At 68.4% G+C, this 55353-nt stretch carries 64 protein-coding genes and 1 pseudogene (1 of these 65 running past the window's edge); 17 read left to right on the top strand and 48 right to left on the bottom strand.

What is annotated here, in order from left to right:
- Positions 1–97: 97 nt before the first annotated feature.
- A complete protein-coding gene (locus IU459_RS38400) occupies positions 98–3715 on the bottom strand; it encodes an AfsR/SARP family transcriptional regulator (protein ID WP_324198828.1) in 3618 nt (1205 codons plus the stop codon).
- A gap of 131 nt (positions 3716–3846) precedes the next feature.
- On the opposite strand from IU459_RS38400, the gene IU459_RS10885 reads away from it, so the two are divergent.
- Both IU459_RS10885 and IU459_RS10880 read left to right on the top strand, forming a co-directional pair.
- On the top strand, positions 3847–4311 hold the full coding sequence (locus IU459_RS10885) for an SRPBCC family protein (RefSeq protein WP_195129348.1): 465 nt from the start codon (positions 3847–3849) through the stop codon (positions 4309–4311).
- Positions 4312–4407: 96 nt separating this feature from the next.
- On the top strand, positions 4408–5277 hold the full coding sequence (locus IU459_RS10880) for a 1,4-dihydroxy-2-naphthoate polyprenyltransferase (RefSeq protein ID WP_195129347.1): 870 nt from the start codon (positions 4408–4410) through the stop codon (positions 5275–5277).
- Here IU459_RS10880 and IU459_RS10875 read toward each other — a convergent pair.
- The 5 genes from IU459_RS10875 to IU459_RS10855 all read right to left on the bottom strand — a co-directional run bounded on the left by IU459_RS10875 (position 5274) and on the right by IU459_RS10855 (position 8123).
- Positions 5274–5657 (bottom strand): phage holin family protein, encoded by a 384-nt coding sequence (locus IU459_RS10875; protein ID WP_195129346.1) that lies wholly within the window; start codon positions 5655–5657, stop codon positions 5274–5276. The two genes, IU459_RS10880 and IU459_RS10875, sit on opposite strands and share 4 nt — an antisense overlap.
- Positions 5658–5730: 73 nt before the next feature.
- The gene (locus IU459_RS10870) at positions 5731–6312 is read right to left on the bottom strand and encodes a Clp protease N-terminal domain-containing protein (protein ID WP_195129345.1); all 582 of its coding nucleotides are present in this window, start codon (positions 6310–6312) and stop codon (positions 5731–5733) included.
- Entirely contained in the window at positions 6312–6533 is a 222-nt protein-coding gene (locus IU459_RS10865; RefSeq protein ID WP_040783879.1) for a helix-turn-helix domain-containing protein, read from the bottom strand. The genes IU459_RS10870 and IU459_RS10865 overlap by 1 nt, the downstream gene beginning before the upstream one ends.
- A 145-nt stretch (positions 6534–6678) precedes the next feature.
- Positions 6679–7764: a PLP-dependent cysteine synthase family protein gene (locus tag IU459_RS10860; protein WP_195129344.1), complete on the bottom strand. Its 1086-nt coding sequence runs from the start codon at positions 7762–7764 to the stop codon at positions 6679–6681.
- Positions 7761–8123, bottom strand: a complete 363-nt coding sequence (locus tag IU459_RS10855; RefSeq protein ID WP_436838210.1) for a DUF4229 domain-containing protein — start codon at positions 8121–8123, stop codon at positions 7761–7763. The genes IU459_RS10860 and IU459_RS10855 overlap by 4 nt, the downstream gene beginning before the upstream one ends.
- A 184-nt stretch (positions 8124–8307) precedes the next feature.
- Here IU459_RS10855 and IU459_RS10850 point away from each other — a divergent pair, with 184 nt between their 5' ends.
- Both IU459_RS10850 and IU459_RS10845 read left to right on the top strand, forming a co-directional pair.
- Positions 8308–8517 carry a BldC family transcriptional regulator gene (locus IU459_RS10850; protein WP_195129343.1) on the top strand — a complete coding sequence of 70 codons (210 nt, stop codon included), beginning with the start codon at positions 8308–8310 and terminating at the stop codon, positions 8515–8517.
- Between the two features lie 117 nt (positions 8518–8634).
- Positions 8635–8841, top strand: coding sequence for a hypothetical protein (locus IU459_RS10845; protein WP_195129342.1), 207 nt, complete (start codon positions 8635–8637; stop codon positions 8839–8841).
- 89 nt (positions 8842–8930) lie between these two features.
- Here the strand turns inward: IU459_RS10845 and IU459_RS10840 are convergent, their stop codons facing one another.
- Complete coding sequence (locus IU459_RS10840) at positions 8931–9539, bottom strand: hypothetical protein (protein ID WP_195129341.1); 609 nt, start codon at positions 9537–9539, stop codon at positions 8931–8933.
- A 311-nt stretch (positions 9540–9850) separates the two neighbouring features.
- Between IU459_RS10840 and lppU the strand changes: the two genes are divergently transcribed.
- On the top strand, positions 9851–10495 hold the full coding sequence (gene lppU / locus IU459_RS10835) for an LppU family putative lipoprotein (protein ID WP_195129340.1): 645 nt from the start codon (positions 9851–9853) through the stop codon (positions 10493–10495).
- A gap of 239 nt (positions 10496–10734) precedes the next feature.
- Here the strand turns inward: lppU and IU459_RS38395 are convergent.
- Positions 10735–10866, bottom strand: a pseudogene (locus IU459_RS38395) (Uma2 family endonuclease); the annotation flags it as partial.
- Positions 10867–11261: 395 nt separating this feature from the next.
- The gene (locus tag IU459_RS10830; protein WP_195129339.1) at positions 11262–12008 is read right to left on the bottom strand and encodes a helix-turn-helix transcriptional regulator; all 747 of its coding nucleotides are present in this window, start codon (positions 12006–12008) and stop codon (positions 11262–11264) included.
- Positions 12009–12193: 185 nt separating this feature from the next.
- On the opposite strand from IU459_RS10830, the gene IU459_RS10825 reads away from it, so the two are divergent.
- Together IU459_RS10825 and IU459_RS10820 are read left to right on the top strand one after the other, a co-directional pair.
- Positions 12194–12367: a hypothetical protein gene (locus IU459_RS10825; protein WP_195129338.1), complete on the top strand. Its 174-nt coding sequence runs from the start codon at positions 12194–12196 to the stop codon at positions 12365–12367.
- Complete coding sequence (locus tag IU459_RS10820) at positions 12364–12525, top strand: hypothetical protein (RefSeq protein ID WP_195129337.1); 162 nt, start codon at positions 12364–12366, stop codon at positions 12523–12525. The genes IU459_RS10825 and IU459_RS10820 overlap by 4 nt, the downstream gene beginning before the upstream one ends.
- A gap of 597 nt (positions 12526–13122) precedes the next feature.
- Here the strand turns inward: IU459_RS10820 and IU459_RS10815 are convergent.
- The 8 genes from IU459_RS10815 to IU459_RS10780 all read right to left on the bottom strand — a co-directional run bounded on the left by IU459_RS10815 (position 13123) and on the right by IU459_RS10780 (position 18480).
- Positions 13123–13968, bottom strand: a complete 846-nt coding sequence (locus IU459_RS10815) for a phage major capsid protein (protein WP_195129336.1) — start codon at positions 13966–13968, stop codon at positions 13123–13125.
- Positions 13969–14095: 127 nt separating this feature from the next.
- Complete coding sequence (locus IU459_RS10810) at positions 14096–14575, bottom strand: hypothetical protein (protein WP_195129335.1); 480 nt, start codon at positions 14573–14575, stop codon at positions 14096–14098.
- Positions 14572–14778 carry a hypothetical protein gene (locus tag IU459_RS10805; protein WP_195129334.1) on the bottom strand — a complete coding sequence of 69 codons (207 nt, stop codon included), beginning with the start codon at positions 14776–14778 and terminating at the stop codon, positions 14572–14574. Before IU459_RS10805 ends, IU459_RS10810 begins: the two co-directional genes overlap by 4 nt.
- Before the next feature lie 444 nt (positions 14779–15222).
- On the bottom strand, positions 15223–17166 hold the full coding sequence (locus IU459_RS10800) for a DNA primase family protein (RefSeq protein ID WP_195129333.1): 1944 nt from the start codon (positions 17164–17166) through the stop codon (positions 15223–15225).
- An 87-nt stretch (positions 17167–17253) separates the two neighbouring features.
- Positions 17254–17523 (bottom strand): hypothetical protein, encoded by a 270-nt coding sequence (locus IU459_RS10795; protein WP_195129332.1) that lies wholly within the window; start codon positions 17521–17523, stop codon positions 17254–17256.
- Positions 17520–17762, bottom strand: a complete 243-nt coding sequence (locus IU459_RS10790) for a hypothetical protein (RefSeq protein ID WP_195129331.1) — start codon at positions 17760–17762, stop codon at positions 17520–17522. The genes IU459_RS10795 and IU459_RS10790 overlap by 4 nt, the downstream gene beginning before the upstream one ends.
- Entirely contained in the window at positions 17759–18130 is a 372-nt protein-coding gene (locus IU459_RS10785) for a hypothetical protein (RefSeq protein ID WP_195129330.1), read from the bottom strand. The genes IU459_RS10790 and IU459_RS10785 overlap by 4 nt, the downstream gene beginning before the upstream one ends.
- Before the next feature lie 98 nt (positions 18131–18228).
- Complete coding sequence (locus IU459_RS10780) at positions 18229–18480, bottom strand: helix-turn-helix transcriptional regulator (protein WP_195129329.1); 252 nt, start codon at positions 18478–18480, stop codon at positions 18229–18231.
- A gap of 138 nt (positions 18481–18618) precedes the next feature.
- Between IU459_RS10780 and IU459_RS10775 the strand changes: the two genes are divergently transcribed.
- Together IU459_RS10775 and IU459_RS10770 are read left to right on the top strand one after the other, a co-directional pair.
- The gene (locus IU459_RS10775) at positions 18619–19197 is read left to right on the top strand and encodes a helix-turn-helix domain-containing protein (RefSeq protein ID WP_195129328.1); all 579 of its coding nucleotides are present in this window, start codon (positions 18619–18621) and stop codon (positions 19195–19197) included.
- A complete protein-coding gene (locus tag IU459_RS10770; RefSeq protein ID WP_195129327.1) occupies positions 19194–20375 on the top strand; it encodes a tyrosine-type recombinase/integrase in 1182 nt (393 codons plus the stop codon). Before IU459_RS10775 ends, IU459_RS10770 begins: the two co-directional genes overlap by 4 nt.
- A gap of 46 nt (positions 20376–20421) precedes the next feature.
- On the opposite strand, the gene ccsB is transcribed toward IU459_RS10770, so the two are convergent.
- From ccsB to hemL, 7 genes are all read right to left on the bottom strand, one after another.
- Entirely contained in the window at positions 20422–21387 is a 966-nt protein-coding gene (ccsB, locus tag IU459_RS10765) for a c-type cytochrome biogenesis protein CcsB (protein ID WP_195129326.1), read from the bottom strand.
- A gap of 2 nt (positions 21388–21389) precedes the next feature.
- Positions 21390–23066 (bottom strand): cytochrome c biogenesis protein ResB, encoded by a 1677-nt coding sequence (gene resB / locus IU459_RS10760; protein WP_195129325.1) that lies wholly within the window; start codon positions 23064–23066, stop codon positions 21390–21392.
- On the bottom strand, positions 23063–23905 hold the full coding sequence (locus IU459_RS10755; RefSeq protein WP_195129324.1) for a cytochrome c biogenesis CcdA family protein: 843 nt from the start codon (positions 23903–23905) through the stop codon (positions 23063–23065). Before IU459_RS10755 ends, resB begins: the two co-directional genes overlap by 4 nt.
- Before the next feature lie 40 nt (positions 23906–23945).
- Entirely contained in the window at positions 23946–24200 is a 255-nt protein-coding gene (locus IU459_RS10750; RefSeq protein WP_195129323.1) for a hypothetical protein, read from the bottom strand.
- Positions 24197–24838 (bottom strand): TlpA disulfide reductase family protein, encoded by a 642-nt coding sequence (locus IU459_RS10745; protein ID WP_195129322.1) that lies wholly within the window; start codon positions 24836–24838, stop codon positions 24197–24199. The genes IU459_RS10750 and IU459_RS10745 overlap by 4 nt, the downstream gene beginning before the upstream one ends.
- Positions 24835–25485 carry a histidine phosphatase family protein gene (locus IU459_RS10740; RefSeq protein ID WP_195129417.1) on the bottom strand — a complete coding sequence of 217 codons (651 nt, stop codon included), beginning with the start codon at positions 25483–25485 and terminating at the stop codon, positions 24835–24837. The genes IU459_RS10745 and IU459_RS10740 overlap by 4 nt, the downstream gene beginning before the upstream one ends.
- Positions 25486–25823: 338 nt before the next feature.
- Positions 25824–27161, bottom strand: a complete 1338-nt coding sequence (gene hemL, locus IU459_RS10735; RefSeq protein WP_195129321.1) for a glutamate-1-semialdehyde 2,1-aminomutase — start codon at positions 27159–27161, stop codon at positions 25824–25826.
- 174 nt (positions 27162–27335) lie between these two features.
- Here hemL and IU459_RS10730 point away from each other — a divergent pair, with 174 nt between their 5' ends.
- Complete coding sequence (locus IU459_RS10730; RefSeq protein WP_228837688.1) at positions 27336–27722, top strand: hypothetical protein; 387 nt, start codon at positions 27336–27338, stop codon at positions 27720–27722.
- A gap of 19 nt (positions 27723–27741) precedes the next feature.
- On the opposite strand, the gene IU459_RS10725 is transcribed toward IU459_RS10730, so the two are convergent.
- The 6 genes from IU459_RS10725 to hemB form a co-directional block, all read right to left on the bottom strand.
- Positions 27742–27963 (bottom strand): hypothetical protein, encoded by a 222-nt coding sequence (locus tag IU459_RS10725; RefSeq protein WP_067468840.1) that lies wholly within the window; start codon positions 27961–27963, stop codon positions 27742–27744.
- A gap of 169 nt (positions 27964–28132) precedes the next feature.
- On the bottom strand, positions 28133–28363 hold the full coding sequence (locus tag IU459_RS10720) for a hypothetical protein (protein WP_195129320.1): 231 nt from the start codon (positions 28361–28363) through the stop codon (positions 28133–28135).
- Positions 28364–28421: 58 nt separating this feature from the next.
- A complete protein-coding gene (locus IU459_RS10715) occupies positions 28422–28685 on the bottom strand; it encodes a hypothetical protein (RefSeq protein ID WP_195129319.1) in 264 nt (87 codons plus the stop codon).
- A complete protein-coding gene (locus IU459_RS10710; RefSeq protein WP_195129318.1) occupies positions 28682–29167 on the bottom strand; it encodes a hypothetical protein in 486 nt (161 codons plus the stop codon). The genes IU459_RS10715 and IU459_RS10710 overlap by 4 nt, the downstream gene beginning before the upstream one ends.
- A 324-nt stretch (positions 29168–29491) precedes the next feature.
- Positions 29492–29968 carry a hypothetical protein gene (locus IU459_RS10705; protein ID WP_228837687.1) on the bottom strand — a complete coding sequence of 159 codons (477 nt, stop codon included), beginning with the start codon at positions 29966–29968 and terminating at the stop codon, positions 29492–29494.
- A 44-nt stretch (positions 29969–30012) separates the two neighbouring features.
- Positions 30013–30990 carry a porphobilinogen synthase gene (gene hemB / locus IU459_RS10700; protein WP_195129317.1) on the bottom strand — a complete coding sequence of 326 codons (978 nt, stop codon included), beginning with the start codon at positions 30988–30990 and terminating at the stop codon, positions 30013–30015.
- Between the two features lie 357 nt (positions 30991–31347).
- On the opposite strand from hemB, the gene IU459_RS10695 reads away from it, so the two are divergent.
- The 3 genes from IU459_RS10695 (at position 31348) to IU459_RS10685 (ending at position 33382) form a co-directional block, all read left to right on the top strand.
- Positions 31348–32133: a hypothetical protein gene (locus tag IU459_RS10695; RefSeq protein ID WP_195129316.1), complete on the top strand. Its 786-nt coding sequence runs from the start codon at positions 31348–31350 to the stop codon at positions 32131–32133.
- 46 nt (positions 32134–32179) lie between these two features.
- Positions 32180–32986 (top strand): tetratricopeptide repeat protein, encoded by an 807-nt coding sequence (locus IU459_RS10690; RefSeq protein WP_195129315.1) that lies wholly within the window; start codon positions 32180–32182, stop codon positions 32984–32986.
- Positions 32987–33109: 123 nt separating this feature from the next.
- On the top strand, positions 33110–33382 hold the full coding sequence (locus tag IU459_RS10685; RefSeq protein ID WP_324198827.1) for a hypothetical protein: 273 nt from the start codon (positions 33110–33112) through the stop codon (positions 33380–33382).
- Between the two features lie 290 nt (positions 33383–33672).
- Here IU459_RS10685 and IU459_RS10680 read toward each other — a convergent pair whose 3' ends face one another.
- The 5 genes from IU459_RS10680 to IU459_RS10660 all read right to left on the bottom strand — a co-directional run bounded on the left by IU459_RS10680 (position 33673) and on the right by IU459_RS10660 (position 39176).
- On the bottom strand, positions 33673–35235 hold the full coding sequence (locus tag IU459_RS10680) for a uroporphyrinogen-III synthase (RefSeq protein ID WP_195129313.1): 1563 nt from the start codon (positions 35233–35235) through the stop codon (positions 33673–33675).
- A gap of 61 nt (positions 35236–35296) precedes the next feature.
- On the bottom strand, positions 35297–36352 hold the full coding sequence (hemC, locus tag IU459_RS10675; RefSeq protein ID WP_228837686.1) for a hydroxymethylbilane synthase: 1056 nt from the start codon (positions 36350–36352) through the stop codon (positions 35297–35299).
- Entirely contained in the window at positions 36349–37791 is a 1443-nt protein-coding gene (locus IU459_RS10670; protein WP_195129312.1) for a glutamyl-tRNA reductase, read from the bottom strand. The genes hemC and IU459_RS10670 overlap by 4 nt, the downstream gene beginning before the upstream one ends.
- A 64-nt stretch (positions 37792–37855) precedes the next feature.
- The gene (locus IU459_RS10665; protein WP_324198826.1) at positions 37856–38686 is read right to left on the bottom strand and encodes a redox-sensing transcriptional repressor Rex; all 831 of its coding nucleotides are present in this window, start codon (positions 38684–38686) and stop codon (positions 37856–37858) included.
- Between the two features lie 229 nt (positions 38687–38915).
- Positions 38916–39176, bottom strand: a complete 261-nt coding sequence (locus tag IU459_RS10660; protein WP_195129310.1) for a glutaredoxin family protein — start codon at positions 39174–39176, stop codon at positions 38916–38918.
- 222 nt (positions 39177–39398) lie between these two features.
- On the opposite strand from IU459_RS10660, the gene IU459_RS10655 reads away from it, so the two are divergent.
- Positions 39399–40346 carry an HAD family hydrolase gene (locus IU459_RS10655; RefSeq protein WP_228837741.1) on the top strand — a complete coding sequence of 316 codons (948 nt, stop codon included), beginning with the start codon at positions 39399–39401 and terminating at the stop codon, positions 40344–40346.
- Between the two features lie 4 nt (positions 40347–40350).
- Here the strand turns inward: IU459_RS10655 and IU459_RS10650 are convergent, their stop codons facing one another.
- The 9 genes from IU459_RS10650 to IU459_RS10610 all read right to left on the bottom strand — a co-directional run bounded on the left by IU459_RS10650 (position 40351) and on the right by IU459_RS10610 (position 48998).
- Entirely contained in the window at positions 40351–41358 is a 1008-nt protein-coding gene (locus IU459_RS10650) for a lysophospholipid acyltransferase family protein (protein ID WP_195129309.1), read from the bottom strand.
- Positions 41355–42428 carry an NAD-dependent epimerase/dehydratase family protein gene (locus tag IU459_RS10645; RefSeq protein ID WP_324198825.1) on the bottom strand — a complete coding sequence of 358 codons (1074 nt, stop codon included), beginning with the start codon at positions 42426–42428 and terminating at the stop codon, positions 41355–41357. The genes IU459_RS10650 and IU459_RS10645 overlap by 4 nt, the downstream gene beginning before the upstream one ends.
- Before the next feature lie 207 nt (positions 42429–42635).
- The gene (locus IU459_RS10640) at positions 42636–42737 is read right to left on the bottom strand and encodes a 30S ribosomal protein bS22 (RefSeq protein WP_003402602.1); all 102 of its coding nucleotides are present in this window, start codon (positions 42735–42737) and stop codon (positions 42636–42638) included.
- A gap of 225 nt (positions 42738–42962) precedes the next feature.
- Entirely contained in the window at positions 42963–43265 is a 303-nt protein-coding gene (locus IU459_RS10635) for a helix-turn-helix domain-containing protein (RefSeq protein ID WP_440446478.1), read from the bottom strand.
- Between the two features lie 145 nt (positions 43266–43410).
- The gene (gene proC / locus IU459_RS10630) at positions 43411–44226 is read right to left on the bottom strand and encodes a pyrroline-5-carboxylate reductase (RefSeq protein WP_195129308.1); all 816 of its coding nucleotides are present in this window, start codon (positions 44224–44226) and stop codon (positions 43411–43413) included.
- 32 nt (positions 44227–44258) lie between these two features.
- Positions 44259–45164 (bottom strand): thioesterase family protein, encoded by a 906-nt coding sequence (locus IU459_RS10625; protein ID WP_195129307.1) that lies wholly within the window; start codon positions 45162–45164, stop codon positions 44259–44261.
- 135 nt (positions 45165–45299) lie between these two features.
- Positions 45300–46181 carry a sugar phosphate isomerase/epimerase family protein gene (locus tag IU459_RS10620; RefSeq protein ID WP_195129411.1) on the bottom strand — a complete coding sequence of 294 codons (882 nt, stop codon included), beginning with the start codon at positions 46179–46181 and terminating at the stop codon, positions 45300–45302.
- Positions 46182–46308: 127 nt separating this feature from the next.
- Positions 46309–47967: a hypothetical protein gene (locus tag IU459_RS10615; RefSeq protein WP_195129306.1), complete on the bottom strand. Its 1659-nt coding sequence runs from the start codon at positions 47965–47967 to the stop codon at positions 46309–46311.
- Complete coding sequence (locus IU459_RS10610) at positions 47964–48998, bottom strand: Ppx/GppA phosphatase family protein (RefSeq protein ID WP_195129305.1); 1035 nt, start codon at positions 48996–48998, stop codon at positions 47964–47966. The genes IU459_RS10615 and IU459_RS10610 overlap by 4 nt, the downstream gene beginning before the upstream one ends.
- Positions 48999–49063: 65 nt before the next feature.
- Between IU459_RS10610 and IU459_RS10605 the strand changes: the two genes are divergently transcribed.
- Together IU459_RS10605 and IU459_RS10600 are read left to right on the top strand one after the other, a co-directional pair.
- The gene (locus tag IU459_RS10605; RefSeq protein WP_324198824.1) at positions 49064–49936 is read left to right on the top strand and encodes a hypothetical protein; all 873 of its coding nucleotides are present in this window, start codon (positions 49064–49066) and stop codon (positions 49934–49936) included.
- Positions 49937–50035: 99 nt separating this feature from the next.
- Positions 50036–50365, top strand: a complete 330-nt coding sequence (locus tag IU459_RS10600; RefSeq protein ID WP_195129304.1) for a hypothetical protein — start codon at positions 50036–50038, stop codon at positions 50363–50365.
- Between the two features lie 97 nt (positions 50366–50462).
- Here the strand turns inward: IU459_RS10600 and IU459_RS10595 are convergent, their stop codons facing one another.
- The 3 genes from IU459_RS10595 to IU459_RS10585 all read right to left on the bottom strand — a co-directional run bounded on the left by IU459_RS10595 (position 50463) and on the right by IU459_RS10585 (position 52933).
- Positions 50463–51152, bottom strand: coding sequence for a response regulator transcription factor (locus IU459_RS10595; RefSeq protein ID WP_067463564.1), 690 nt, complete (start codon positions 51150–51152; stop codon positions 50463–50465).
- Positions 51149–52384, bottom strand: a complete 1236-nt coding sequence (locus tag IU459_RS10590) for an ATP-binding protein (protein ID WP_195129303.1) — start codon at positions 52382–52384, stop codon at positions 51149–51151. Before IU459_RS10590 ends, IU459_RS10595 begins: the two co-directional genes overlap by 4 nt.
- Positions 52385–52525: 141 nt before the next feature.
- Complete coding sequence (locus tag IU459_RS10585; RefSeq protein WP_195129302.1) at positions 52526–52933, bottom strand: winged helix-turn-helix transcriptional regulator; 408 nt, start codon at positions 52931–52933, stop codon at positions 52526–52528.
- Between the two features lie 92 nt (positions 52934–53025).
- Here IU459_RS10585 and IU459_RS10580 point away from each other — a divergent pair, with 92 nt between their 5' ends.
- Entirely contained in the window at positions 53026–53685 is a 660-nt protein-coding gene (locus IU459_RS10580; protein WP_195129301.1) for an NADPH-dependent F420 reductase, read from the top strand.
- Between the two features lie 107 nt (positions 53686–53792).
- Here the strand turns inward: IU459_RS10580 and IU459_RS10575 are convergent, their stop codons facing one another.
- On the bottom strand, positions 53793–55353 hold the 3' portion of the coding sequence (locus IU459_RS10575; RefSeq protein WP_195129300.1) for a CocE/NonD family hydrolase. 494 nt of this gene lie beyond the right edge of the window; only the last 1561 of its 2055 coding nucleotides appear in the window; the start codon falls outside the window, past its right edge — the gene reads right to left on this strand; it ends in the stop codon at positions 53793–53795.

The following is a 55353-nucleotide window of genomic DNA, read 5'->3' as shown; positions in this document are numbered from 1 at the left end:
AGTCGGCGCGTGGTTCGTCGTGCGTCGCCTCATCGTCCTGCGCGGGTGGGTCCGTCACCGCGCGGCTCGGCGTCCCTGAGGACAGCGAGCGCACCGGTCAGTGCGCGTCGTTCAGTTCCTGGATCATCCGCATGATCCGGTCGGCGGAGTCCCTTCGGCGCAGGCGGCCGACCCGGTTACGCTCCTCGCCGACTCGCGCGGCGCCGAGCATCCTGACCGCGGCGTCCAGGTGCCGGTCCCAGCGCATCGTGGGGAAGTCCTGGCGACAGAACACGTTCTGAGCCAGGACGAGCAGTTCGAGACCGCGCGAAACGTCCTGGCCGACAGCGACGAGATACGAGCCGATCGCACACGCGACGGCGCCGATCTGCGGCAAGTCCTGATACTGCGTCATCGTCGGCACCGTGACCTCGGCAAGTTCCCCGGCCAGTACCGCGCCGGTTTCGGCCGCACCGTAGAGCACCTTCGCGTCGAGCGCCGCCGCCGCGAGCATCAGTGCGCCCGGCCCCGGCCCGAGTGCGTTGTCCGGCCAGCCGAACAGTTCCAGTGCGCGCTGGTAGCGAGCGAAGCCGGTGGCGGTGTCGCCCGCGGCGAACGCCACCTCGGCCGCACTTTGCATAACGGCGGACACCAACCGATTCTGTCCACCGGGCGCGATGTCCGCGTCCAACGTGCCGAACGCGAGCTCGAGTTCGCGCTCGGCCTGCGCCAGCTCGCCGATGCCGACCAGTGAAGCCACCAGCAGGCTGCGGGTCTCCACCGTGTCCTCGTACGCACCGAGCCGCAGCAGCAGTTCGAGCGAACGGCGGTAGTAGGTCACCGATTCCGCGTACTGGGCGATCTGTCCGCAGACCTGGCCGAGGTGCCGACACACCATGGCCACGCTCCAGACCTGATTCTGCCCGAAGATCTCCAGCGCCCTCGTCGCGTCGACGGTCGAGCCGCGCACGTCACCGAGGTTCTCGCGGATGTTGGCGCGCAGCAGCAGTGCGGCGGCCTTGGTCGCCGGATCGCTCGAGCGCAGCGCGTCGGCGATCCGCCTGCCGAGTCCGCGTCCGTCGGCCCTGGTGAGCACAACCCGGCCGATGAAACGGTTGGTCTCGGTGAGATCTGCGTCCGCACGGAACAAGCGACGCACTTTCAGGCGCAGCCGGGCGAGTTCGCGGGCGCCCCCGCCGGTGTACGCGAGATGCAAGAACATCATCTCGTAGGTGGTGAGCACCAGGTCGGCGCGCGGGGCGTCCGGACCGGAGTCGGGCGCATCCAGCTCGATCACCCGCTCCGCCCAGGTGACCACTTCCATATGTGAGCCGCGGATCACCCACAGCATGGCGACGACGGGAAAGACGGTGTACGCCGTAGCCGCGTCCCGCCGTTCGAGCGCGCAGCGAAATGCCGCGAGCAGGTTGTCCAGTTCAGCCGCCACCGAGAGCGCCAACTGGAGCTGATCGCCGGTCATATATCGGCCCGCCACGTCGTCGGCATAATTCTTGGCCCACCGCATCATTCGCGTGTCGACCGCCTCCGGATCGCCTGCGATGCCGATCAATCGCTCTTCGCCGAATTCGCGCACCGTCTCCAGCATCCGGTAGCGGATGCCGAGTACCTCGTCGTCCAGCACGGTGAGCAGCGACTGGTTGACCAGGCCGTCAACGGCAGCGGCGACATCCTGCAGATCGTCTCCGCCCGTCACCGCCTCGGCGGCCGACAGCGTGAAACCGGCCGGGAAGCGGCACAATCGGCGCAGCGCCACCTGCTGTTCGGTGTCGAGCAGGTTCCAGCTCCAGTCGATCACGGCGTGCAAGGTGCGGTGCCGCTCGGGCGAGCTGCGATCCCCGTGGCGCAACAGCGCGAACCGGTCGGCCAGCCGTTCGTTGATCTCCTCGACGCTCATCACCCGCACCCGGGCGGCGGCCAGCTCGATGGCCAGCGGCAGGCCGTCGAGGGTGTGGCAGAGCTGGGCGACGACGTTCGGATCGAGCCGGACCGCGGGCCGCACCGCCCTGGCGCGCGCGGCGAACAGCTCGGTCGCGGGCGAGCCCGCCGGGTCGATGGTCAAGGGCGGCAACGGATACACGGTCTCCGCGGTGATCGACAGCGGCGATCGGCTCGTGGTGAGCACGGTGAGCCGGTTCGCGACGCCGATCAGGTCGGCGACAACCACGGCGACGGCGTCGATCAGGTGCTCGCAGTTGTCCAGGATGAGCAGCATCGAGCGTGCCGATACGGCGTCGTGCAAGCGTCGGCGAGCGTCGACGGCCTGTCTGGAGCGCAGTGCGGCGGTGTCGAAGGTGACATCGCTGAGTCCGAGCGTCGCCGCGATCGCCGCCTCGATCTCGACCCTGGCGTCGGCGCCCTCGGCACGCACCGAGGCCAGCTCGACGAGGACCACCGGACGCGCGCCTGCCACGCGTGCGCCGACTTCGTTGGCAACCCTGGTCTTTCCCGCGCCACCCGGGCCGAGCACGGTCACCACGCGGGAATCGCGCAGCAGTTCGGCGAGCGCGGCGAGATCTGCCGTACGGCCGAGCAGCGCGTTGGGCGCGGCACGCAGACCGATGGCGGCGGGCAGTGGTTCCGCGATTCCGGCCGCGGACGCCGGTCCTTGCGATGGGTCTGCGGCGATACCGGACTCAGCCGTCGAGGCGGGCCCGGAACCGATCCAGGGGCCGCCGACCACCGCAGAAACACCGGTAGAGCCCGGACTCGCCTCGGTGCGACCCACTGCGGGAGCCGGTTCCGCAGCGATACCGGCCATTGCCGGGGCCGACGCGAAACCGCCCTGGGAGCTGCTGGGCGTCGCAGAAACATCGGTGGAATCCGGCCGCGCCGGTGCGCCACCGACCACGGACGGTGGTTGCGCAGCCATACCGGCCATCGGGGCGGACGCCAAACTGCCCCGGGAGCCGCCAGCCGTTCCAGACATACCGATGTGGCCGGGATGCGCCGCGGCGCGCCCCACCGGCTCCCCGCGCAGGATCGCCGTGTGCAACGCGGCAAGCGCCGGCCCCGGGTCCGCGCCGAGCTGCTCGACCAGCCGGGAACGGAAGGCCGCGAAGGATTCCAGCGCCTCGTTCGCACGCCCTGCCGTGGCGAGCAGGCGCATCAGAATCTGCTGCGCGGTCTCGTCCAATGGGCCGGCGGCGGCGCGGCGGCGGGCCAGACGCAGTGCGCCGTCGACGTCGCCGCCGTCCTCGCGCGCGGTCAGCTCGAGGTCGTCGAGTTCGGTGAGCAGCTGGCCGGCCGTGGCGCGCAGGTCATCGGCGACGTCACCGGACGGCAGATCAGCGCCGGGTTCGCCCCGCCACAGCGCCCGCGCCTGCCCGATCGCCGCGAGGCACCCGGCGCGATCGTCCACGGTGTAGCACCGGCGAGCCTCTCGCACCCGTTCTCCGGCCGATGCCACATCGACTTGCTCGGCGCTGAGCGTCAGCCGGTAGCCCGCCGGACCGATCTCCAGCGCGCCCTCCGGCAGGGCGGCTCGCAGCCGAGAGACCTGGGTGTGCAGCGCGTTCATCGGCGACCGCGGCGGCTGGTCGCCCCAGACGTCATCGATCAGGGCCTGTGCCCTACGGCTGCGCCCCGGACGCAGGGCCAGCGCAGCGAGCAGGAGGCGGGAGCGCGCACCGGGTAGCGCCGTCAGCGCACCGTCACGGCGCAGCGCCACCTCGCCCAGCAAGGCCACCACGACCGATTCGCCTGCGGGCGTCGTCACTGCTCGACTGTGGCCGTGCGGGCCGTTGTGCTCCGGAAACATCCCGGGGTCATCGTAGGCGAGCACGGCCGACCGGGCCGACACGATTCTCTTGCCGCGATTCCGAGTGGCCGGTCGCATAGGCTGACCCCATGGCTGAGTTCGAAGTGGTCCGGCAGGCAGTGATCACGGCCGAACCCGCGCGAGTGCACGCGCTGATCAACGACTTTCACGAATGGGTCAAGTGGTCGCCCTGGGAGGACCTGGACCCGCAGTTGCAGCGCAGCTATTCCGGCGCGGACTCCGGCGTCGGCGCACGCTACGCCTGGAGCGGCAACCGCAAGGCGGGGGCAGGCAGCATGGAGATCGTCAGCAGCACCCAGCGCCAGATCGGGGTGCGCCTGGAATTCCTGAAGCCGATGAAGGCCACCAACCAGGTGACGTTCATCCTGGACCCGGTGGAGACCGGAACCGAGGTGACCTGGCGGATGACCGGACAGCAGACCGGCCTGATGGGCATCATCGGCAAACTCATCCCGATGGACAAACTCGTCGGCCGTGACTTCGAGAAGGGACTCGCCGCGTTGCAGCAGGCAGCGGCGGCCCGAACAGCCTGATCGCTTCGCACACATCAGGCGGTACCGCCGCCTCCGCCCCGGCTGTGCGCGGGCTGACGACGGACTATGTCCGACTGCGCCCATTATGCTGCGGACATGGCTACTGCAGCGCAATGGATCGAGGGCGCGCGACCGCGCACCCTGCCGAACGCGATCGCCCCCGTGCTCGCCGGAACCGGCGCCGCCGCGTCCATCGACGGCGCGGTGTGGTGGAAAGCGGTTCTCGCGCTGCTGGTTTCGCTGGCGCTGATCGTCGGCGTGAACTACGCCAACGACTACTCCGACGGTATCCGCGGCACCGACGACGTCCGAGTCGGTCCGGTACGCCTGGTCGGGCAGAAACTGGCCTCCCCCGCGGCGGTGAAGAACGCCGCGATCGCCAGCCTCGCCCTCGGCGCGATCTTCGGTCTGGCGCTCGTCGCCACCAGCGCGTGGTGGCTGCTGCTGATCGGCCTGGCCTGCCTGGCGGGTGCGTGGTACTACACCGGAGGCAGCAAGCCCTACGGCTACCGCGGGTTCGGCGAGGTGGCGGTGTTCGTCTTCTTCGGCCTGATCGGCGTGCTCGGCACCCAGTTCGTGCAGGCGAACCGGATCGACTGGGTGGGAGCGCTGCTCGCGATCTCGGTGGGCGCGTTCTCCAGCGCCGTGCTCGTCGCGAACAACCTGCGCGACATCCCGACCGACACCGAGTCCGGGAAGGTCACTCTCGCGGTGAAACTCGGCGACCCCCGCACCCGCACCCTGCATCTCACGCTGCTCACGGTGCCGTTCGTCGCGACCCTGATCCTGCTCGCCCGCACCCCCTTGGCACTGGCCGGGCTGGTCGCCATCCCGCTGGCCGTACGCGCCAACGCGCCGGTGCGCGGCGGCAAGGGCGGCCTGGAACTGATTCCGGCACTGCGAGATTCCGGCCTCGCCCTGCTCGCCTGGTCGGCGGTGACCGCACTCGCGGTCGGTCTCGGTTAGTCCTCGTCCGGGACCAGGATGCCGAGCACCCAGTTCACCAGCGAGACGATGATGCCGCCGAACACCGCGGCCCAGAAGCCCTCCACGCGCAAGCCGTAGTCGGTGAACGCGTCGGTGATCTCGGCGGTCAGCCACAGCATCAGCGCGTTGACCAACAGCAGGAACAGGCCGAGCGTCACGATCACCAGCGGCAGCGACAGCAGCTTGACGATCGGCTTGACCAGCGCGTTCACCGCCGTGAACACCGCGGCGACGGCGAGCACGACGGCGATCTTGGCCCCGGTGCCCCCTTCCGGGGCGAGAATGTCGATCTTGTCGACCCAGACGGCGGCCAGCCAGATGGCGACCGCGTTGATGACCAACCGAATAACTAGCTGCATGCGGCAATGCTAGGCCCGGGGTGGGGACATGCGCCGCCGGAAAGCTCGAACTGGGACAGCGCATGTCCGCCACTCAGGCCGCACGATCGAGCAGGGCGTGCACTTTGGGGCGCAACTCGTGGATCGCCGCGGCGCCGCCGAACAGGCGCTCGGTGGTTTCGTTCGGCGCCCGCAGGATGCCGAGCAGGACATGCCCGGATTCGATGGTCTTGTCCTTGCGCGCGAGCGCCTCGCGCAGCGAGAGTTCGAGCACCTTCTTCGCTTGCTTGGTGAACGGGATGTGCCCGTAGTACCCGCCGCGACCCCAGGGGAACGCCCCACGCCGCTCGTCCGGCGCCGCGCGGTCGAGCGCGTCCTCGCCGAAATGGGCCTCCAGGGACTCGCGGACGGCGTCCAGATCGATGCCGATGGACCGCAATGCCTCGGCGTCCTCGGGCCCGAGCGGTTCCCCCTTGCCCTGCTGGGCCAGCGCGCGGCGGACACCCTCGCGAGTGAGCCCGGCCTCCGCGAGCAGCGCCGTCAGCTCCGGCTCGGTCTGCCCGAGCAAGCCGAGCAGCACGTGCTCCACCTCGATATTCGACGCGCCGAGCTCGCGTGCGTCCTCCTGGGCGGCGACGATCGCCGTACGCGCCGACCTGCTGAACCGTTCGAACATCAGCGGCCCCTGCCTTTCCGGTTGTATTTCTGGTGGACTGCCTGCTTGCTGACCTCGAGCGCTTCCGCGATCGCCTGCCAGGACCAGCCCTGGGCACGGGCATTGGCCACCTGGATCGCCTCGAGACGTTCGAGCAGCCTGCGCAGTGCGAGCACCGCGCGCAGCCCGACCTTGGGGTCGGGGCTGCCCGCGGCGGCCGCCAGTGTGGTTGCTTCTGTCATGCGTCAATTTTGATTGACGCCGGAGAGTGGTGTCAACAAAAATTGACAACCGAGGGCGCGGACAAGCCCGATTCGGCTATCGGCGAACAGCCCTTACGGCCATCGGCGGTGTCAGAGGAACCGGCACCGCGCAGCGGCGAACCGCTCAGCCTTCCCAGATCCCGGTCCCGAGGAACTTGTCCAAGATCGCGGTCGGCTCGGCGAGGCTCAAACCCTGGGACGCGACCCAGTCGTCGTCGAAATACGTTCCCACGTAACGATCGCCACCGTCACAGAGCAGCGTGACCACGCTGCCGCTGCATCCCTCGGCGATCATCTCGCCGATGAGGGCGAACACGCCCCACAGATTGGTTCCGGTCGATCCGCCGACGCGGCGGCCCAGCCGAGCGCTCGCGTAGCGGGCGGCCGCGATGGACGCCGCGTCGGGCACCTCGAACATGCGGTCCACCACCTGCCCGACAAACGACGGCTCCACGCGGGGTCGGCCGATCCCCTCGATGCGGGAGGGCATTCCGGTCTGGTAGCCCGAATCTCCGGTCTCGTAGCCGCCGAAGAACGCGGAGTTCTCCGGATCGACCACGGCCAATTTGGTTGCGTGCCTGCGATAACGGATGTAGCGGCCGATCGTGGCGCTGGTACCGCCGGTGCCCGCGCCGACCACGATCCACTCCGGCACCGGATGGGTCTCCAACGCCAGCTGCTCGAAGATCGATTCGGCGATGTTGTTGTTGCCGCGCCAGTCGGTGGCGCGCTCGGCGTGGGTGAACTGATCCATGTAGTGACCGCCGCATTCGGCGGCCAGCCGCGCCGCCTCGGTGTACATGTCCGGCGGGCGCTGCACGAAATGACAGCGACCACCCTGGGCTTCGATCAGCGCGATCTTCTGCGGTGAGGTGCTCGCGGGCATCACCGCGACGAACTCCAGGCCGAGCAGCTTCGCGAAGTAGGCCTCGCTGATCGCGGTCGATCCGGAAGACGCCTCCACCACCGTGGTGCCCTCGGTGACCCAGCCGTTGCAGATCGCGTACAGGAACAGCGAGCGAGCCAAGCGGTGTTTGAGGCTGCCGGTGATGTGGGTCGACTCGTCCTTGAGATACAGCTGCACCTGCCACTCCGGGGGCAGCGGGTAGCGCAGCAGGTGGGTGTCCGCGCTGCGCTGGGCGTCGGCGTCGATCAGCCGCACCGCGTTGTCGACCCACGCACGCGGGGCGGTGTGGTCGCAGAACCTCACGAAGGCGTCCCCGCGTCCGGAGGGTTCCCCGGCTCCTCACCGCGTAGCCGCGCCCGCAGCTGGGCTTTGTCCCTCCGCCTGCGCTCGTCGACCAGGGCGATGTCCTCGTTGACCCTGGTACGGAGGCGCTTGAACAGGGTCAGCGACAGCGGCATGGCGATGATCAGGGCGAACAGGGCCGCCACCACCACCGGTATGTCCACCGACACCAGCTGGGCGGCCAGCACGATCACCGCGGTCAGCGCTACCACGAGACCCAACCTCGCGACGGTATAAAGCGCCAGATTCCGGGCCAGCCGACGACCAACGCCAGCGGTTTGCTGTCCGGAAGCCTTTTCTGGTGGAGTTGCGTCACGCACATCCGTCAGCCTATGCGAAGCTGTTGCCCGTCCCCGGTGCACGCCCATAGCCGGGGGTGAGGCGCACATCCGTTTTGTCTATTACCTCCCCTTTACCAACTGTAGGTGGTTCGAGTACCTAGGGGTTTCAGTGCGACGATGGCGCCATCTGATGAGGGAACTGTCGAGAACGGAGAGGTTTGCTATGACTGCGATCACCGTCGGCGGCCAGGACACCCTGCTGACTCCGGGCCAGGTTGCTGCCCTGTTCCACGTCGACCCCAAGACCGTGACGCGCTGGGCTCACGCCGGGCGCCTCGGGTCGCTGCGCACACCGGGCGGACATCGCCGGTTCCGCGAAACGGAAGTACTCCAGCTGCTCAAGTCGCTGACCACCGAGGCGACCGCACGCTGATCGCAGGGCGCGCGGGCCCGCCGTCGCAGGGCCCGCGCTCGCCCGCAGGCGGATTTCGCGTCTGCGGTGTGCTGAAGTCACGTCCGCGACTACCCTCGTAATCAGGAGGTGAGCGACGTGACGTACCTGTTGGCACTCATCGCAGTGGTGGCAATCGCGGTGTTGTGCTGGAAGGCGTTCGGTCCCCAGCGGATCGGACCCACTCTCCCGCAAACGCGTTCACCACAGCGCAAGCGCGTCATCGGACCCGACGACGACCCGGAGTTCCTCTGGCGGCTCTCCCGCCAGCACCGCGACGGCGAGTCCGGTTCTGCCGAGCGCTGACGCGGCTCGTGGAGCACGGATATCGGCCGTTCGGTCGGGGTGAGGCAGGCGCGCTGCGGTGCGCCTGCCTCGTCCGATCCGAGCGTCGATCAGGGCTCGCCGTTGACGACCGCCAGTAAGGCGTCCGTGAAGGGCTGCCCACCCTGGATGGCTCCGCCCGCGATCGCGCCGACGACCAGGCCGATCGGGCCGGTGATGATGCTGAAGAAGCCCAGGCCGATCAGGGCTCCGAGCAGGCCGCCGAGCAGCGCGCCCGCGACCACGCCGACGACGTTCTTGTTCAGTTCGGCGATGAGGCGATTCATCGAGCTGATCGGCTGCATCTCGCCGATCTCCTTCGCGTCCGACACCGGCGTGAGCGCGAGACGCCTTCCGTTGTCGCTGATCTCGTGCGCGACCGCCAGCTTGCTTCCGGAAACCTGGAAGGTCAGCGGCACCTCGGCGACCACGGCGCCGGTGTCGGAGGTCAGTTTGATCTTGGTACCGTCGTCGACCACCGCGAAGGTGCCGTGCTCGACAGCGGTGGTGATAGTGCCGGTTTCGCGGGAGACCGTGGTGCGGTAGTCGACGCCCTGCTCTACGCCGACGGTCGCTGTCTCCTTATCCGCTTCCACGGGTTGCGCGTTCGCGGCCCCCGCTGTGATGCCAACGGCGGCAACCGCCGTGAGCGTAATGGCGGCAATAGTGCCGAACTTCATTCTGGAGTTCCTTCTCGAGACCTCCGGCTCCCGAGGCCGGATGGCGTGTGACTGTACAGCGCCCGTAGCTTGTTGCCAGACTTGGCGATCGGCACACGTCTCGCGAAGGTTCGTTATCCGATTGTGATCAGTTCTACTGACGAGGACGACCAGTAGGTTAACTGCGGGGGCAAATCACGGCTCCTGGGAACGAAAACTCGACGCGGACGCGCCGCGTAGTGTATGCATGGCAAGGTTCTTCAATCCGCAATTTCACAACTTCGGGTCGGCTCAGGCGTGGGTTCGAAGGTTACAGCTGTGGAGGACGTGACGTGTCGCGCCAACGTATCCGTGCCGGACTGACCTTGTTTGCCTTCATGGCTGGGACCGCGCTGGCAGCGGGCCTCGTGGTCGCCGCTGCGGTGTCGATGTCGGATCCCAAGGAGGAGCCGGCCAACGCCGCCCAGACCGGCAATGTGACGACCACATCGGCGCTACCACCGAGCACCACCGAGGAAGTGCCGACCACCACCGAGGAACTGCCGACCACCTCGGCGATGCGCGGCGCGTCGAACAAAGGTGCCACGAGTTTGCAGGTGAACGTCGGCGACTGCGTGCACCTCAGCGGCTCCGGAATCGACAAGGCCGCCTGCGGCACCCCGAACTCGACCTACAAGGTCTTCGAGAAGGCTCCCGCAAACGCCCAGTGTCCCACCGATGCCGACCACACCTACAACGAAACCCTCCAGGGCGCAGCGCAAGCCGCACTGTGCCTGGACATCGACTGGGTGATCGGCGGCTGCATGGAAGTGGTCCCCGGTAACCCGAAGCGCCTGGACTGCGCGGCCCCCACCCCCACCGGCGTGCGGGTGATCGACATCAAACAGAACACCGTCGACGTCAACGCCTGCGGCTCGACCGACAGCGGAATCGTCTACCGGCAGCGCCATTACGTCGTCTGCGTCAACCGCCTCTGACCGGTACCAGCGGCATCGGCCCCGGCTACCCGGGCGCGACAGCAGCGAGGCGATCCAGCAGGGACGCGTACAACTCACCTATGGGTCGTCCGGCCTATCCGACGAGCGCATCGGTAAGCCCGAGCCGACTGTCTTGGTCGGACACTCCGCTCAATGCACCGCGGGCGGACCAACTCCGTCAGTATTCGAGTTCCGTCCAGGGGATGGTAATCGGGAACGGGGAATCGATCTCGATTCCCTGAATTCGTCAAGCGGCGTGTGAAGACCTGATGTTCGCCAGGACCGCGACGCACCCAGACCACGCGACCGTCCCAGAGTTCGATCTGCTCCGCGATCTCCGTGGGCAGTCGCTCCAGTTCTTCCCACGTCAGGTACGTGGGAAGTTCCGGCCGTTCGATGTACGGAAGGGACACGCCGCAATGGTAATGGCGACCCTGCCCCGGCGGATGCTTGATTTCTGGCCAGGGCTATGGAGTGGAGTCGGGGCGACCGATGCCGGCCGAAGTACTAGTTCAGTCCCGCATAGCTGTGCAACCCGCTGATCACCATATTGATGATGGATAGCAATCTCGGCGTTTGCGAGGATTGGCGTGTTTTGTTGAGTCGATAAACCGCAGGTAGATGGGGTTGTGCAGTGTTGGCATGTATGGGGGTCGTTCGGTGCTGCTGCGTACTCACTGCGTACCGAGCGCTCGCCTGAATCGAAACGAGCGGCCAACCGTGGGCTCAGGACCCACGGTTGGCCGCTCGCGGGGTGCTCGGCCGGTCAGGCGATGTCGGGCGGCCGGTCGTACGCCTCGATCGTGGCCTTCGACGTCGAGGAGTCCTGCAAGACCAGCTCCCACGGACCAGAGTTGATCTCGAAGCTCTTGCCGAACCCGACCCACTTCCCCGCCATCCGTGCTCCGGTCAGCTCGATCAGCAGTTGAATGGCGCCGTGGTAGTAGGCGCCACGGTAGTAGCCGTCCTGCGCGGTGTGCTCGCTCCATGTGCCCGTCGCAACGTGCCCGTCCACCGTGAGGTCCATCTCCATGGACGACTGCGCGGAGTTCGGCAGACTGCGCACCGTCAGACGGTTGTCGTGCTGCAACACCACGACGTGATGCACTGCGGTGAACGTCGCGTCACGGCCGCTCGAGTAGTACTCGTACCGGGACAGCCAAATGCCCGAGTAGTTGCCGGGAGTCCGCGGTCGGCGCGCGTTCGCGAACTGCTCCGATTCCACCTGACCGATAGCCGAGTCGACCTCGGTCCCGTCTTCACCGCCGGACAGGCTTCGGCCTGCCATGACGGCGCCGAACCCAAGAGACTCGATGGGTAGTCGCATGACCTTCTCCAATGCTCGCGCGTGCGACGGCCGCGGGTTGGTGGTGAGGCCGGATTCCCAGCGCTGCACAAGGCGTTTGGTGGCGCTGGCGCATCCTGCTTCCCGGAGTGCCCGCGCGAGGTCGTCTTGGCTCATCAGGCGCGCGTTCCGGGCCGCGCGGAGAGCCGTGTTCGGTGCGGATGCCATGTCGCCACGGTAGTGCTTTGACGCCTAAATGTCGCCCTGAATAGAGGTGGATTGACGCCGGTTGCGTCATCGCGGGGACATGTCCTGTCGGCCGACTCTGAATGTGGCCCCGGCGCCGGGTCTGAGCCCCGAACTCCTCGGCGCCGGGTGCTACCCAACCCACACCACGCCCGAAGGGTCACCGCATGACCGACGAACTCGCCAACGTCCTCATCGTCATCGCCGCCGTCGCCGGACTGCTCATCATCGTGTTCTGGGTCCTGCCGTGGCTAATCCAGCTCGGCGAATCCGACGAACCCGACGAGACCGTGCCGTTCCGTGAGGTCATGGAACGCATCGACCGCGAGGACAAGCAGTGACCACCCGACGGTCCTGGGTCGAAGACTATTGCGAGGACGGGAACATGCCGGCCGACGAAACCCATGCCCGCGGCCTGCTGAAGATCCACGCCACCTGCACCCCACCGTGCCCGCGGAAGGTGTCCGCCCAGCGGTATCTCCGGGAGCGCGGTCAGTGATGTTAACGGTGACATCACTGGTCGCAACCCTTTTCGTTGGCGTCACCGAAAACCCCTCCAACTTGGAGGAGGTTGTCAGGTCCCAGAAGGACCCGACACCCCGCGCGGGGGAACCGGTCAGAGCAAGAACTATCCACGGCCGTGGATAGTCGAACTCCCGCGCGCGGGGGAAACCATCTTCTGGGATCGCAGGAAATCGCTGGTCAGGAAGCGTCTGCTCCGTGGGCGCCGGGGCGGGAAAGGTTCAGATCTGAACCTTTCGAAAGTCGATCGGTCTGCTCCGTGGGAGCTTCGTCCAATTTGGACGAAGCTATTTGCCCTGTCTGCTCCGTGGGCACGGGGGCGGGAAACATCATCACCTTTTCAAGGTGATGAAGCCCAAGTCTGCTCCGTGGGCGCGGGGGCGGGAAGATATTGGACTCGTGTCCTATATCGACGGATCCGTCTGCTCCGTGGGCGCGGGGGCGGGATAACCTGTCGCAGATCTGCGACAGGTTATCGCCCGGTGTCAGTCCTCGCCGAGGCGATACCCATGCATCACCTCCGGTAGCTCATCAAGGTCGTCCCAGTCGGCAGGCTCTACCGCTGCGGCCGTCATCAGGACTCGTCCGGCAGGCCGATTCGAACGATCGACGCCGGATGCGGGAAGCCGAATCCGCAGCGCAAAGTCGCTTTCACTCCAACCCGATCACTCGAAAAATACGCGTCCTCGGAGATAGTCAGCCGCGTACCCGATCGCAATGTAGTGAACACGAATTGCTTCGGTACAGCCCAAACGTCGCCATCAGTGACAAACGGGCTGCTCAACAACGGCACACCCAACACGGACCGCGCACCAGGCCGAGACGGGTCCGGACCCAACAACGGCTTGTTCGAACCGGTCGTCAGCTCCTTCAACTGCGACAACGCCAGCACCGTCGCCGGGGCAGCGACGAAACTGGTAATCAACGCGCCCTTCTCCTCCGCCAGGCTGATCGCCTCGGCAAAAGGATCCAAATCGACAATGCCGGAACCGATATCGACGAACTGGTGTGTAGTAGAACCGATTCCGGCCGGACCGTTGACCGTGGCCGCCGCGAAGAATGCCTGATCGACTTTGCCGACGATGCTGCGGACCAACCCGCTGCCGACGATATCCAGCGCAGACGGATTACTGTCCTCGGCAAGCTCGCGGCTGACGATCGTCAACCCGGCGACTTTCCGGTGCACGACTTCGATTTCCGCGTGCTCGGAATCGTCCGGGGCGATTTCTTCGCCCTCGGCAACCCAGGCCGCGGCCGGGTCTTCTTTGACGACCGGAAAAATGCTCGACGTCGAATCGGTCTGTAAAACCGTCGACACCTGAAACGCGACCGAATCGCGCTCGACGGGCCGGACGATCAGCGCGTGAATCTGCTCCGGCAGAAGACCGCCGATACCGCTCGTGGTTGTGTACAAGGACACGGAATGCTCGCCTTCGGAGTGGGGAATGGACTCCGGTCGGCTTCAAGCCCTTCCGGCTGCCCCACTGAGGCGGACGTGACGGCGGCGCCCTAGCTCCCTGGCAGACACGCCGCCGTCACGTGACAGTTTACCGCCGTTCCCGCGACGCCCCGAACACCTCGGCCCAGCTCGTGCCGAGACTGTCGACGCTCGCACCCGTCGCACCAGACCGCAGCGACCCGACCGCGGGACGCTGCTTCTGGGCTCGCTGCCAATGCGGATGCGACCGGAGAATGGCGTCAACCGCCTTGCCCACCTTCGCCGCATCAATGCCGTCCTTGCCGCGCAACGACTCCAGGTCGACTCCGCCCGTCCACAGGTCGGCAGGATCGGCCAACCGGTCCGCGGCAAGCCGTTCGACTTCCGCACGCTCGAACGCGGTGACGCGCTCACGAAGTCCATCGCGCTCAGCTTCGACGGTGCGCAACTGCTTGCGCCACTTCGCCGCCTCGCGATTCGGGCCCGACTGCTCGCCGCCGGCGTCGGTCTCCGGCGCATCCCCTGACGGATCGGCCGGCGCGGCGTCGACGTTTTCGACCGGTTCGGGCGTGGTGGCTGGTTCGGTCATGGCATGTCCTCTCGGGTGAATGGGCGGGTGATGTAGGCGCGCTCGGAGACGCGCTCGATGCCGTCCTCGGCGAACTCGAAGTAGGTCACCTCGGCATCTCCCACCGGGATGTCGTCGGCGGGCAGTGTGCGGCGCGGCACGATGTCGCGCGGCGCGGGCCGGAACTCCGGGAATCCGTCGCTCAGGTCTTGTTCAGCTCCCATATCTGCTGTCCTCTCGGCTAGATGGGGCGCGTAACGGTATGACGCGCTGACCAGGGGAAACGTGCAGCCAGGGAGGCCGGGAGGACCAGGCCCAGAGCCCGCAACGCCCTGACCAGCGACGATGGGTTTGGGAAAAACGAATGGGGGTCGCTTGCCTAGGACGAAGGGGGCGGAGCAGGCGCGATGGGAGACATGGCGGTGGGGGTGTAACGAATAACCATGCCCTACCAGGGCTTTCGTGTTGGCCCTGTCGCTGCCCGTCAACGACTCGCGTGGGCCGAGTCGCTGACCTGCGGCTCCAGGATCCCCAGACCCGTAGCCAGCCAGAGCCACTATGCCGAAGGGGAGCGCTGCGGGGCGTCTGGGAGGCGATGCCCAGGGTACCGACACCGTGCGGTTGCCGGGTGTCAGCAACCGCACGGTGTTCGGCGCGAAGGGCGCGCATCAGCTTGCCATCCGGTATCCGACGGTGCCCTTGCGCTTGTTCGGTACCTGGTCGGAGATGAGTAGGCCCTCTGCGAGGAGATCGGCGAGCACTGTCGGCACTAGGGCGCGGTCACCGGTCTTGCCGGACACGCATTGGTGCATTGCGGCGTGGGGCACGAGGTCACCGTTGGCTTTGCCGACTCTGGCGAGCAGGTAGCCGCGTACCTTGTCGCGTCGGTCGGGCGTGCCTGGTTCGAGCGAAGTCACGGTGGCGACGGGTTCTCCGCTGCCGATCCAGTGGCCTGGTCTCGCGCCGGGGGTGCGCGGTTGTGCGCTGCCTTCCTCGCTGTCGAGTAGACCCTTAAATGCACTTCCATGCGGACCATGCGGACCACTAGCTTTGACCTGCGGTTTCTCTGGCTCCCCATGCGGACCACCTAGCGGACCGCCGGATTGGGACGGTTCTTCTGGTCCGCTTACCCTCTCATCGGGGAACATGGTTTGACCTGCGGTTTCCTGGCCTGGTCCGCTTGGTCCGCTTGGTTCTGCATTTAAGGTCCTATTCAGCAGATCAGGCCTGTCGGTTCGCAGGCCAATTCGCTCGAACCGTCGCCCCCGGCTTTCGTCTGTCCTGGGTCGGGTGGTCAGCAGTTCGGGCACGGCTGCGCGCAGGTCTCGGCTGAACCCTGGCGCGCTGCCCGCCCGGTGACCGTTGTCTTCACACCAGGTCTTCCATGCCTCGTACAGGGTCGAGCACTGCACATGCGCGGACGCGGCGCGCACGCAGCAATCGCGGACGAACGCCGAGATCGGCGAGGCGAGATCCATCATCAACGTGGTCGCGTCCTGCGACGCCGAAGGAACGGTGAACCTGCCGTTGCGGACCAGCCGGTCAAGACCATCGAGAGCCCACGACAGGATGCCGGGCAGCTCGGCGGTCAGACGGGCATCCAGACCGCGGTCTTCCTTGCCCAGAAAGGATCTGGTCATCTGCAAGACGAGGAACCTGTTGGCGATGGCGCCGGACGCGTCACCGAACCGCGGTAGCTCGTTGGACAGGACCACGAACCGCGTCGGCAGCTTGCCCGTCCAGGGCTCTTTGAACTTGCGGTCGATGGTCAACATGTCCTCGCCAGAAATGCTCAACAGCCGCTCCACCACCGTGCGGACATTGCCGTCACCGAGGCGGGCATCGGCGACCACGGCGAGCGGCTTGCCCAGAAGGGGGGATAGACCGAAGTTCGTGCCGAGACTGGCCAGCGTCGGGCCCGCCGCGTTCCCGCGGCCCACGAGAGCGGTCAGGAGACGGGCGTATGTGCCCTTGCCGCTGCGGGTCGGACCGATCAACAACAACATCTTCTGCATGTCCGTGCGGCCGGACAGGACGTACCCGGTGTACTCCTGGAGCAGGGCAACGGATTCAGGGTCGTCGGGCCATACCGAGTTCAGGAACTCCAGCCACGCCGCGGGTTTCGGTGCGTCAGGGTCGAAGTCGAACGGGACGGAGACCAGGTTGAACAAGTCGGGTCCGTGCCCGGTCAGGTCGCGTGTGCGCACGTCGAGACGGCCGTTGCGGCAGGCGATCACACCGGAGCGCACGCGGGTACCGTCGAGCCAGGAAGGCGGGTCGATGTTCCCGGACAGGTGTCCGATAGCGGCCATGGCTTCCATAACGTTCGCGACCTTGTTCCGGTTCGGACTCCAATCCAGGATCTCGCCCTTCTCCTCGTCGTCGTAGAAGGCGTTCTCCAGAACCTTGTAGATGTCGCTACGCAGCGCGGCGGCGTCCTCTTCGGCCCAGTGGGTGCCGCGCCATCGCATCCACCCTCCACGCCACGCCACGAGCGTCGGTGTGTCCTGGTGCTGGTAGTTCTCGTACAGGCGCCGGGCTACCTTCATCGGCTCGGACGGGCCGGGGAACTCTTCCTCCCCTGCTAGGCTCGAATCGCTCGAATTGGTCACTCGGGATGTTCCTTTCAGAACCGGCCCGCCCCCGCACGTTGGAGGCGGGCCGATTCGGTCAGTCAGCGGGATTGGTCGGGTAAGGCGTCAAGCGGCGGCTGTGGCACCTCCGGTCTCGGCGACGCGCACGGCGAGATCGCGTTCCTCACCTCCGCATCGCCACAGAGCGCGCAGGATTTCCACCGGTACCACCGGCGTCAGACCGTCACTGAGGATGTGCGCTGCGGCGTGCGCCCACGCGGTGAGTTGCGCCGCGGTGATCGGCAGCTCGTCATGTTCGCGCGGCCACGGGTCGCCGCCCTCCATGCGGTGGGCAGCGGCCACGCGACGCCGCAGCTGTACGGCGGGGGATGTCACGTCCGCACCTCCGAGTCGCCGATCAGGACAGACCAGCCGGAGATGCCGAGCGAGCGGCGGCAGACGAGTTCGATGTCCCTGACCGTCCAGGGCTTGCGCCCGTCGCGGTAGGCGAGAAGCCTGCCCGGCTTGATCCCGGTTTCCGCGGCGATCCGCTCGATGGTCTTGCCGCGGTCATCGACGCGAGCCCATATCGAGCCGTTCACCTGGTCGTTGTAGCTGTTCGACTGCCGGATCACCGTGCACCGCCTTCGCCAGCGGAGCAGCCCCAGTTGTCCGCGCAGGCGAACAGTTGCCGCCCGGATTCGGTGTAGTCGACCGGCGCCGAGATGGAACCGGGCCCGTACTCGCGACCGCAGCGCACGCAGGCGTGCCCGTCGAGCTGCAAGGGGTTGAGGTCCGCGTGCTCCGGCTCGGCGATCTCCAGCCGCCAGCGAGCGAGCACGAGCGGGCGGGAGATGCCGTCCACCTTCACGCGCACGTGCCCGTCGTGGTGGCTCTGCGGCAGTACGGTGCCGAACATCGCCGATCCGTTGGTCCGGCCGAACTTGTCGATCGCGGCGATACGCACCCGATCGCCGGGCTGAGGGTTGATAGGATTTTCCATGACATCCTCTTTGGGTTGGGCGGGTGTTCTGACAGTCCGGGTGCGGCTCCTACCCCGCCCCCGGACTGCTTGCGTTTCATCTCGGCGTAGTTCGTCCTTCACGCCACCTCGGGGCTGCCGCCCCGGCGCGTAGCCGCCTCCTGCTCTGCTATCCAGCGCTCAATTTCGCTGCGGCGGTAGACAACCCGCTTTCCATTCAGGGTGAACGATGCTGGCCCCTCGTCCTTGTGGCGCCAGTACCGCCATGTGCCCTCCGCGATGCCGGTCATTTCGGCGACCTCTCGCGTGGTCAGGTACTCGCGAATTGGCTGTGCGAAGTCCCCGTGGCTACGCGTTGCATCCGATGCCATGTGTTGCGACCCTCCGTTGTCAAGCTCTATGCGCTTGAGATTCAAGCGCCTTGCGTTGTCAACGTTAACGGTTGGCTATTCGACTTGCAAGCTATAGGGGCTTTGCGAATCTGCGCGTAGCGCTTAGAGTGCGTTGGCATGGCTGAAGAATCCGAGTCGTCGTTGTCGGAGGAAATGCGGGAGCACGCTGAGACCCTGCAGAGGATCCGGGAGCAGGAGCTTGAGGAGTACCGAAAGAAGCTCGAGGCGGAACATGAACCGGAGCGGCAACGCCACAGGGAGGCAATGCGATCGAGCTTCGAGTGGTTCGAGCAGGTGTTCGGCGGAAGGGTCCGTCAGTGGAGGAAGGCCCGTAGCTGGTCACAGGAGGATCTGGCGGCCAAGTTGAACGACTTCGGCTTCGAGATGCATCAGACGACGGTCGCCAAAATCGAGCGCGGGACACGGCCGCTGCGAGTCGCGGAGGCCGTGGCGCTCGCGCAGATCTTCGGAGTCCCGGCGCTGTCCGTGTTCTACGGGCCGGGGCCAGAGGAGGAGCCGATGTCGATGTCGTCAATGCGCGAGTTGATGGATAACTACGAGGAATCGATCAACGACGCCGAGGAGCGTCTAGAAGACGCCGCCAAGACCGTGGCCTACTGGGTGCGGCAGCGCGCCGTTGCTGTGGACTCGCTCAGCAGGGCTGCCCTGGAGGCGGACAAGGCTGCCGAGTCGTGACCGCCCGCCGTAACCGCCGCTCTGGCGTAGAAGACCTGTGGTTCATGGAGGTGCGCTTGGAGGACGGGACCACCGAGAAGGTTCCGACCAAGCTGCACGGTAAGGGGAAGCGCTGGCGTGGCCGGTACGTCGACGACGCTGGCAACGAACACACGAAGCGGTTCGCCAAAAAGGTCGACGCGCAGGACTGGCTGGACACACAGATGTCGACCCTGGTCCAGGGCACGCATGTCTCGCCGCGGGACGCGCAGCGCACCGTCAAGCAGTGGTGCGACGAATGGATCCGCAGCTACGGCCGAAACCGCGACGGCACGGTCGAGCTGGCCAAGCAGCACATCAAGCACATCAAGAACGAGTTCGGAGACTTCACCCTCTCCCAGGTCCGGCAGACGATGGTGAAGGCATGGATCGCGAAACTCAAGGCCGAGGGCCGGGCCGACAGCTACGTCTACAGCCTGCACAGCCGCCTCGCCCAGATCCTCGGCGACGCTGTCGAGGACGGCCTGCTTGCGCGCAACCCGTGCTCGCGAAGAACTTCCCCCACGGCCGGACGCCAGAAGGTCTACGTCGCCACCACCGAGCAGATCTGGGCCCTCCATGACGCACTGCCCAAGCATCTCCAAGTGGCGATCCTCCTCGGTGCCTTCGTCGGACTCCGCATCGGCGAGGTCAGCCAATTGAAGGTGGTCGACGTCGATTTCATCCGCGGCATCGTCCACCCGAAGCAGCAGTGGAAGGACCGTCCGCTGAAGACCAAAGCCAGCGACGCGCCGATCCCGATCCCCCGCGAGCTGACGCTACTGCTGTCCGCGTCTGTCGAGAAGTTCCCAGGGGACCATCTGCTGTGCGACCAACTCGGCAAGCCGGTGTCGCCGTGGACACTAGGCCGCCACATCCGGGAGGCCAAGACGGGAGTCGCGGGCTTGCCCGAGGGGTTCAGCTTCCACGATCTCCGGCACTACTACGCGTCGCTTCTCATCAGCAAGGGCGCCGACGTGAAGGTCGTGCAGGCGCGGATGCGGCACGGTAGCCCCATGACAACGCTCGGCATCTACACGCATCTGTGGCCGGACGCCGACGAGTCCACGCGTACCGCTGTCGGGGATGTTCTGCGGGAACGTCTGGATCCTGCTGCGTACTCACTGCGTACCGAGCGCGACGGCACCGAGGACTCATGACCGGCGGAGAATATGTCGGTGCAGCTCAGACCCTATTTTTCGCCTCTTAGTTGAGTCCCGCATAGCTGTGCAACCCGCTGATCACCATGTTGATGATGAACAAGTTGAACAACATCGCGACGAAAGCCGCGATGTTGATCCAGGCGGCCTTGGTGTCGCGCCAGCCGGAGGTGGCGCGGGCGTGCAGGTAGGCGGCGTAGAGGACCCAGGCGATGAAGGAGCAGGTTTCCTTGGGGTCCCAGCCCCAGAAGCGGCCCCAGGCGGCTTCGGCCCAGATGGCGCCCAGGATGACGCCCGCGCCGAACAGCGGGAAGCCGATGATGGTGGCCTTGTAGGCCAGGCGGTCCAGGGTGCGGGCGTCGGGCAGGCGGCGGGCGATGGCGCCGAGGAGGTTGTTCGACTCCTGGCCGTCGGGCTGGCGCAGGCGGTACAGGAACAGCATGCTGGCCACGCCCGCGAACAGGAAGACGCCGCTGCCGACACTGACGATGGTGACGTGCACGGGCAGCCAGAACGACTTCAACGCGGGCACCACGGGCGCGGCGTCGGCGTACAGTACGGTGCCCGCGAGGAACAGCAGAATCAGCACCGGCACCAAGAGGAACGCCCACATCGCGCGATAGCGCTGCTCGCGCAGGAACAGCAGCCCCACCAGCACGGCGGCGGCCGTCGCCATGGTGACGAACTCGTACATGTTGCCCAACGGGAAGCGATGAGTCGCGAAGCCACGCAACACCATCGAGCCCACATGCAACGCGATCGCGACCATCAGCACCGAGAACGCCATGTTGCCGAGCCGCTCGGACAGCGGCGTACGCGCGGGCTCGGCGACCCGCCCCGGCCCCTGCGGCGTGGATCCGCCGCCGACGGTCACCAATTCACGCTCGGCGACCTTGCGGCTGCGCGCCGTCGCGTACTGCCAGATCAGCAGCACCAGCACCAGCGCGTACACCACGATCGCCGACTTGAACGCGAAATCGCTGTACCGGGCGATGGTCTCGTCGATCGGCATGGTCACTCTCCCGTGGTCTCGGCGCCACGCGCCGCGATGGTATCGGCGTCCGGCTGCTGGTCGAGCAGGCGCGCGCGCAGTCGGTCGAACTCGTCGCCCCAGCCTGCCTGATCGGTCCTGGCGAGCCCGCCCATCTCTACTACAGTGTGTCGTTTGTCAACGGTACCGGCTTCGTCGCCGGCCGGGTACACCCGCACCCAGATCCGCCTGCGCTTGATCAGCAGCGAGACCAGCAGGCCTGCCATCATCAGCAGCGCGCTCACCAGCACCCACTGCTGGGCGGGATCGTGCGAGACCTGCAAATTCACGAACTCTTGGGCGCCGTCGAAGGTGACCTTGGTGCCGTTCGGCAGTGTGGTCGACTCGCCGGGACGCAGATTGACCCTGGCCTCCTTGGTCAACCTGCCCTGCTTGACCTGTTCGGGGTCCAGCGCGAACAGCGACTGCGGCTTGCCGGTGTCCAGCCCGGTGTCGCCGCGATAGATGTCGACCGCGACGGCCGGGTCGTTCATCGCGGGAAACGCCGAGGTCAGCAGCGATCCGTGGAACATGGCGGTGGGCGCGAACAGGCCCTCGATCGCGATCTGGTTCTTGCGGCGTTCCTCGTCGGTGGCGTACATGCCGCCGGGCGGGTCGATCCGCAGCACCCCGCTGGACAGGAACGTCGACGCGTCGTCCGGGCGCCATTGGATGGACTCGGTGCGCGTCTGCCCATTGGGGAAAGTGACCGTGAAGGTCGGCGCGTAGCCGTGGCCCTGCAGGTAGAGCCGGTCACCGGCGACGCGCAGCGGGTGGTTCACCTGCACCTGGGTGTCCTGCCAGGTGTTCGTCCGCAGATCCTCGCCCGCCTGGTAGGCCAGGTCAGCGGTGAACATCTCGGCCTGCCCGGTGGTCAGATAGTCGGCCCGGAAGTTCTTGACCCGCACGCAGATCGGGGTCATGCCGGTGCCGTCGTTGACGTTGCCCGCCTTGAACGAGTCGAACACCGCGGGCGAGGTGGTGCAGAATCCGGGACCGTTGTTCGCCAGGACGATGACGCTGCCCTCGTAGCCGAACAGTTTGCCCGCCGCGATGGCGACCAACAGCCCGACCAGCGCGAGATGGAACACCAGATTGCCGAGTTCGCGGGCGTAGCCCTTCTCCGCCGAGAGCGCCAGTTCGCCGTCCCGGTCGCCGGGCCGCACCTCGGTGCGCCAGCCGCGCAGCTGCGACCGCGCGTGCTCGATCACCGCACCGGGCGACTGCGCGACGTGGCCGGAGTAGTGGTGCGGCAGCCTGGTCAGGTTGCGTGGCGCCCGCACCGGCGGCGTGCGCAGAGCGCGGTAGTGATCGAGCGTGCGCGGCAGGATGCAACCGACCAGCGAGATGAAAAGCAGGACGTAGATCGCGGTGAACCAGAAGCTGGAGAACACGTCGAACAGCTCGAAGCGGTCCATCCACGGACCGAGCGCGGGCCGATCGGCGATGTACTGGGCCACCTTCTGCTCATTGAGGTTGCGCTGCGGCAGCAGCGCGCCGGGAATCGCGGCCAGCGCGAGCAGAAACAGCAGCACCAGGGCGGTGCGCATGCTGGTGAGTCCGCGCCAGGTATTGCGCACGAACGCCCAGGCCCGGCCGGCCATGGCTTGGCGCGGCGGCCGCGCCGAGTTCTCGGTCGGCGGCTGGTGGGTCACGGTCATATCGGCAAGGTCACCTCGGAGACGAACGCGTCGCGCACCCAGGCGACGAACTGGTCCCACGCTCCGGTGACCAGCGCGGCGCCGACCGCGACGAGCAGCATGCCCCCGATGATCTGGATGGTGCGGGAATTGCGGCGCAGCCAGCCGACACCGCGCAGTGCGCTCGCAGACCCGAAAGCGAGTACGACGAACGGCAAGCCCAAGCCGAGGCAGTAGCCGACGATCAGCGCGACGCCGCGCGCGGCGGTGGTCCCGTCGGTGCCCGCGGCGACCGCCATGACGCCCGAGAGCGTCGGGCCGAGACACGGCGTCCACCCGAGCGCGAACACCCCTCCGAGCAGCGGGGCGCCCATGAGGCTGGTGAGCCTGCGCGGCTCCATCCTGGTGTCGCGCTGCAACGCGGGTACCAAGCCGATGAACACCAGGCCCATCAGGATCGTCACCACGCCGCCGATCCGTTGCAGCAGTTCCCGATTCACGTTGAGGGTCTGGATGACCCCGAACACCGTCGCGGTCGCGAGGACGAATACCACGGTGAATCCGGCGACGAACAGCCCGGCCGCACCGGCGACCCGCACCCGGCCGGAACGAAGCTGTTGCGCGACGGCGGTCGATCCGGACCGCGACGCGCGCGTTCCGGTGGCCTCCGCGACGGTGGCGGGCGGCGCCTCCGCGCCGACCAGTCCGGCCAGGTACGACAGATACCCGGGGACGAGCGGCACCACGCACGGCGAGGCGAACGACACCAGACCCGCGAGCAGGCACGCGCCGAACGCCAGCAGCAGCGGACCGGAGGCCGCCGTCTGCTGGAACGATTCACCGACTCCGGCGAGCACCATCAGATGGCCTCCCCGGAGCGCGGCGCGAGGCGCTCAGGTCTCACACCGATTCCTCCCGCGTGTCCTCCGGCGCTCGCCCCGTGCCGCGGCGCAACGACACCTTCCGCTCGGTGGCCGCGGGTTCTTCGGCCACCTCGAAAACGGCGAAGTCCAGCAGCGAGTCGGCGGCTACGCTGCGCGGCACGGTGGCGATGCCCGCCCACCGGTCGTCGACGGCCCATCCGCCGCCGATGCGCCGAGCGCCCTGCCGGGGCCGGCAGGCACGCAGATGACGGGTACGACGGTCGCGATTCACTGTGATTCCTCCGCGGCGAGACTTTCGACCACCGGCTGCAGATCCTCGGCGAGCAGGGACCGCAGGAAGACCGCGGCGACCCGGTGTTGCCGGTCGAGGACGAGGGTGGTGGGGATGACACTGGTAGGGAAGTTCCCGCCGAGCGCCAGCAGAGTGCGCATCGACGGGTCGTAGATGGACGGGTAGCCGACCTTGTTGTCGACCACGAAATCTTGGGCCTTGTCCTGCTGCGGATCGCGGACATTGATGCCGAGGAAAGCGACGCCCTTGTCCTTGGTCGACTCGTAGACCTTCTCCAGGGCGGGCGCCTCGGCACGGCACGGACCGCACCACTGGCCCCACAGGTTGAGCACCACGACCTTGCCCGGGTAGTCCTCGACCGACGTGGTCTTGCCCACCGTCATCAGGTCCGGGCCGGCCAGCTTGCCGATGGTGCCGCGCGAGGCGGGCGGGTCGTAGCGGATATCGGTCTTGCCGCCGGGCGAGACGAACTCGAAGGTGCCGCCCGAGGCCACCGCGTCCGAACCGGTCGAACACCCGGCGAGCGCGGCGACCAGCGCCACACACGCGAGCACAACCGGCAGCACCCGCCCGGTGCGCGTGGTGGGCGGGGTGGCGGACCCGGTGCGGCGAATCATGCGCCGTGTACCGAGGGGTCCGAGCCGCCCGCGGGCTCGGAGTAGACGATGTCGACGAGCGTGTCGCCGTGGTACACCAGCGAAGTCAGCGACGCGAGCGAGCACTGCCGTTGCCGCGGGTCGTGCCAGAGCCGCTGTCCCTGCAGGAATCGGCGCAGCGTCCACACGGGCAGCTGGTGCGAGACCAGCACCGCTTCGCGTCCGGCCGCTTCCACCCGCGCCTTGTTCACCGCGGCAAGCATGCGGTGCGCGATCTGCAAGTAGGGCTCGCCCCAGGAGGGGGTGAACGGGTCGCGCAACTTCCACCAGTGCCGCGGTTTGCGCAGCGCGCCGTCGCCGACGGAGACGCGCAGGCCCTCGAAGGTGTTGCCCGCCTCGATGAGGTTCTCGTCGGTCCGCACGATCAGGTCGTGCTGCACGGCGATCGCCTCGGCGGTCTCCTGCGCCCGCTGCAGCGGCGAGGCGATCACCAGGGCGATGTCGTGATCGGCCAGCGTCCTGGCGACCGCGCCGGCCTGCGCGCGGCCCGCCACCGAGAGACTGAATCCGGGCAGGCGCCCGTAGAGGATGCCGTTCGGATTGTGCACCTCACCGTGGCGCAGCACGTGCACGATGGTCTCGATCGGCGCGGCGTCACTGCCGTGCACCCGCTCGGCGGCCGGGGCCGGGCTGTCGGCGGGCTCGGCCGGAATCTCGTGCCCGGCCGGAGCGGTCTTCCCCTCTTTACGCGCCGTGGCGACCTGTGCGGTCACCGCCGCGGCCGCCGCGAAATGGGCGCCGGCGTCGACCACGCTCGATTCCACGGGCTCCGAGTCGTCTGCCGCGGACTCGGTGGCGGCGCCGGCGGCGGCGAACTGCTCGCCCGCGTCGATCACGGTCGCCTCCGCTACCGGATCGACGACCGGCGCCGGGGCATCGACGGCACTGCTCTCGGCGGGCTCGGCCGGCTCGCGCCGGTCGGCATCGGGTTGATCGAGATCGGAGCTCACGCGCGGGGTCCTTCGGGGGTGGCGGCCGCCGCCGCGTGTGCGGCGGCGGGCAAGGCGGCAGCGATACGGTCGAATGCGTTCTCGTCGAGCGCCGCGGAGACGAACCACGCTTCGAACGCGCTCGGCGGCGCGTACACGCCGCCATCGAGCAAGGCGTGGAAGAACGCTGGATAGCGCCACGTCTCGCTCGCCTTGGCGGCGGCGTAATCGGTGACCGGGCGTTCGGCGAAGAACACGCTCACCATATTGCCTGCGAATTGAACCTGGTGCCCGACCCCCGCCGTGGTCAGCGCGTCGCTGAACAGAGCGCCGAGCCGCTCGGCATTGCGATCCAGCGCCGCGTAGACGTCGTCGTCGGCCGCCCGCAGGGTGGCCAGACCCGCGGCCACCGCGACCGGGTTACCGGACAGCGTCCCCGCCTGGTAGACGGGCCCGAGCGGGGCGAGGTGGTTCATGATCTCGGCGCGCCCGCCGAACGCGGCGGCGGGAAGCCCGCCGCTCATCACTTTGCCGAAGGTGTACAGGTCGCCCGCGACGCCCTCCCGGCCGAACCAACCCGCGCCGCTGACCCGGAAGCCGGTCATCACCTCGTCCATGATCAGCAGCGCGCCGTGCTCGGTGGTCAGTGCGCTCAGACCCGCGTTGAACCCGGGCAGTGGCGCGACCGCGCCCATATTGCCCGCGGCCGCCTCGGTGATCACACACGCGATCTCGCCGGGATTCGCGGCGAACGCGGCGGCGACGGCGTCCAGGTCGTTGTAGGGCAGCACGATGGTGTCGGCCGCCTGGGCGCCGGTGACGCCGGGCGAGGTGGGCAGTCCGAGCGTGGCGACGCCGGATCCGGCGTCGGCCAGCAGCGCGTCGACGTGGCCGTGGTAGCAGCCGGCGAACTTGATGATCTTGGTACGTCCGGTGTAGCCGCGAGCCAGCCGGACCGCGCTCATGGTGGCCTCGGTCCCGGAATTCACCAGGCGCACCCGCTCCACCGGCGCGACTCGCCGCACGATCGCCTCGGCCAGCTCGATCTCCGCCTCGGTCGGCGCGCCGAAAGATAGCCCGCCGGATGCCGCGCGCCGCACCGCGTCGACGACCGCGGGGTGCGCGTGGCCGAGAATCATCGGGCCCCAGGAGCAGACCAGGTCGACGTACTCGTTGCCGTCGGCGTCGACGAGTCTGCAGCCGTCGGCCGAGGCGATGAATCGCGGTGTGCCGCCGACGGATCGGAACGCCCGCACCGGAGAGTTGACGCCACCCGGAATCACCGAACTCGCCCGGTCGAAGAGCTGAGCGGAGACCGGCACCGCCGCACTGGTCACACGCGGAGAAGAACTCACGTGTTCCAGTCTCTCAGCACCGCCGAAATGGTTCGACGACAGGGTGTAGTGCAGTGACGCAGGCCGCAGCCGGCCCGCAACACGCCGAGATCAGGTTCGTTCGAATTTCGATCGCTGGAGGGTTGCCGGTGCGTAATGTCGGGGAGCCATCGTCTACCGGCTGGGAGGGTCTGCATGCGGATTGCCATCGTCAGTGCGGGTTTACTCACCGCGGTCGCCTGTGCCACTGCGGCACTGGGCGCCGGGTCCGCCACCGCGGAGCCGCTCGATCAGCTCGACCACTTGCGCATCGGCATCCATTTGGACCACATGACGACCACGACGCTGGCCGGCGGACCCATTCCCGCCGTCGTCACCATGGTCGTCCCGCCCAACCGCATCGGGGCCGGCCTGAAGGCCGACTCCGAGATATACCGCGACCAGCACGGCAGGGTCTACGCCTCGCTGCGCCAAGTGCTGATGGAGGCGGCCGGCCATCCGGACGGGACGATCACCGTCTACCTCAATGCCCCCGGTACCCGCGACGGCCGCGTGCTGGACATCTACCAGCACTGGGGCTGAGGGCGCCGGGAGCCCGCGGTCAGGTGTACATGCAGGGCACCTGCGCCGACATAGTGTGCAGGACACACATGAACGAGTTGTAGGGCCCGGCGGAACCCGAATCCGGCACGAAGATCGGCGCATCGACGGCGGTCGCGTCTTCCAGCGGCAGCCCGGAGTTCGCGCCGGCCGGCGCGGCCCCGATTCCGAGGGCGGCGGCCACGGCAAACGCGGCACAGATCTTTACGGCGAACCGGTTCATCAAACACTTTCCTTCATCGCGTGCGTTCCGAACTACGGCCGAAATACTAACGGCCGCAGGAATATTCCTGGCAAAGCGCGCGGTCGCCGGGTGGTACGCACCGGACGACGCGCGGTTGCACGGTAGCCCAGACGCGCGGCATCCGCAGCGCTTAGCAGGCAATCCGCAGCTAGGTGATGCCGAGGCAGAAAGCGGCGAATCCGGTTGTCACCAGGCACGCCAACGGCGCGGGCAGCGCATGCAGCAACGGCGCGGGCGGGGTGGCAGCGAACGCGGGCAGGACCGGAAGCGGCGGTGCGGTAGCGGTTTCGGTGGATGCGGCAGCCGGAGCCGCTACGGTGACGCCGATCACGCCCGCCGCCACCGCGCCGCAAAGTGTTCGTCGTACAAGTGGTTTCATGAATTCGGCGTTCCCGTCGCCGCAGCGGCCAAACGGCCGGTGTATGCAGCGGGCCCGGTCAGCGGCCGGTTCCGGCCTGGCCGCGGAGACCACGGACGAGCCGGGCCGCCGCATCGATCGCGAGCACTCCGGCCACCGCGACGAGCACCGCGGCCAATAGCTGCCAGGGCGCCGCATAACGGATCGCGGTGAACCCCGGCACGTCGCCCAAAGGCGCGAAGTCGATGGCGCGCACGCTGTTGCGCCAGCTCAGCGCCGCCGCCACCAGCGCGAGCAGGATCAGATCGAGTTCCACGAGCACCGCGATGATCCATCGCCTCATCGGTCCGCTCCGTTCTCGCCGTGCCGCACGGCTCCGGCCAACGCCGCCCGCAGCGCTTTGTGGTCCCTGGCCCATGCCTGCACCAGCGTATCGTCGGCCAGCCGCAGCCCGATGCCGGTGCGGCGGCGCGGCACGCCGGTCAATTCCCCGAGCGCCCTGGCCGACTCCCACGGTTCGTCGTCCCAGGACTCCTCGTCGCGTTCGGGGAGGACTTCCGCGACCGAGCTCAGCGGCAGCGTCTCGGTTCCCGAGCGCAGCGTCGTCGAGGTGAGCTCGACGCTGACGTGCCGCTTACCGGCGAGCACTTGCAGCGCGACGAAGCAGGCGATCAGCGCGGCACAGAACAGCAAGGCGAACCAGTGCACGGAACCACCGCCCGTGACGAGTTCGAGGACGAGAATGACCAGGCACAGGATCGGCCCGTAGAACACCGCACGCCAGCGGGCGCCCGGCTCGGCGAACAAAACGGTCGCGGCGCTCACACCGAGCCCATCACGGCGGTGCGCGGCGACACGACAGAAAGCGGAATCAGCGAGTCAGGCCGGGCAGCAACAGCACGGCGACGGTCAGCACGGCGAACAGAATCAGCAGGCTCAATACGGCCAGATCCCGCCGAATGCTCTGCGGCTGCTGGATCACCACTCGCATCGTTGCCTCCGATCCTCCGGAGCCATCTGCCGAGTTCCCGCTCGAAACGTAGAACAACGCATGGCAAACGACTTCCGGTTCCCATGTCCACTGTGACAACCCTCACCATACATGCCGGTCTGTCTCGGACAAACTGGGAACAGGTTCCACCAGTCGGCTCAGTGTCCGCCCAGCTGAAAGTATGCGGTGGACTCCGGACGGTGGGACAGGTAGATGGCGCCGGCGGCGAGCACGGCCTGCACGATCGATGCTCCGCCCGCCACCAGCGATGCTGTCCCGGTTACCGCGTCGATCGCCAGCAGCGCGCCGACGCCGATCACAACGACCCAGACACCGAGCACGGTCAGCATGGTGCGCGCCCAGAGCTTGCCGCGCCCGAACTGGTGCACGATCACCAGCGCGAGCGCCGCGACGCCCAGCCCGAACAGCACCACGAACACGTACACCAGCGACACCATGAGCTCCGCGCTGGCCAGCGTCACCTGAGGGTCCTTCGCCCTGGCCTGTTCGAAGACCTCCTCGGCGAAGCCACGCCGCCGCTCCAGCGCGGCGATGACCGACGTGATCAGCTGCACGACGCCGAATCCGATGACACCCCACCACAACTGCCGCGCGGTACCGACATCCTCCGGCATCGGAACCCGGGCCGGTCGAACGCCGGACGGCCCTGCCATATTCGTCACGACAGCCAGTGCGCGGCCTCGGTCGCCCAGTAGGTGAGCACGATGTCCGCACCCGCCCGGCGGATACCGAGCAACGACTCGAGAACGGCGCCACGGCGATCGATCCACCCGCGTTCGGCGGCGGCGGTGATCATCGCGTACTCACCGGAGATCTGGTAGGCGGCGACCGGGACGGTCGAGCGGTCGGCGACCTCGCGCAGGATGTCCAGGTACGACATCGCCGGCTTCACCATGACGATGTCCGCGCCCTCGGCGAGGTCCAGTTCCAATTCGCGGATGGCCTCGCGGCGATTGGCCGGGTCCTGCTGGTAGGTGCGCCGGTCGCCTTGCAGCGAGGAACCCACGGCCTCACGGAACGGGCCGTAGAACGCCGAGGCGTACTTCGCGGCGTAGGCGAGGATGCCGGTGTCGATGTGCCCGGCCGCGTCCAGTCCGTGCCGGATCGCGTCGACCTGGCCGTCCATCATGCCGCTGGTGCCGAGCAGGTCCGCGCCCGCCTCGGTCTGCGCCAGCGCCATCTCGACATAGCGGTCGAGCGTGGCGTCGTTGTCGACCGCTCCGTCGGCGGCGAGCACGCCGCAGTGGCCGTGGTCGGTGAACTCGTCCAGACAGGTGTCCGCCATGACCACGGTCGAATCGCCCACCTCGTCGGCGAGGGCGCGCAGGCCGCGGTTGAGGATGCCGTGCGGATCGCTGGCCTGGCTGCCGACGGCGTCCTTGTCCTCCGGGCGGGGCACGCCGAACAGCATGATCCCGCCGACGCCCGCCGTGACCGCCTCGACGGCGGCCTTTCGCAGCGAGTCCAGTGAATGCTGCACCACTCCCGGCATCGAGCCGATCGCGCGCGGTTCCTCCAGACCGTCGGCGACGAACATCGGTAGCACCAATTGCCGTGGTTCCAGTGTTGTTTCGGCCACGAGACGACGCAAAGCCGGGGTACGGCGCAACCGCCGCGGGCGGTCCATTCCGGTCATGAATCGCACGATACGCCTGTGTCTGTGTTCAATTTGCAGTGCCTGCGGCACTGCGTGTTCGCGGCCCTCTTGTGGCAGCCGGAGAGTCTCGGCAGCGCCCAGGTCCTTCGGAGTTCGCCGGTCACCAGCTCTCGCTGGCGACTGCATCGCAGACATCGCGACCGCTCGGGGCGCGAGCCGGGCCGCGAACGGGCAAATGGATCTCGCCCCTCACGAAGATGCGCGCCCGAACCGGCAAAACGCCAGATAGGGGCACATTTTGTCCGGACGCGCGTCATGCTTTATGTGTGTGAAATCACATCGGAGAACCCCTCCGAGGCGCATACTCCGACCGGGCGGGACCCGCTGGGGGACAGGATGACCGATCCGCACATCGATATCTCGCTGGCCAGAGCCGCCGACTTCGAATCGTGGGTGGCGGTGCTGCTGTCGGACTGGTGGCCGGTGCTGACCGGCGGCCTGCCCCCGCCCGCGACCACCCTGCGGGCCTGGCGCGCCGCCGACGCGACCGGGCAGCACATCTTCGTGGAGTTCATCGCGCGGCAATGGTCCGATCCCCATCTGATGCCCGGCGCGCACGCCGCCTTCGCCACCCTCGGCATCCGCCCCGACGAGCCCGAATGGATGCGCAGCCGCGGCACGCACCTGGTGGGTCGCACCGAGGACGCGATCGTCGGGCTGCGGTACTCCGACACCGCCCACACCGTCTTCCTCCGCCTGCAGAGCAGGCCGTGCCCGGTGACGCCGATGGCGGGCCGACGGCTGCTGAGCGAGCCGCAGGCGAATCTGCCGTTCCCGGACACCGCGGCAGGCCCGCTGGACGTGCGGGTGGCCCGCAACAGCGCGCGGCACCTGCTCGCCGCGCACAGCGCACGGCACAGCACTCCGGCCGATCCTCTGCAGCTCGGACCGCCGGAGCGAGTCTGCGACATCGGCTGGGCGTTCATCTTTCCGTGGTCGACCACGTCCTGGTACACCGACGGCGCGGTGCCCACGCTGCCGCCGGGCAACCGAGGACCGATCGTGGTGGTCAAGGACACTGGACACACCTGGCTGCTGGACAGCCTGGGCAACTACGACGCGCAACTGATCGCCTACGCGCGCGAGAACGGATACCCCGGCCCGCTCGGACAACCACGATGATCGGCGGCGTGGCATCCGCCGAAAGCCACCGGGCAGGAGTCTGGACATGACCGAGCCGCCGAGCGAGATCGAACTCCTCGCCATGCAGCGGCGCGCCGAAGCGCTGTGGGACGCCGGCGACGCGGCGGGCGCCGAACGCTGGCTGCGCCGGGCCGCCGCGGGCGGCAGCGTACCCGCCATGGGGACGCTCGGCGCGCTGCTCGGCGCCGACGGGCGGATCGGCGAGGCGATCCGCTGGTTGGAGCAGGCCGCCGCGCGTGGCGACGAGCCCGCGGGCGTGCACCTGGGCCTGCTGCACCTGGAGCGCGGGAACCTGGACGAGGCCGAGCGCTGGTTGCGGCCCGCGGCTGAGAACGGGCTGCCCGAAGCACTGTGCAACATGGGCGTTCTCGCGAATCGGCGCGGTGACGACGTAGCGGCGGAGCGGTGGTACGAACGCGGGGTGCGGGCCGGAAACCCAACGGCCATGCGTAGTCTCGGTTTGCACCTGGCCGGGCGCGGCGAATTCGACCGTGCAATCACGCTGCTCACCGAGGCCGCGCGCCGCGGAAGGACCGACGCGATGGCGGTGCTCGGCGCCCTGTACGTGGATCGCGGTGATCGGATCGAGGGCGAGAGGTGGCTGCGCAAGGGCGCCGACGCGGGCGATCCGGACTCGATGTTCCATCTCGCGCTCTTGCTCTGCTCGGCGAACACGCCTGAGCCCGAAGGTGATTCGGCCGACCCCGAGGTGCTGCGGGCCGACGAGATCGCGACCGGGAGCACGCGGGCGCAGCAGGAGGCCAGGCGGTGGATCGAACGCGCCGCCGCCCTCGGCCATCCACAGTCGCTGCGGCTGCTGCACGATCTATGAGCCGTCGCACGACGTCATGTGCGAAAAGCCTTGTGGCCAGCGAAGTTTGTCGGTCTCCCACGGTATAATCGAATCTACGTTCGAGGGGGCTCGCCGCCCCCGATCGCCACGGGAGGGATGCCAGTGCGCACACCACAAACCGTTCTCATCGACCGCCCCTACGCGCCGTTGCAGAAGCGCCCGCTGCCGCCGGGCCGTCCCCGGGCGTGGTACGTCATGCACAACCGGCGCCTGAAGGCGATGCGCCTGGCGATCGCCTTGCTCGACGCGGGCGTCTACGCACCGAGTTACGCCACCAACAAGCGGATCAGGCACACCGCCGAGGTGATCGGCATCCGCCCGCCCTCCGACGCCACCTGCACCATGGTCCGCACGCTGATGCGCAGGCGGTACTGAGATCACACGGATGGCACGGCCCTCGCATTGCCACCCGAGGGCCGGAACTTCCGAGCAAGGTGCAAGGCCGCCCAGATCAGCGTATTGGCGCTCCCCTTGGGCGGCCCATCGCCTCCGCGGTAACCCACGATGCGACAGCACCGGCCGGCTTCGACGCCCCGGCACAACGTTCACCAGCGCATTCTTGGCCACCTCGAGGTGCGGACGGCTCGACCGCGATGCGCAAGCCAGATCCGAGCCTGTCGGCTACGGAGCAGCCGTGGACACGCAGGCGCGGCCAAAAGCACAGCTCAGCGGCTGCGGCGGCTCTTCTTGCGCGGCGGCGGCAGCAGGCCCTCGGCCCGCAGGCGCGCTGCGTGCTCCGCCAGTGCCTCGACCAGCGGACCGACCTGGGCCACCTCGGGCTGCACGTCAACGCGCAGGCCGAACTCGATGGCCGTCTCGGCGGTCTTGGGGCCGATGCACGCCACGATCGTGCGCGCGTGCGGCTTGCCCGCGATGCCGACCAGGTTGCGCACGGTGGAGGACGAGGTGAACAGGACCGCGTCGAAGCCGCCGGTCTTGATCATCTCGCGGGTCTCCGCGGGCGGCGGCGACGCGCGCACCGTCCGGTAGGCCGTGACGTCATCGATCTCCCAGCCGCGGTCGCGCAAGCCCTCGGCCAGCGTCTCGGTGGCGATGTCCGCGCGCGGCAGCAGCACCCGGTTCACCGGGTCGAAAACGTCGTCGTAGGGCGGGAAGTCGGCAAGCAGCCCCTCGGAGGACTGCTCACCGCTCGGCACCAATTCCGGGTTGATACCGAACGAGCGCACCTTGTCCGCGGTGGCCTCGCCGACGCAGGCGATCTTCACACCGGAGAACGCGCGCGCGTCCAACCCGAATTCGGCGAACTTCTCCCACACCGCGCGCACCGCGTTGGTGGAGGTGAACACCACCCACTGGTAGCGCCCGTCGACCAGGCCCTTGACCGCCCGCTCCATCTGAGCGGGACTGCGCGGCGGCTCGACCGCGATGGTCGGCACCTCCATCGGGATGGCGCCGTGCGTGACGAGCCGCTCGCTCATCTCGGACGCCTGCTCCTTGGTGCGCGGCACCAGCACGGTCCAGCCGTACAGCGCCCGCGATTCCCACCAGGACATCTTCGAGCGCTGCGCGACCACCTTGCCGATGGTCACCACGAGCGGGCCGACCAGCTCGGAGGCCGCGCTGTTCAGCGTGGCCAAGGTGGCCTCGATGGTGCGCTGCTGGCGGGTGGTGCCCCGCACCGTCACCGCCACCGGGGTCTGTGGCGCCATGCCGTGCTCGACCAAGGCGCTCGCGGTCTCGGCCAAGTGGCCAGAGGTCGAGTGCAGAACGAGCGGACCGGGCGCGGCCGCGAGCGCCGCCCAGTCGACCTCGCCGCGCACATCGGCCTCGGTGTGCCCGGAGCCGAGCGCGATGCCCGCGTAACTGGGCACCGCCGAGCCGTTGGGCAGGCCCGGCAGCACCTCGAAGATCATGTGCGACCGCGTGACGGCGTTGACCTCGGCGATCACCGAGTCGGTGGTCAGCGGGTCGCCCGCGACCACGCGCACCACGTCGTGCCCGGCACGCGCCTCGGCGATCAGCGTCTTGGCCACTTCGGCGGGCTCGCCGAGCGCGGGTCGCACGTCGACCGGGCGCTCACCGTCGGGCCCCGGCTCGACGTCGGTGCCGATCAAGGCCAGCACGCCCTTGTCGACGTCCGGATCGGTGAAAGCCAGCGTCGCCCGTCCGATCACCTCACGCGCCCGCACCGTGAGCAGCGCCGGGTCACCCGGACCCGATCCGACGAAAAGGATCCGACCGGGGTGCTTCTTCGTGCCTCGGCTCATGCCCGCACCTCGCTTGCGCTCGGCTCCGGCATGCCCGAAGGCGAGGTGAGGATTCGCTCACTCATCGGCTGTTCTCCATTGGGCTGGTGTTGGGCAAGTCTGCGGCGGGCGGATGCACCGCCCGGGTGAGGGAACCGTCGTCCGGTTCGGTGGCGAGCAGCTCGCGCGCGCCCATGTCGAGCAACTCGCGGGCCAGCGCACGGCCCAGCTCGACCGCGTCGGCCGGGGCGCCGACCACCGACGCCCGTAACACATCGGACCCGTCGATGGCGGCCGCGCACGCGCGCAGCGAGAGCTCGTCCACGATCCGGCCTTCGTCGTCGAGCGACTCGACCACCTCGGCCAGCGCGCCGATCGGCGCGGTGCAGCCCGCCTCCAGCTCGGCCAGCAGTGACCGCTCGGCGAGCACCGACGCGCGGGTGGCCGCGTCGTCCAGGCCGGTCAGGATCTCCATCACGGCGGCGTCGTCGCTGCGGCACTCCACCGCCAGCGCGCCCTGGGCGGGAGCGGACAGCATCTGCACCGGCTCCAGCGCCTCCGTGACCGCGTCCAACCGCTCGATGCGGGCCAGTCCGGCCCTGGCCACCACGACGGCGTCCAGTTCACCCTCGCTGACCTTGCGCAGGCGGGTGTCCAGATTGCCGCGCAGCGGGACGATGTCCAAGCCGAGACCGAGCGCCCGCAACTGCGCGGCGCGACGCGGCGCGGAGGTGCCGACCTTGGCTCCCGCAGGCAGCTCACCCAGCACCAGTCCGTCGCGCGCGACCAAGGCGTCCCGCGGATCCTCTCTAGGCGGGATGGCGGCGATGGTGAAGCGCGGGTCCAGCGCGGTCGGCAGGTCCTTGTAGGAATGCACCGCGATGTCGATCGCGCCTGCGGCCAGTTCGTCACGCAGCGCGGAGGTGAACACGCCGACACCGATCTTCTGCACCGGATCGGCGGACAGGTCGCCTGCGGTCTTGATCACGACGAGTTCGGCCGGGTGCCCGGCGGCGATCAGCGCGTCGCGCACAGTGCCCGCCTGGGTGAGCGCGAGCAGGCTCCCCCGGGTGCCGATACGCCAAGGCCCGCGGGGGGCTTGCGCTGTCGCGTCGCCTTGGTGGTGGACCATGGTCATGCCGTCTGCCCCTGTTCCTCGCCGCGATGCCCGGCGGTGAAGTCGTCGGCCAGCGCGATCTCCCCGTCGGCCAGTGTGATCTCGGCGCGATCGCCGGCGAGCGCGGTGATCTCCATCGGCGCGGCGACCGCCTGCGCCGCACCCGGTTTCAGTTCGAACAGCTCACGCAGTGCTTCGGCGTAGCTGTCGCCGCCCGGCGTTGACGCCAACTGCTTGACCCGCACGGTCGGCGCGTGCAGCAGCTTGTCGACCACACGGCGCACCGTGCGCGCGACCTCGTCGCGTTCCGGATCGGCCAGGCCGGGCAGCCGCGAATCCAGCCGGAGCAGTTCGGCCTCGACCACCTCCGCCGCCCGCTGGCGTAGCGCGGCTACGGTCGGGGTGACCTCGGCCATCCGCTGTCCGGCAAGGTATTTGGCGAGTTCGTCGGCGACGATCGAGCGGGCGGCCGCGGTGTCGTCGGCGGCGGCGCCCGCCGCGGGATCGCGCTGCAACGTCTCGATGTCGATGAGGGTGACGCCCGGTAGCCCGGCTACGGCGTGCTCGACATCGCGGGGCAGGCCGAGATCGCAGAACACCAACGGCCGCTCCACCGTGGCGAATTCCTCGCCGCGCTCGCGGTCGGTCAGCGCGCGATGGGAGTCGGCGAGAGTCACGACGGCGCCTACCGCGCCGGTACAGGTGACCACCACGTCGGCCGCGGCCATCGCCTCGGTGAGCCGGGACAGCTCCTTCGCCTCGGCGGTCACGCCGTGCGTGCGCGCGGTCTCGGCGAGCCTGCGCGCCCGTCCGATCGTGCGGTTCACCACGATGATCCGGCCGATTCCCGCACGCGAGAGATGTGCTACCGCAAGGCCGCCCATCGCGCCCGCTCCGACCACCGCCGCCGTCCGACCGGCCAGCGGCCCGAGCACGTGCTGTGCGCGATCCAGCGCCACCGACACCACCGACGCGCCCGCGCGGTCGATCCCGGTTTCCGCGTGCACCCGCTTGCCGACCCGCAGTGCGTGCTGGGCCAGCTCGTGCAAGGTCCGCCCGACGGCCTGCTGCGCGTCGGCGGAGGCGTAGGCGCCGCGAATCTGGCTGAGCACCTGCTGCTCGCCGACCACCATCGAGTCGAGGCCGCTGGCCACCGCGAACAGGTGCTCGGCGGCGGCCTCGGCGTAACGGACATAGGCGTGCTTGGTCAGATCGGGCAGCGGCAGGCCGGAGTGCTTGGTCAGCAGGTCGCCGATCTCGGCCAGGCCGCCGTGGAAGGCGTCGACCACGGCGTAGACCTCCACCCGGTTACAGGTGGAGACAATCATCGCCTCGGACACGTGGCTGGAGGCGAGCAGGCGGTCGATCAGTTTCGGCCGGTCGGCGTCGGTGATGGCCACCTTCTCCAGCACCGATACCGGCGCACTGCGATGGGAGATGCCGACGAGAAGAACGCTCATGCCTCGCCCTCGCTATCGCCCGGCACCGCCGTGCCGCGCTGATGGACTCGCTCGCTGCGCTCACTCATGGTGTGACCACCGATCCCTTGCTGCTTGGCTCCGTTGCCGTATGCGGGGTTGTCGAGTGCTGAAGTGCCGGGTGCGCGGACCCCGCGTGCGGTGTCGGCAGGTGCCGGCCGATGTGGCCGGCGCCGCCGTGCGCGACCTCGGGGAGTGAGGTCTGTTCCGCATTGCGCACCCGTTCGAAGGAAAGCATCTGCATTTCGACCGCCAGATCCACGCGGCGCACCTCCACAGACGCCGGAGCGACCAACTCGCACGGGGCGAAACTGAGGATCGACTGCACACCGGCCGCGACGAGGCGGTCGCAGACGTCCTGGGCCGCGTCGTCGGGAACGGTGATTACCGCGATGGTCGGCTCCAGCTCGGCGACCGCTTCGGCCAGTTCGGCGACGTCACGCACCACCAGCCCGGCGACCGTCATGCCGATGACCTCGCAGTGGCTGTCGAAGATGCCGACCACGCTGAATCCGCGCCGCCGGAAGCCGCCGTACCCGACCAATGCCCGGCCCAGATTGCCCGCGCCGACCAGCACCACGCGGTGGCCCTTCGACAGGCCGAGCACGTCTTCGATCCTGGAGCGCAGTTTGGCCACGTCGTACCCGACACCGCGAACTCCGTTGGGGCCGAGGAAGGAAAGATCCTTGCGCAATTTGGCCGAATTGACACCCGCCGCGACAGCCAGTTCCTCACTCGATACGATGGCAACACCGTCGTCGGCCAACATGGCGAGGACCCGAAGATAGGTAGCCAGCCGCGCGACCGTGGCCTGCGGGATGTCTTTCTGCAGAGCCCTGCCGGAGACGCCGCCTGGCGCCTCATGCTGCTCTGTCACGTCGTCGGCTCCTCGTCCCGGCGCCTCGGGCACCGGTTCGTCGCTCGACCCTCTGACCCGGGACGGTCCGGTGCCATGGGTGTCGAAGTTTCGGATTTCGGGGCGGCTCCGCAGCCTCGGCATGCGGGTCGCGTGCCACCACCGTAACTGCTTGTGAAGCCCTGCACAAAGTCGGTGAAATTGGCCTCATTTTCCGTCCCGACCAGCACAGTGGCCGAAACGGCTTCGCTCAGCGCCTCAGGTCGGCGCGCAACCGGGCCTCGTCGACATCGAAATAGCTGTGTTCGCGGCCGTCGAGCAGCACGACCGGAAGCCGATCGCCGTACTCCGCGCGCAGGCCAGGGTCGGTTGCGGCGGCTTCGTCGACGTCGACGGTCCCCGGTTCGATACCGAATTCGGCGCAGATCACACGCAGCTGTTCCAGCGCCGTCGCACACAGCCCGCAGCCGGCGCGGGTAAGCAATGTCACCGAATGTGTGGGATTGGTCATGCGGATATTTAATCGGGGGCTCGTTCGCCGCGAAGGCGCGGTACGCGCCACTCGATTGTGTCGCACACCGCCTTCTGCCGTGACTGTCGGCCGATCCGGCTACTGTTGACATGGTTCGCGCGACGGGCGGAGGTACTGGTGCCGGAACGATCGAAGGTGGCAAGGGCCGGATTCATCGCGGGACGATTCGGGGAGTTTCCGGCGCGGTGGAATCTGAGCCAGATGGGCCAAGGGCTGCAGGATCAGCTCGCCCGCATCTCGCGCAGCCCCTTCGGCCCGAGCGAAGAGGAATTGCGCGCCAATCTGGCGGGTGAGGCGAGCGCGGACGCCGCCCTGACGTTGCACGACGCGGAGCTGGCCGCGGGCGAGGTGGAAGCCGCGGGACCGGAGGCGCCGCGCGACCTGACCGCGGCGGCGTTCTTCGACGTCGACAACACCATGGTGCAGGGCGCCTCGATCGTCCACTTCGCGCGCGGGCTGGCCGCGCGCAAGTATTTCAAGACCTCCGATCTGGTGGACGTCGCCTGGAAGCAGGTGAAATTCCGGGTGACCGGCAAGGAAAGCAGCACCGACATGGCCAGCGGCAAGGAAAAGGCGCTGGCGTTCATCGCCGGTCGCTCCACCGCCGAACTGGCCGCGCTCGGTGAGGAGATCTACGACGAGATCATCGCCGACAAGATCTGGCCGGGCACCCGCGCGCTCGCGCAGATGCACTTGGACGCGGGCCAGCAGGTGTGGCTGGTGACCGCGACCCCGGTCGAATTGGCGCAAGTGATCGCGAAACGGCTCGGGCTGACCGGCGCGCTCGGCACCGTCGCCGAAAGCGTGGACGGAAAGTTCACCGGACGCCTCGTCGGTGACATCCTGCACGGTCTGGGCAAGGCGCACGCGGTGCGCACGCTGGCGATCCGCGAGGGCCTGAACCTCAAGCGGTGTACGGCCTACTCCGACAGCCACAACGACGTGCCGATGCTCTCGCTGGTCGGCACGGCGGTGGCGATCAACCCGGATTCGGATCTGCGTGAGGTGGCCAAGAACCGGGGCTGGGAGATTCGCGATTTCCGGACCGGCCGCAAAGCCGCCAAGATCGGCGTGCCGACGGCGCTGGCCCTGGGCGCAGCGGGCGGCGCCGTCGCCGCGGCGGTGACCCGCAGGCGCGACAGCAGCTAGCCATTCACCCCGTGAAAACGTTGCGGCGCTTGGTGAGCAGCTTGTAGAGCGTCTGCTGGATGGTCTCGCGAACCTGGTCGGTGATCTCGAACATGGTCATCGGATCGTCGGCCGCCTCCGGTTCGTATGCGGTGGTCGGGATGGGCGTGCCGAACTCGATGTACCACTTCGACGGCAGCGGCACCGCGCCGAGCACGCCCAGATGCGGGAACAGCGGCGTCACCGGGAAGTAGGGCAGTCCGAGCAGCCGGGCCAGCGGCTTGAGATCGGCCAGCTTCGGGTAGATCTCCTCGGAACCGACGATGGAGCACGGGATGATCGGCGCGCCGGTGCGCACCGCCGCGGCGACGAAACCGCCGCGGCCGAAGCGCTGCAGCTTGTAGCGGTCGGTGTACTGCTTGCCGACGCCTTTGAAGCCCTCCGGGAACACGCCGGTCAGTTCGCCGGAGCGCAGCAGGCGCTCGGCGTCCTCGCGGCAAGCGAGCGTGTGCCCCGCCTTGCGGGCCAGCACGCCGAGAACCGGCATCTCGAAGATCAGATCGGCCGCGAGCAGACGCAGCGCACGCTGCTTGGGGTGCCGGTCGTGCACGGCCAGCTGCAGCATCAGGCCGTCCAGCGGCACGGTGCCCGCGTGATTGGCCACGATCAGCGCGCCGCCGGCTTCCGGGATGTTCTCCATCCCGCTGACCTCCACGCGGAACCACAGCTCCGACAGCGGGCGCAGCGCGGGCAGGATGAGCGACTCGAGCAGGTGCTCGTCGAGGCCGAACTCGTCGACCTGGTAATCGCCGGTGAGCCTGCGGCGCGCGAAATCGGCGGTCTTGCTCACCTGCCTGCCGAGTGCGCCGCGCACCATCTCCGACACCGACCGCGGAGCCGGCGGCGCCACCGCGGCGCGCCGCTCGATCAGCGACGTCACCGGACTGGGAGCGGACAGCCGTCGCGGCGCGGGCCGCTGGCGCGCCTCTGCCTGGACATCGTGGAGTTGGATGACCTTCGCTACGTCACTCATTGGTGTGCTCCCGTACCGGCCCCGAGCAGGCCGAGCAGTTTGTGTTCTGCGGCGTCGATCCACGTTGGATCGACCACGGGCCGCAACGCTGCGCCCCCGATGAAGTCGTCGAACGCCTGCACCGTCGTCCAGCGCGGCTCGAACCCGAGTTCGGTGCGCATCCGCGTGGTGTCCAGGCCACAACCGAAGTGGAAATAGTCGAGCTGTTCGGTGGAGAACTCCCGCATCACCGGGCCCATCAGCAGGCGCCCCGCGGTGCGGAACACCGTGAAGGGCACCGGCAACTCGATCCGGCCCGCCCGCCGGACCGCCTGCGACAGCGACAGCGCGCCGTCGCCCGCGATGTTGTAGGTGCCGCTCGCCGCGGTACGCGCCGCGAGAGTCAGCGCGGCCACCGCGTCCTCCTCGTGCAACAGCTGCATCCTGGCGTCCCGGCCGAATACGGTGGGGGTTACCGGCGAACGCAGATATTGCACGCCGCGGGCGGCCAGCCGGGGGCCGACGATCGGGGCGAATCGCAGAATTGACGTGGCGATATCGGGGCGCCGACGGGCCAGCCCGCGAACATAACCTTCGATATCGATGAGGTCGCGCCCGAACCCACCCCGCGGCGGCGTGCGCGCACTCATTTCCTCGCTGAATTTCGCCGGATCCTTCGCGCTGCACCCGTACACCGCCGACGAGGAGCGCAACACCACCCGGTGCACGGATGGCGCCTTCTGGCACACCGCGAACAGCTGCATCGCGCCCAGGACGTTCAGATCCTTCATCACCGCGCGACCGCCGCCCGCCGGTGGGCGCGCCAGCACCGCGGTATGCACCACGGTGTCCACCTCACCACCATCGATCACCTTACGGATCAAGGGGTTTCGAATATCGGCACGTACGAATTCGGCGCGGCCCATGCGCCGCTGCAACTCTCGGCCGGGCGTCATCGTGTCGACGGCGAGAATGCGCTCGATGCGAGGATCCTGGGCGAGCCGTGCGACAACCGTTCCGCCGAAGAACCTGCTGGCCCCGGTGACCAGCACGACCTTCGGTGCGTGTCCTTCCCGACCCTCAGAACCCACCGGCACCCGCTTCCCATCGGCCAGCCGTCTTGTGATTATTCCCGGTCCTAGCGTAGCGGGTGCCTACCCGCTCACCGAGAGTATTAACCAGGATCTAACGATGACTTCAGTCACGTGATACAAATGGCGATTCCAAAATTTCAACTTTCAAACGAAAGGCCCGTCACCTATTGGTGACGGGCCTTCGCAGCTACCGCGCAGCGACGCTTACTTGCCGAGTTTGCGCCGCTGAACACGCGTGCGGCGAAGCAGCTTGCGGTGCTTCTTCTTCGACATGCGCTTGCGGCGCTTCTTGATCACAGAACCCATAGGGTTGTCCTCGCGTTCTCTCTACTCGGCGCGCACGTTCGCCGTGCGCGATTGCCGGACGTCCGTCCGCCGAGGCCCCGGCCCACCAGCCGGGTCGCTCGGCAAGCTCACGCCCCGTGTCCGCGCCGCCGGAGACCACGAGGCAACCAACAGCGATGCCACCGGCGGGCGAACACGAACCGAAGAGCTATCGTACCGGCCCGGCCACGTGGTCCCGAAACCGCCTCATCCAGCGTCGAAATACGACGTTTCCAGATAGTCGTGCACCGCCTTGGCGTGCACGCGGAACGATCGACCGACGCGCACGGCGGGCAACTCGCCCGAGTGCACCAGCCGGTACACCGTCATCTTGGAGACCCGCATCAGATTCGCCACTTCGGCGACGGTGAGGAATTGAGTACCGCCGCCGAGCACTGATTGCCCCTGCGATGCGGTCTCACGCTGTGTCCGGGAATTCCCCCGACCGCCTGCTGGACCGGAGCCGCCGGACGCTCCGGAACTTGCAGACATCTTGTTGGAAGACATCATTGCACCATTGACCTCCGGCACGTCCGCGCCGCCGGCTTCCCCACCGGCGGAACAGACACGCACGTGCTCCTTGAAGCTTAGCGGGACCAGTGGTGTTACTGCGACGGGAGTGAGAAATCGGGTTTTCCGATCGGAAACAGCCCGGTCATTCCACTGACGCACCCTGTTCGGCTGACCGTTGCTTGGCCGCGAACAGCGCCTCCAGGAAAGACGAGCGCAGTCCGCCGCGCTCCAACTCGCGCATCGCGGCCGCGGTGGTGCCCGCGGGCGAGGTGACCGCGGCGCGCAGCTCCGCCGCGGTCTGGCCGGATTCATCCAGCAGCGCGGCCGAGCCGACCATGGTCTGCACCACCAGCCGGGTGGCGACATCCCGGGTCAGTCCGAGCCCGACACCCGCGTCCACCATGGCCTCGACCACCAGGAAGAAATAGGCGGGGCCCGATCCGGACACGGCGGTGACCGCGTCCATCTGGCTCTCCGCGACGGCCACCACCTTGCCGACCGCGGCGAGCATCTCGGTCACCAGCTTCAGGTGCTCTTCGCGCGCGTAGCGACCGGGCGCGATCACACTCATGCCTTGGCCCACCAGCATCGGCGTATTCGCCATCACCCGCACCACCGGGAATCCGGCGGGCAACTTGCCCTCCAACCGAGTGGTCGGCACACCGGCGGCCAACGAGACCAGCACCTGATCCCGGTCGCCCAGCTCGGCCTTACCCAGCGAGGCGAGCACGCCGTCCACATCGCCGGGCTTCACCGCGATCACCAGCAGGTCCGCGCCGACGGCCGCATCGGTCACATCGTCGGTGACCCGGATGCCGAGACGATCGGCGATCAGATCGGCCCGCTCCCGATGCGTCTCCACCACGACCAAGTCCTTGGTCAGCCGCCCGGACTCCAGCAACCCGGCGACCAACGCCTCACCGATGCGGCCGCCGCCGATCACCGCAATTCTCGTCATGGGTGTCAAGGCTAGACGGCGCGCCCGCGCGCTCAGCGCTGGGGAACGAGCGCCAGCTGACGACTCTGCGCGACGACGGCCCCGGTCGAGTCGAGCACCAACTGGTCCTCGTCGAACATCCGCTCGCCGACTTCGTGCGTGGTCGCGATGATCCGCAGCCAGCCGGGAGCCGGCCTGCGGCGCAGGTAGGTGGTCATCTGCACGGTGGGCGCCCAGCCGAAGTGACCGAGGTTCACCGGCACGGGCGGACTCATGTCCGCGCTCATCATCGCGAAGAACATGGCGACGTCGGGATCCTGCTCGTCGCCCGGCCGCGGACGCATCCACAGCCGCAGGCGCGGTTCGCCCCGCTCGCCCGCCAGGAAGCGGGCCCACTCGCGGTCCAGGTAGATCTCGGCACCCTGGCCTACGTGCACGACCTCGCCCATCGAGGAACCGGGCTCGTAGCCGATCGCGTCGGCAGGCGGCAGCACGGGCATGTCGGTGTGCTGCGGGGCGTAGACCGGATCGGCGTCGTCCAAGCGGCTGAAGGTCAGCGCTGTGCGCACCAGGACGCGGCCGTCCTGGATGAGCTCGGTATCGGCGAGGCAGATCTGGCGGCCGATCTTGCGGACGCGTACCTCGTACTCGACCTCGCCGGGGTTCGGCGCGCCGAGGAAGTCGGAGCTCGCGGCGACCGGAGCCATGCCTACCAGCGCCGGATCGGTCGCACGCAGCCAGTTGGTCGCCGCCGCCGCGCTGCCCGCGACCATCGTCCCGCCGTGCACCTTCGGTCCGATCGTCCAGATCTCGTCGATGACGCCGAGGTAGCGGCCGGTGTCCGTCCGCGGAGTGCCGTCCGCGGCGGAAGGCGCCAGTTCGGTCAGCGCGCACACCCGGCTGAACGGCGCGTCGGTCGTGGCAGCCGGGCCGAGGTCGGCCGTCAGCTCCGTCGTCATCGTCACTCCTGTCGTCCATCGGCGTCGGGGCGTCGCACACGATTTCCGTGCCGCGACGCCGCCGAGCAGCGTTCGTACAGCGTACAACGCAACGTCCGGCCGGGAATTTCTCCGCATCCGAGGTTGGGACGATCGTCACATCGGCGGTTCGGCCGAGGCGCGGTTGGCCCCGGTAGGCGCGGGCGCCACGGCGGACACGTTCAAGTGCCTGCGCGCGAACGCCAGCGTGCGGTGCAGCATGGCCGCGCGGTCCTGGGTGGTGCGGGCGTTCTGCGTGTTGATCTCGGCCACCGCATGGCCGGCGAAGCCAGTGCTGACCAGGCTCTCGCATACTTCGACACACGGCTGGGTGCCCTCGCCGGGAATCAGGTGCTCGTCGTGGGCCGCGCCGCGACCGTCGGCCAAGTGCAGGTGGGCCAGGCCGGGACCCATGCGGGCGGCCAAGGCCAGCGGATCGGCGCCCGCGGTCGCGGTGTGCGACAGGTCGAGGGTGTAGTGCCGGAAACCGGTGTCGGTGGGGTCGTAGGAAGGGCTGAACGCGGTGAGACCCGGACCGGGGCCGCCGCGCTTGGTCAACCGTTTGACCGATCCTTCCCGCCTGCCGAACAGCGTGTCGGCCCGCATCGGGAACATGTTCTCCACCGCGACGATGACCGGGCTGTTCTCCTCCAGCTCGGCCACCTGTGCGGCGAACCCCGCCGCGTAGCGGCGCTGCCAGCGAAACGGCGGGTGCACCACCACGGTGCGCGCGCCGAGCGCCTCCGCGGTGTACACACTCCGCTCGAGCTTCGCGATCGGATCCGAGCCCCACACTCGCTGCGAGATCAGCAGGCAGGGCGCGTGCACGGCGAGTACGGGAACATCGTATCGGCGGGAGTAGGTCTGCACGGTGGCGATGCTCTGACTGGCCGGTTCGGCCCAGACCATCAGTTCGACGCCGTCATAGCCGAGTTCGGCCGCGTAGCGGAACGCGGCCTCGGCATTCTGTGGGTACACCGAGGCCGTGGACAGGCCCACCTGGATCGGCGTCGGCCGAGGCGCGGGCTCGTCCACCGAGCCCGCTCCCGTCCACGAGTCCGGCCGGGGCGCCTGCCGCGTCCCGTTCTCGCCCGCCTGCCCGATGTTCCCCACGGCCGCTCCCTACTCAGTTCGTGCTGAGGAGAAAGGCTAGTGGTCCCAACGTGACGAAGATGCCCACGACGACGGCGATCACAGTGCTGAGGATGTCGTCGGTCCTGCGCAGAATCCGCACGAGAGCCACCAAGCCGAGAATCACGATCATCGCCAGGGCCAGCGCCACCCAGGGCAGCATCTCCCACATGCGCTCGAAACCCTTGAACAGCAACATTCCCGCGACGGCCGCGCCGGTACTCTGGCCGCCCAGGATCATCCACTGGCGCCGGTTGGCGTCGTCCTCCTCCTTCTTCACCGCCCGCGACCGGCGCGGCGACCTGGCGCGTTCGCGCAGTGCCGTCCAGGGCCGCTCGGCGGCTTCACTCTCCTCGTCCTCGGTGTCCAGGTCGAGCGGCTCGTAGACGTCGGTGGCGCCGTCCAGTTCCTCGACGTCGACGGCGGAACGGGCGGCACCACGCGCGCCGCGCCTGCCCCGGCCCGTCCCGCGCTCGGCCCGCTCCATGCCGTCACGCAGCAGGTCACCCGCGACCGTCTGCCCGGACACCAGTTGCTGGTCCTGGCTGGCCAGCGACCACGCGGCGGTGGGGATGCCGCCGGACTGCGGCGCCGCGTCATGGACCGGGTCCTGAGACTTGTGGCGGCGAGCGGACCAGGCCGGAAGGCCGTTCTCGCCCGAGACGTTGCTCCGGGATGAGCGTCGGTGCGCGTCGGGCTGCGGGTCGGGAGGAAGCGGCCGGCCCGGCTTCGGGCGGGTGTCGGGCAGCGGCAGCGGCTGCGACTCGGGTGCGAAGCCGCCTGTGGTCGGCGACCACGCCGCGGTGGTGGGCCCGAGTTCCTCCGCCGCCTCGGCCGCCTCCGCTGCTCTGCGCCTGGCCGCGCGTCCGCCCTGAACGGCGTTGTGCTCGGGAAATCCGTGCGACCGGCTGCGCTCGGACCGGCCGAAGTCCGGCTCGTCGAATTCCGTGTGGCGGCTGCGGCCGAATTCGGTGGCCCCGTGGTCGGGCAGCACGCCCCGGTCGGACGGCTCGGGCCGGATTCCGTGCCAGGCTTCCTCCTCGGGCTCCTCTCGTCTGCGCCTGCGCCCGGAGCGCGGCGGCGTCTCCGGGACGGCGCCACTGGACAGCGGATCCGGCAGGTAAGGACCGGGCGCGGCCGAAAACAGTTCGGACACCGGGGTATCCGGCGAGAGCGGATCGTAAGGCGCGCTGTGCCGCGTGGCGGAGGGCATTTCCCGGCCCGGCATCTCCCGGCCCGGCATCACCCTGCTCGACCAACCGGCGCTCGGATAGTCCGCTTGGGACGGCTCGCCGGCCCGCGGCGGGTCCGGCTGGGCATAGCCGGCCAGCGGGTCGTACATCGAAATCGGGCCCGAGATGGGCGAGTACGCAGACGGGTCGGGCTCGGGTTGCGGCGCGTAGGAAACCGGCTCGGGCGCGGGCGGGTCGAACGAGGGCGGTGCGTACGCGGGTTCCTCCGCGCCGGCATCGGGCGCGGCGTGCGCCGAATGCCCGCCCCCCTCCCGGATGACCGGCAGGTCGCCGGTCAGCTCGGCTACGGAGATGCCACGGCCGCTACGGCGGCGCCTGCCCCCGCCGGACGAGGCGCCCCCCTGCTGGCCGTTGCGTGCCAGCAGCTCAGCGACCGACAGCTGTTTGGAATCCTCACTCATGACGACACCGTCCCGATCGGGCCCGACAGCGGCGCGCCACCGCCGGGCGCCGGCTTACCGTCCCCGGCCGCCGGGCCCGCCGAGTAGATTGCTTCGGGTCCACCATTCATATCGGTATCCAGTTTGCGCAGGATGAGTCCTTCGCGCAGCGCCCACGGACAAATCTCCAACGTATCCAGCGACAGTGCACGCATACTCGCCTCCGCGACCAGTGCGCCAGCCACCAATTGCTGTGACCGATCGGAACTTACGCCTTCCAATTCTGCACGGTCCGCCGCCGTCATCCGCGAGATGAACGCAATCAGTTGGCGCAGACCTGAGCTGGTCAGTGTACGGCGCGCCCGTGGGCCCGCGGCGGAAGGAGCCGCTCCGGTCAGTCTGGCCAGAGATCGGAAGGTCTTCGACGTGCCGACGGCGAGGTCGGGTTTGCCCGGCTCGATCAGCCTCTTCGCCGGAGCTACCAGCTCGGCGTCGAGCCAGTCGCGCAGCACGGCCACCCGGCGCTTGCCCGGCGGGTCCTCGCTCAGCCATTCCCTGGTCAGGTGGCCGGCACCCAGTTGCAGCGACAACGCGACGTCCGGTTCCTCGTCGCCGCCGTGGCTCATCTCCAGCGATCCGCCGCCGATGTCGAGATTGAGAATGCGTCCGGCGCTCCAGCCGTACCATCGGCGCACCGCGAGGAACGTCAGCCGCGCCTCGTCGACGCCGGACAGAACTCGCAGGTCGACGCCGGTCGACGCGCGCACCTCGGCGAGAACCTCGTCGGAGTTGGTCGCCTCGCGCAGCGCCGAGGTGGCGAACGGCATCAGCTCCACACACCCGGACGTCTGGGCGATGCTGGCGAATTCGGCGACGGTGTCGATCAGCCGCTGCGCGCCCGACTCGGTGATGCGCCCCGCGGCGTCGATGTTCTCCGACAGCCGCAAGGTTGCCTTCGTCGAGCTCATGGGCAGGGGGTGACCGCCACGATGCGCGTCCACCACCAGCAGGTGAACGGTATTGCTTCCGACGTCGAGTACCCCAAGCCGCACATGAACACGGTACTGGGTACCGCGGCACTTCAGCCCAGGCGATCGAACTGTTAGCGTCCTAATTCGTGACGGTAGGCGCATCCGCGAGCAGCCCGACCCGGTCCCGACCAGCGGGGAAGATCGACCCGGCCCCGGAAGTCGATCTCGACTTTCCCCGGGAATGGATCGAGTTCGTCGATCCGGCAAACGACGAGCATCTGATCGTCGCCGATTTGACCTGGCTGCTGTCGAGATGGACATGTGTGTTCGGTACACCCGCCTGTCAGGGCATTCTGGCCGACCGGCCGGATGACGGTTGCTGCTCGCACGGCGCCTTCCTCTCCGACGACGACGACCGCAAACGCCTGCAACGTGCTGTGAAAATGCTCACACCCCAAGATTGGCAGCTGCGGGAGGAGGCCACCAATGCGGACGGCAAGGTCACCAAGAGCGGGTATCTGGAGCTCGACGAGCTGGACGACGAGCCGGCGCTGCGCACCCGCCGGTTCGACGGCGCCTGCATCTTCCTGAACCGTCCCGGCTTCGCGGGCGGCGTCGGCTGCGCGCTGCACACCATGGCGCTGCGCCGCGGCATCGAGCCGCTCGAGGTGAAGCCCGACGTGTGCTGGCAGCTACCCATCAGGCGCACCCAGGACTGGGTGGACCGCCCGGACGGCGTGCAGATCCTGCGCACCGTGATCACCGAGTACGACCGCCGCGGCTGGGGTCCGGGCGGAGCCGACCTGGACTGGTACTGCTCCGGCTCGCCGGACGCCCACGTCGCCAGCAGGCCGGTCTGGCAGACCTACGCGCCGGAGCTGACCGAGCTGATCGGCGCACCCGCCTACGAGGAGCTGGCCAGACACTGCAAGCGCAGAGAAGGCCTCGGCCTGATCGCCGTGCACCCGGCCACGGTGCACGCCGAGCGGATGAGCGATTCCGCCCGTCCGTCCGCCTGATCGTTTGCCGACCGAGCGCCCGCTCGGTTCGCCCGTCCGTGCGCCGGATTCACTCCCTCGCCATGCGAGCTTCACCCGAATGGGGTTTGATGTGCCGCTATGTCGAAGAAAGTTCTCACCGTGGCGACCATCGCGCTGGGCGCCGCACTCTCGCTGACCGGAGTAGCCCAGGCGGAGCCGAACGGCGACCCGCACAAGTACTACGACTTCACCTCGGAGTTCGTGGCCGCCACCGATCCGGCCGCGGCCAACGCCAAGGCCGCGGGCAAGCTCGTGATCGCGAGCCCGTACGGCACTTCGCACACCATCGCGTGCCGCGGAACCAACACCGCCGACCTCTACGACTGCATGCAGGAAGACGATCTGGGCTGGATCACCCTGCGGAAGACCGAGACCCCCCTCGGCACCACTTGGATCTACTTCCCCTGAGACACCGGAGGACGGCCGAGGGCACCGCAGTGCCCTCGGCCGTCCGCCTCTGCGCTTCTTCAGGCCGCACTAGCGAGGGCTGTCGCCCGACGTGTGCCTACGCTTCGAGCTTGTAGCCGAGGCCGCGGACGGTGACCAGGTGCTCCGGCTTGGCCGGGTCGGCCTCGATCTTCGAGCGCAGCCGCTTGACGTGCACGTCCAAGGTCTTGGTGTCGCCGACATAGTCCGCGCCCCACACGCGGTCGATCAGCTGACCGCGGGTGAGCACTCGCCCGGAATTGCGCAGCAGGTATTCGAGCAGGTCGAATTCCTTGAGCGGCAAGGTGACCGGCTTGCCGTTCACCATGACGGTGTGCCGGTCGACATCCATCCGGACCGGACCGGCCTCCAGCACGCCGCTCTCACTGGAACCATCCAGGTCTTCGCCCGCGCCGCGACGCAGCACCGCGCGGATGCGCGCGATGAGCTCGCGCGCGGAATACGGCTTGGTGACGTAGTCGTCGGCGCCGAGCTCCAGGCCGACCACCTTGTCGATCTCGCTGTCGCGCGCGGTGACCATGATCACCGGGACGCCGCTGCGGGTGCGCAGCTGCTTGCACACGTCCGTGCCGCTCATGCCGGGCAGCATGAGATCGAGCAGGACGATGTCCGCCCCGGACCGGTCGAACTCGGCGAGCGCGGACGGCCCGTCACCGACCACGGTGACCTCGAAACCCTCCTTGCGCAGCAGGAACGCGAGCGGATCGGCCAGCGACTCCTCATCCTCGACGATCAGAACACTCGTCATCTGCGTGCCTCCACACCATTCGGTCGGCCCGGACCCGAGGGACGCGGGCTTGTTTCTATCGTGCTCACCACGGCACCGTCGTGATCATCGTCGGCGCCTGCTTCGTGGTGGGCGGGTATGCGCAAGGTGAACGTCGATCCGGTGCCCAACTTGCTCCACAGGGTGATCTCCCCGTTGTGGTTGGCGGCCACGTGCTTGACGATAGCCAGGCCGAGCCCGGTTCCGCCGGTCGCACGGGAACGCGCCTTGTCGGACCGGAAGAATCGCTCGAACACCCGCTCTTGGTCTTCCTTGGCGATGCCGATGCCGCGGTCGGTGACCGCCATCGCGACGTGATCGCCGCGCAGCGACCGGCTCACCGACACGTGCGAGCCGGCCGGCGAGTAGGCGATGGCGTTCTCCACCAGGTTGGACAGGGCGGTGACCAGCAGGGTCTCGTCACCGAGCACCTCGAGACCGCTCGGCCGGTCGGTGCTGACCGTGATGCCCGCGGCCTCGGCGGCGGTGCGCGAGCGGTCGACCGCCTGCATCACCACGGTGTCCACGTCCACCACTTCCAGCTCGGGCAGCTTCTCCGCACCCTGGAGTCGCGAGAGCGCGATGAGCTCGGTCACCATCTTGCCGAGCCGACGCGATTCGCCGAGCACACGCTGCCCGAAGTGACGCACGGCCTCCGGGTCCTCCGCCGACTCCAGCATGGCCTCGGCCAGCAGGCTCATCGCGCCGACCGGCGTCTTGAGCTCATGGCTGACGTTGGCGACGAAGTCGCGCCGGGTGGCCTCCATGCGCGCCTGCTCGGAGTCGTCGTCGGCGAACAGCACGGTGAACGTGGTCTCTTCGCGCGACAGTTGCCTGGCGACGCCGCGCACCGCGATGCGGCCGCGGCCGGGAACGGGGTTCTTGGCGGTGAGGTCGAACTCGGCGGACTCACCGGTGGCGAGCACTTTCTCCACCGCGGCCCAGGCACGCTCGTCGAGCAGACGGTTGCGGACCAGGCCCAGTTCCTCCGCACGCGGGTTGACCAGCACTACGTCGCGGTATTCGTCGACCACCGCGATGCCGCTCTCGGAGGCGAGCACGATCAGGTCCAGGACCTGCGACATGGTGAGGCCGGACTCGGCCTGCCTGCGGGCGGCCTGCCTGGCATTGACATACGGGATCAGTAGCCCGCCGACTGCCAGGCCGACGACAGCCGCGACGACTGCCAAGAGCACGGCCTGGGGAACACTCACACTTGAATCGTACGGTCGCCGACCATTTGGCCAACTCCGGGTACTCGATGTTTCGCGCAGGTCATAGCACCTTACGACCCCGTTAGCCGCGTGTTTACGCGCCGTTCGATGTGGCGTATCCGGGACGTATTCACCGGCCGGTCAGTCTGCTTCGAGGTCAGCATCGGCCAGCGCCTCGTTCACCGCCCTGCCGTGTTTGTCGACCCAGTCGCCGAGAGCATAGATCGGGATCAACAGGTCTCGGCCCGCCGCGGTCAGCTCGTATTCCACCCGCGGCGGAGCCTCGGCGTAGCGGTCGCGGCGCACCAGCGTCATCTGTTCCATGCGGCGCAGGGTCTGGGTCAGCATCTTCTGGCTGATCCCGCCGATCGCGGCGCGCAGCTCGCCGGGACGCATCGGACCCTCCCGCAGCATGTACACGATCACGGGCAGCCAGGAGTTGCCGAAGATGTCCACACCCATCCGGGCCGGGCAGTCGGATTCGAAGTCGCCGTAGGGCGCGTATTCCACCCACTCGGCGGTGATCGGTTCGGTCGGGGCTGCGCTCACCGCTCCAGCTTGCCACCGACGTTGCGCACCCTGAGGTGCCTATCGGAATTCGTAGCGTCGGTGCCGAACGCTTTTCGAGTGAGGAGTTCCAGATGCGAATCGGAATCATCGGCGCGGGTGCGATGGCAAGGGCCCTTGGCAGCGGTTGGACCAAGGCCGGGCACGAAGTGCTCATCGGCGCCCGGTCCGCCGACGCCGCGGCGGAGCTCGCCGCCGCGCTCGGCGCCCAAGCCGGAACTATCCCCGAGGCCGCCGGGTTCGGCGATGTCGTGGTGCCGGCACTACCGGTCCCCGCTTTGACGGAAGTGCTGGACGCCACCCGGGAACTGCTGGTCGGCCGGACGGTGGTCGACTGCACCAATGCCTTCGCACCGGACGCGGCGGCACCGGAGGGATCGACCGCCTTCGTGCTCGCCGAAGACGCAGTGGCCGAACGGATCGCGGCGCAGGCGCCCGGAGCGCACGTGGTGAAGGCCTTCAACCTGTGTGCGGCGGAAGTGTGGCAGTCGCGGGAGCGGACATTCGACGGGCGCCGCCTGGCCGTGCCGATCTGCGGCGACGACGCGACCGCGGTGGGACTGGTCGCGACCCTTGCGCAGGACCTCGATCTGCACGCGATCCCGGCTGGTGGGCTGCACCGCGCCAGGTATCTGGAGGCGATGTCGGTGTTCACCGTCGGCCTTTGGTTCGCCGGACACGATGCGCGCGCGATGTTCCCGCCGCTGGAAGCCGCGTTCGCCGTCGTCGACTGACCTGCTGCCACATCGTGATCGGCGGTGCCGATCGGAGCGTGCACCCCGCACCCACATCTTCCGGCGGGGAGATGCGCGACGGGTGCACGCTCGCACAGCGACCGGATCTACCAGCCCGGATTTCCCCGGAGCGGGATGTTGACGAAGCTCGGCCGATCCGGATCCAGCTGCACATGCTGTGGCCGCAGCCCGGTGTCGATGAGCATCGGCAGGATCGGCAGGCCCTTCGGGAAGTTGCCCGCGTAGACGTCGACCCGGAGGCGGTGGCCCGGCTGGAGGATCGCCTCGGTGGCGGGCAGTGCGATGTCCAGCGTGGTCGGCTCCCCGGGGACCGTCAGCTGCCGCTGATCCAGGGAGGTGAACGGTCGCGGGTCGGTGTAATCGCCGTTGGCCGACTTGGTGCTGTTCGCGTCGTCGATCGCGCGCAGCGAAGCCATGAGCTGCCCCGACGACAGCACGCTCGACTGGCCGTCCGGCGCGACGTCGTTCACGGTGACCACCCAGTAGCCGTCGGCGGCGTCCTGCACAGTGTTGAGCCGCACCGCGATCCGGCCGGAGACCGTGGTCGGCTCGGCGACCGGGGCGCTGGTGAAGGTCAGCCCGTTCAGCTCCTGGATCCTGGAATCCTTCGCGCAGCCGTCGATCACCGACAGCGCGCCCGCGCTGCCCTGCGCGGCATCGTTGGAGCACATGCTGGTCAAACCGGGCGCGACGGTCAGCCGCGCGGTCTCGCCGGTCGCCTCCGGGGCGAGCGAGCCGTCGTAGAGGCTGTCGGCCGTGCCGCTGGGCGCCGCGGACAAGTACATCCGGCGGTGCACCGCCTGCCCCGGCACCGGGTCGTCGGCCGGGACGGCGAATGAGTCGGCGGTGATCCAGCCGCCGCCCTGCTGGCGCAACGTGACCGGACCGTACTGCTCGATGCCGTTGTCGACGTCCTTGAGCCACCGGTCGAACCACGCGCGTTGCAGCACGTCCAGCCGCGGCGGCAAGCCCGGCTTGCCGTACTCGTTGCCCGAATTGATGTGGTAGGTGTTGCCCATCAGGAGCTGTTTCTGCCCGGGCGGCAGCGGAATCGCGTTGTAGATCTTGGCTTGCGAGTAGGTGAACAGGTCATGCCAGCCGCCGGTCACGAAGGTCGGCGTCTGGATCCGGCTCGGATCGCCCATCCAGTCCTGACGCGGCCGGGAGCCGTCGGTGAGCAGTTCCCTGGCACGCGGGTCGAGATCCTCCATCCGCGCGGTGGTGTAGACGTTGAGCAGCACGTCCATGAACGTCAACGGGTCTCGCGCGCGGTCGGCCAGCCAGGTGGTGTCGAGCTGCCCGGTGAGCACGGACGCGAGGTCGGGAATCAGCTTGAGTCCGTTGATCGCGGTGAGCCACAGCGGGATGAAGTTGAAGCCGAAGCCGCCGCCGGGCGCGAGCACGTCGTTGACCAGGTCGCTGCCCGGCACGATCGGGAAGATCGCCTGGAGCGCGGGCGGGCGCTTCTCGGCCGCCTGCACCTGGTTGATCGCGGAGTAGGAGATGCCGTTCATACCGATGCGTCCGTTGGACCACGGCTGGCGCGCCGCCCAGTCGATCACCTCGACGGTGTCCTGCTGCTCACGGCCGCGCAGCATGTCCCAGGTGCCCTGGGAGAAGCCGGTCCCGCGCACGTCGACGACCACC

The organism is Nocardia amamiensis (assembly GCF_015477605.1).
Taxonomy (GTDB): domain Bacteria; phylum Actinomycetota; class Actinomycetes; order Mycobacteriales; family Mycobacteriaceae; genus Nocardia; species Nocardia amamiensis_A.
This window is presented reverse-complemented; position numbering and strand designations above follow the sequence as displayed.

Bases quoted from the DNA above. Each gene is read 5' to 3' on its own strand.
- IU459_RS10690 (WP_195129315.1), top strand. From the start codon at position 32,180: ATGACCGAGCCGCCGAGCGAGATCGAACTCCTCGCCATGCAGCGGCGC.
- IU459_RS10870 (WP_195129345.1), bottom strand. From the start codon at position 6,312: ATGTTCGAACGGTTCAGCAGGTCGGCGCGTACGGCGATCGTCGCCGCC.
- IU459_RS10885 (WP_195129348.1), top strand. From the start codon at position 3,847: ATGGCTGAGTTCGAAGTGGTCCGGCAGGCAGTGATCACGGCCGAACCC.
- IU459_RS10650 (WP_195129309.1), bottom strand. From the start codon at position 41,358: ATGAGTGACGTAGCGAAGGTCATCCAACTCCACGATGTCCAGGCAGAG.
- resB (WP_195129325.1), bottom strand. From the start codon at position 23,066: ATGACCGTGACCCACCAGCCGCCGACCGAGAACTCGGCGCGGCCGCCG.
- IU459_RS10725 (WP_067468840.1), bottom strand. From the start codon at position 27,963: ATGAACCGGTTCGCCGTAAAGATCTGTGCCGCGTTTGCCGTGGCCGCC.
- IU459_RS10680 (WP_195129313.1), bottom strand. From the start codon at position 35,235: ATGAGCCGAGGCACGAAGAAGCACCCCGGTCGGATCCTTTTCGTCGGA.
- IU459_RS10875 (WP_195129346.1), bottom strand. From the start codon at position 5,657: ATGCAGCTAGTTATTCGGTTGGTCATCAACGCGGTCGCCATCTGGCTG.
- IU459_RS10780 (WP_195129329.1), bottom strand. From the start codon at position 18,480: ATGGCATCGGATGCAACGCGTAGCCACGGGGACTTCGCACAGCCAATT.
- IU459_RS10745 (WP_195129322.1), bottom strand. From the start codon at position 24,838: ATGATTCGCCGCACCGGGTCCGCCACCCCGCCCACCACGCGCACCGGG.
- hemC (WP_228837686.1), bottom strand. From the start codon at position 36,352: ATGACCATGGTCCACCACCAAGGCGACGCGACAGCGCAAGCCCCCCGC.
- IU459_RS10640 (WP_003402602.1), bottom strand. From the start codon at position 42,737: ATGGGTTCTGTGATCAAGAAGCGCCGCAAGCGCATGTCGAAGAAGAAG.
- IU459_RS10660 (WP_195129310.1), bottom strand. From the start codon at position 39,176: ATGACCAATCCCACACATTCGGTGACATTGCTTACCCGCGCCGGCTGC.
- IU459_RS10865 (WP_040783879.1), bottom strand. From the start codon at position 6,533: ATGACAGAAGCAACCACACTGGCGGCCGCCGCGGGCAGCCCCGACCCC.
- IU459_RS10600 (WP_195129304.1), top strand. From the start codon at position 50,036: ATGTCGAAGAAAGTTCTCACCGTGGCGACCATCGCGCTGGGCGCCGCA.
- IU459_RS10850 (WP_195129343.1), top strand. From the start codon at position 8,308: ATGACTGCGATCACCGTCGGCGGCCAGGACACCCTGCTGACTCCGGGC.
- IU459_RS10830 (WP_195129339.1), bottom strand. From the start codon at position 12,008: ATGGCATCCGCACCGAACACGGCTCTCCGCGCGGCCCGGAACGCGCGC.
- IU459_RS10810 (WP_195129335.1), bottom strand. From the start codon at position 14,575: ATGACCGAACCAGCCACCACGCCCGAACCGGTCGAAAACGTCGACGCC.
- IU459_RS10615 (WP_195129306.1), bottom strand. From the start codon at position 47,967: ATGAGTGAGGATTCCAAACAGCTGTCGGTCGCTGAGCTGCTGGCACGC.
- IU459_RS10715 (WP_195129319.1), bottom strand. From the start codon at position 28,685: ATGAGGCGATGGATCATCGCGGTGCTCGTGGAACTCGATCTGATCCTG.
- IU459_RS10720 (WP_195129320.1), bottom strand. From the start codon at position 28,363: ATGAAACCACTTGTACGACGAACACTTTGCGGCGCGGTGGCGGCGGGC.
- IU459_RS10580 (WP_195129301.1), top strand. From the start codon at position 53,026: ATGCGAATCGGAATCATCGGCGCGGGTGCGATGGCAAGGGCCCTTGGC.
- IU459_RS10825 (WP_195129338.1), top strand. From the start codon at position 12,194: ATGACCGACGAACTCGCCAACGTCCTCATCGTCATCGCCGCCGTCGCC.
- IU459_RS10730 (WP_228837688.1), top strand. From the start codon at position 27,336: ATGCGGATTGCCATCGTCAGTGCGGGTTTACTCACCGCGGTCGCCTGT.
- IU459_RS10695 (WP_195129316.1), top strand. From the start codon at position 31,348: ATGACCGATCCGCACATCGATATCTCGCTGGCCAGAGCCGCCGACTTC.
- ccsB (WP_195129326.1), bottom strand. From the start codon at position 21,387: ATGCCGATCGACGAGACCATCGCCCGGTACAGCGATTTCGCGTTCAAG.
- IU459_RS10670 (WP_195129312.1), bottom strand. From the start codon at position 37,791: ATGAGCGTTCTTCTCGTCGGCATCTCCCATCGCAGTGCGCCGGTATCG.
- IU459_RS10805 (WP_195129334.1), bottom strand. From the start codon at position 14,778: ATGGGAGCTGAACAAGACCTGAGCGACGGATTCCCGGAGTTCCGGCCC.
- IU459_RS10635 (WP_440446478.1), bottom strand. From the start codon at position 43,265: ATGATGTCTTCCAACAAGATGTCTGCAAGTTCCGGAGCGTCCGGCGGC.
- IU459_RS10595 (WP_067463564.1), bottom strand. From the start codon at position 51,152: ATGACGAGTGTTCTGATCGTCGAGGATGAGGAGTCGCTGGCCGATCCG.
- proC (WP_195129308.1), bottom strand. From the start codon at position 44,226: ATGACGAGAATTGCGGTGATCGGCGGCGGCCGCATCGGTGAGGCGTTG.
- IU459_RS10785 (WP_195129330.1), bottom strand. From the start codon at position 18,130: ATGGAAAATCCTATCAACCCTCAGCCCGGCGATCGGGTGCGTATCGCC.
- IU459_RS10625 (WP_195129307.1), bottom strand. From the start codon at position 45,164: ATGACGACGGAGCTGACGGCCGACCTCGGCCCGGCTGCCACGACCGAC.
- IU459_RS10755 (WP_195129324.1), bottom strand. From the start codon at position 23,905: ATGGTGCTCGCCGGAGTCGGTGAATCGTTCCAGCAGACGGCGGCCTCC.
- IU459_RS10880 (WP_195129347.1), top strand. From the start codon at position 4,408: ATGGCTACTGCAGCGCAATGGATCGAGGGCGCGCGACCGCGCACCCTG.
- IU459_RS10775 (WP_195129328.1), top strand. From the start codon at position 18,619: ATGGCTGAAGAATCCGAGTCGTCGTTGTCGGAGGAAATGCGGGAGCAC.
- hemB (WP_195129317.1), bottom strand. From the start codon at position 30,990: ATGACCGGAATGGACCGCCCGCGGCGGTTGCGCCGTACCCCGGCTTTG.
- IU459_RS10840 (WP_195129341.1), bottom strand. From the start codon at position 9,539: ATGAAGTTCGGCACTATTGCCGCCATTACGCTCACGGCGGTTGCCGCC.
- IU459_RS10655 (WP_228837741.1), top strand. From the start codon at position 39,399: ATGGGCCAAGGGCTGCAGGATCAGCTCGCCCGCATCTCGCGCAGCCCC.
- IU459_RS10705 (WP_228837687.1), bottom strand. From the start codon at position 29,968: ATGCCGGAGGATGTCGGTACCGCGCGGCAGTTGTGGTGGGGTGTCATC.